The organism is Vibrio sp. 10N.222.51.C5 (genome assembly GCF_041474575.1).
GTDB classification, from domain to species: domain Bacteria; phylum Pseudomonadota; class Gammaproteobacteria; order Enterobacterales; family Vibrionaceae; genus Vibrio; species Vibrio crassostreae_C.
The window spans coordinates 1-57,671 of record NZ_JBFRUJ010000054.1 but is presented as its reverse complement, the minus strand read 5'-3'; the positions used below and the strand labels follow the sequence as shown (position 1 = coordinate 57,671).

Below are 57,671 nucleotides of genomic sequence, written 5' to 3'. Positions count from 1 at the left end.
ACCAACTTCAACTTCAAGTTCGCCAGCAGCGTTCTTGAATTGTTCAGCAGGGATAGCAGATTCAGACTTAAGACCAGCGTCTACAAGAACGAAACCGTTCTCGATAGCTACTACAGTACCTTTAACGATGCTGCCTTGTTGGAATTCAGTTTCAGATAGAAACTCTTCAAAGAGTTGAGCAAAAGATTCAGTCATTATTTAATCTTCAATAATTAAACGTCCATGGGTATCCTACCGCATGGGGTTGATAAATTCGCCGGTCATCATCCTTGCGACCAACGTTCGTACTAGCTCGGCGAAATTACCCAGCCAGTTTCGATTCAATATAGTGTAGTGCTTTTTCTACTACCTGCTCAATATTCATTGAGGTGGAATCAAGCACTAGAGCATCCTCTGCAGGGCGAAGTGGCGCCACTGGGCGATTACGATCTCGGTCGTCTCGCTCTTGGATCTCGCTCAAAAGGTCGTCAAATTTAACATCTAACCCCTTCTGTTGCAACTGTTTAAGGCGGCGACTCGCACGCTCTTCAGCACTTGCATCTAAAAATATTTTCGCTTCAGCTTCAGGAAACACAACCGTTCCCATGTCACGGCCATCTGCAACCAAACCAGGCGCAGCGCTGAATGCACGTTGACGACGAAGCAGTGCTTCGCGAACGCGAGGTAAAGCAGCAACTTTTGAAGCCGCCATGCCAGTCTCTTCTTTACGAAGTTCACCAGACACATCTTCACCTTCTAGGATAACCTTAACTAAGTCGCCTTCAGCAATAAACTGCACGTCTAAGTGTGTAGCAAGCGGTACTAAAGCATCCTCTGATTCGGTATCCACACCATGGTGAATTGCCGCTAAAGCCAATACGCGATAGATCGCGCCTGAGTCTAGAAGATGAAAGCCTAGCTTATCTGCTAGCAACATACACAGGGTACCTTTACCTGCACCACTTGGTCCATCAACCGTAATCACTGGGCTTTGAGAAGGCATCTTTTACTCCACGTTTTGTCGTAAGTTTTATTCTGTACTAGCGATTCGCCACTACTTTATAGGCGGCATATTATAGAGAAAAATTGGAACTCGAGCGAGGTAAATCTCAGATAATTCCGTGTTGATGATGCATAAACCAATGCAACTATCCCAATATCCGTTTGCTTAGGTCAATAAGACACACACGCGCTTTTCGATAGCGCACTTTTCGGTAGATAGAAAAAAGCCTCGCAATAAGCAAGGCTCATGATTTTTCATTTTGTAGAGCAAAGAAGAACTCGCTCAAAGAAGCTTAGCCAATAATAGCTCGAACCGCTTCTAGGTCTTCAGGCGTATCAACACCAGCAGCCGGTGCTTCCGCCGCAACGTCTACGTGGATTTTTTCACCGTACCAAAGTACTCGTAATTGCTCTAGGCACTCAATACGTTCAAGAGTGCTTGGTTCCCAATTAATGTAGGTATTGATAAAACCCGCTCGGTAAGCATAGATACCAATATGACGAAGCAAAGGAGATTCCGCTGCAGTACCGTTGTTCGCGTAAGCATCGCGATCCCAAGGGATGGTTGCTCGGCTAAAATACAAGGCGTAACCGTCTTTATCGGTTACAACTTTAACGGCATTAGGGTTAAACACTTCATCAGCATGAGTAATTTCCACACCTAACGTTGCCATCGGGGCTGTACTGTTAGCAAGATTGTTGGCAACCTGATTAATGATTGAAGGTGGGATAAGTGGCTCATCACCTTGAACATTCACGATAATATGATCATCAGGAATATTCATAACTTCAATCACTTCAGCTAGGCGTTCAGTGCCCGATTCGTGATTCGGTGATGTCATACAAACGGTCGCGCCAAATGCTTTAGCCGCTTTTTCAACTCGAGCGTCGTCGGTAGCGATAATAACGTTATCGGCACCCGCTTTCATTGACTGTTCGTATACCCATTGAATCATCGGCTTTCCACCAATGTCAGCAAGTGGCTTCCCTGGTAAACGGCTAGATTGGTATCTTGCAGGTATAACAACCGTATAAGACATTACTTACCCTCATCCATAGAAACGGTGCGAGCTTCAGGTTCTAAAAGAACAGGAATACCCTCTTTAATTGGGTAAGCAAGGCGATCAATTTTACAAACAAGCTCTTGCTTATCCTTGTCAAAAGTTAGTTTACCTTTACATACAGGGCAAGCAACGATCTCAAGTAGACGGTGATCCATAGTATTCCATAACCTCTTTTATTCTTTTTAAAATTTGCTGTTGCGAATCTTCATAAAACTGCGCAGAAACTGGAAGATACCACCAGTTATCTTGCGCATATTCTTCGCATTTTACAGCGTCTTTTTCTGTCATAATCAGATTCATACCTTTATTAGCTAAGGCATGAAGTTCATCTTTATCAAAATCTTGATGGTCGGAGAAGCCCTGTGTGAAAACCACATCACCATCAAGATCTTCCAATGTTTTAAAAAAGCGCGGTGGGTGGCCAATACCGGCAAAAGCCACCAGCTTGTGTAATTTTGCCACAGACCTTTTCTGACCAGTCTTTAGGTTAACTGCTTGGCTTGGAAGCAAAGACATCGAGAACTCTCGACCGTGCGCTTTACCGCCATTGTTTACCAAAAAGTCGACTTCATCTAAACGAGAAACCGGCTCTCGTAATGGACCTAAAGGAATCAAACTCTCACTACCAAAGCGTCTTGCGCCGTCGATAACTGCAAATTCAATGTCGCGTTCAAGCGCGTAATGCTGAAGGCCATCGTCAGTGATAATCACATCAACGCCTTTGCTCAGCAATGCTTTCACTGCGTTAGCTCGCACAGGGTCGACTGCGACTGGCGCACCAGTTCGCTTACGAATCAAGCGAGGTTCATCACCCGAATGCTCAGCTGGGGTATTTTCATCCAACACCAACGGATAGCTTGGTGCTTTTGCACCGTAGCCACGAGATACGACTCCGGGTTTAAAGCCGTGAGCCTGAAGCATCTCAACTAACCAAATCACAACCGGTGTTTTACCATTTCCACCAGCAGTAATATTGCCCACAACAATAACAGGTAAAGGCGGGCGGTAGGTCTCTTTATTCCCTGAGAGATAAGCGTCACGACGCCGACTACTGATCATTTTGAACAGCAGACTCAGTGGCCACAAAAGCGGCCAGAGAAGATATTTCAACGGGTGATTGTTAAACCAAATCTTTTCGATCACAACAAGACCTAATTTATCCGCTGAACTGAATTCGGTGTAATTGTGCATAAGCACCATCATGCGCGATTAGCTCAGCATGTGCGCCCCTTTCTACAATATGTCCATCATCAACCACTAGAATTTCATCAGCTTGCTCGATGGTAGAGAGTCTGTGTGCGATAACTAATACTGTTTTGTCTTTCTGCAGTTCTTCTAGTGCAGATTGAATAGCTCTCTCTGACTCTGTATCCAGTGCAGACGTTGCCTCATCAAGAATCAAAACCGGTGCATCTCTCAATAGCGCTCGTGCAATCGCAATACGCTGTCTTTGACCACCAGATAGACTCGCGCCATTCTCGCCCACAACCGTATCAATGCCATTTTCCATACCATCGATAAACTCACTTGCATGAGCAAGCTTAGCCGCGTATTCGATCTGTTCACGTGAATACTGTTCTTCTGCTGCGTAAGCGATGTTGTTAGCCACCGTATCGTTAAACAGATGTACATTTTGAGAAACGAGCGCAAAGTGCTCACGCAGATTTCTCAATTCGTAATCACGAATGTCGTGGCCATCAAGCTCAATTGAACCAGAGTCTACGTCATAAAAACGAGTAAATAGATTGGCAATGGTACTCTTACCCGAACCCGATCGCCCAACAAGCGCAACCGTTTTACCTTTCGGTATATTAAAGCTGACCTTATCAAGTGCTGGTTTTTCTGCACCGTCATAAGTAAACGTGACATCTTTTACTGCAACTTCACCCGTTACAGTTTCAGGTTTCAACGTTCCTTTGTTTTGCTCGGTATCTAGATCCATCAAGCCAAATAGAGTCGTACTCGCAGCCATACCACGTTGGAACTGAGACGTTACACTAGTTAGTGCTTTTAATGGGCGCATTAAGCCGAACATCGCAGAGAAAATAACAGTAAATGTACCGGGGGTTAACTCAGCTCGAATAGAGTCAAAGCTAGCTAAGATCAACACCGTCACAACGGCAACAGACGCAATCATCTGAATTATTGGGTTAGCGGCTGCTTGTGCTGTTACTAGCTTCATACTCTGTTGGCGCATTTGGTTACTAACTTGATCAAAACGTTGCTTCTCTATATCTTGACCACCATAAGTTAGAACCACTTTATGTCCTTTCAACATTTGCTCTGCAGACGACGCCACATGGCCCATACTGGTCTGCATATTTTTAGAGATCTTTCTGAACCGCTTAGAAACTATGGTAATAGCCCACGCGACAACAGGCGCGACAGCAAATAACACCAAAGACAACTGCCAGCTATTCCAGAACATCAGCGTCAACAAGCCAATAATACTTGCACCTTCACGGACAATACTGACTAACGCTTTACTGGTTGCTGCAGACACTTGCTCTGAATCGTAAGTAATTCGAGATAGCAATGCGCCTGTCTGTTCTTTATCGAAGAAAGAAACAGGCATGTGCATGAAATGGCTGAAAATCTTACGACGAATTTCCATCACCACATTGCCAGAGACCCAACTCAAGCAATAGGTTGAAACAAAGCCACTGACGCCACGAACGAACATCATGGCAAAGATAATAAGTGGAAGTGTACGTAAAAAGTCAGATTCAGCATTACCAAAGCCTTCATCAAGTAACGGCTTTAGTAAGGAAATCATATAGGTATCAGAAACGGCATTTATAATAAGCGCAATTACCGCAACACCTAGGCCGGCCTTATATAGTCGAATATAAGTCCAAAGTCTTTTAAATGTGACCCAGGTAGTTTCATCTGTTTGTGTTGACATAGAATCGCTTAATTTTCTCACAATAATCTATCTATTCTACTCCCTTACGGAGCATCTGCCTATACCACTGCCCGCCTTGTTGTTCTCTAATCGCATGATATTGCCAACCTTCTTTGCTAAGAGTGATGGTTATTTGTCCGCTTTCTCCAGTATCAAGCCAAGTACTCCCCGCTTCCTGATAGCGTTCAATAACAGACTCACTAGGCATTCCCCACTGATTGCCTTTGGCAAGAGAAGCTATCGCTAGCTGAGGGGACACCGCCCCAATAAACGGCTTAATCGATGACGAATCGCTACCATGATGCGGAACCAACATAACATCACTCCTTAGCTGTTCTCCTTCACGAGCAAGTAACCACTCACTTACCAGCTCAATATCACCAGTGAGCAACATTGAGAAATCAACACTATGATCTGAGATCTTGACCACACACGAATGTGGGTTATACGCCCTCTTCACTTGCTTTGGCGGCCACAACACCTCAAAAACTATATTTTGCCAATTCCAAACCTCTCCAATAGTACATGTTTGAATATTAGGCGGGGCTTGAGTGGTAGATTGGCGTTCTTGAATAATGTTCTGACTGGTTCGTATCCAATTTGGCGTATAGTTCTCAAGTAACGCCGGATAACCACCAGCATGGTCAGAATCGAAATGACTCACAATCACGCCTTCTAATTCATAAATCCCCCTCTGGTTTAAAGTAGGAATCAACAAAGACTCAACAACCGAGCCTCCTGGCCACGCATTGCCAAGATCATAAAGAACAATCTGATTGTTCTTTTCCAAGACCAAAGACAACCCATGCCCAACATCCAAGATCTCTATGGTTAGCTTTTCTTGCTGAGGTTTACCGAACTCCCACCACAACACGAACACTGCCGTTATCAATATCGATAATGTTCGCTTGAAATACCGACTAACAAAGCTCAAGAACAAGATAAGGAATACTGATAATTCAATCGTCTGGTTATCGACTTGGATCCAAAATCGCTCAGAGAAAGGAAGACTAAATACGAGAGGCTCAAGCGATAAGTCGACCAACTTCCACAGCTGACTGACCAAATCATTGTCTAGCGCTGTTATACCAACCACGCCAGACACTGACTCCGATATTAAGCTTAGAAACATTGCCAGAAACAACAGCGGGATCGTCACCATCGATACCCAAGGCAAAAGGAGCAAGTTGTAGAAAACAGAGACTAAACTGACTCCTTTGAAAAACAACATCGAGAAAGGCGCGATCAGGAATGTCAACATTAGTTGAATCTTAATCAGTTGGAGTGCGCGGTTGATAAATGTAAAGGTTGAAGCTGAGCGCTGTGTATTTAACGCGATATAGAGAACAGCGCCCAATGCACCAAAGGACAACCAGAAACTGCTCGACAAGGCTGAAAACGGCCAAATCAGCAGGACCACGCACACACTTAAAGTAACATACCGAAGCAAACTGATATTTTGCCCACGCCACAAGAAATAACTCGCGATAACGCACATCACCAAAGCTCTCAAAGTTGGCAGCGTGAATCCAGCAAACCAACTATAGAAATACGCCAAGCCGAGCCCGAATATTGTAGGTAACCAAAGAAATGAAGGGGAAAGTAACCTTAATATCTTGCCAATCTGATAGCCGATACCAAAGGCAATCCCAATATGCAGCCCCGAAATAGCCATCAAGTGAATCAGGCCACTGCTTTTAAGCATATCCCACCGCTGAGGCGGAATAAGGTCTCGATATCCAAAACTCAAAGCGATAATGAGATCTTGATTTGCCAGCAGACTTAACCTTTCAAGGCTGGCTTCAAACCATTGGGCGCGTAAGTTGGTGCTAGAATGAATTCGGTACTTGGTATCTGCTCTGTAAGTTGCATTGGCAACCACGCCAGCACTAAACAAGTACTTTTCTCGGTCAAAGCCGGCTTCGTTGAGTTTGCCCCATATCGGCTTTATTGAGGCCGATAAATAGACATCATCTCCAAGCGTTAGCTTGAAAGGAGTAAACAAACGCAATTTTATCAATTGAGGAAAGATTAATTTTTCGCCGCCAATTGATCTGACTACTATTACGCTTTCAAAACCGTGGCTATTTTCACTAAAAAGGCTAACAACCGACGCATTTATGGTAGTATTCTGCCCTGATTGGAATAAGCGACTCGTTTGTATTTCAATCGCATTCCCTAGGCAGATAACTAGTATCAATGCTGTTACTGGACCTCTTGCACTCCGGAAAACGCTATACTTTGTTGATGCTAGCAGTAACAACAGCATCAATGGTGCCCAAACCCAATGTGGCATCACAGGCCAGAAGCTGGCAGACACAACTGTCGCAGCAAATGAAATCAAGAACCAAGTGTTAAACAAGAGAGTAGCTTCCTCCTATGCCAAGAAAGTTTATCAAACGATTTATGCCTGACCATGATCTAATCAAGCGTCAGAAAGCATTGAAAGTTTTTGGCAATGTTTTGTACAACCCCAACTTATGGTGCCTTAATCGTCGCTCTGCGGCTGGCGCGTTTGCTGTTGGGTTATTCATGGCGTTTGTCCCTCTACCAAGTCAAATGATTATGTCTGCAGGCCTTGCTGTCGCATGTGGCGTTAACCTGCCTTTAGCTGTCGCACTTGTTTGGATCAGTAACCCGGTTACCATGCCTGTTCTCTTCTACTTTGCTTATAAAGTCGGGGCGTTTGTTATGCATGTGCCACCGCAAGCCTTCCATTTCGAATTGTCTTGGGACTTCATCTTGGCGCAAATGAGCACTATAGGGCCTCCGTTCTTATTGGGTTGTCTGATTTGTGGCGTGGTTTCAGCAATGATTGGCTACTTTGGTATTCGCGGTTTATGGCGCTACTCAGTAGTAAGAAGTTGGAAGAAGCGACAAGCAAGGCACTGAACGCCATTTCTTGTTATTCAATCTAACCTTGTATGCGCTTCACTTAAAACGTACACAAGTTAAAATCGGATGAGCTACTTACCTCTGCAAGATTGGCATGTAACGAAAGTCGTAAAGAACACGAATTGAATTCAATAAAAAAGGATCCCACTGGGATCCTTTTTTGTATCGACTGAAAACTGACGGCCTGTTATTTAGGCGAATGCTATTTAGAACTCAGCACTGAGGCTGGATTCAACTTCGCCGCGCGTGATGCTGGGTACCATGTCGCCAGTAAACTCAGCACAATCGCAGTGCCGGAAACCACAACAACATCCGTCATATCAAGTTGTGATGGCAAGAAGTCGACAAAATAGATATCACCGGACAAGAACTGGTGATCGACCAACTTTTCAAGTCCTTTGATTAGTGTCGTGAGATTAAGAGCGACTAGCACACCTATTGCACTGCCCACTAAACTGCCTAACACGCCTGAGAATACGCCCTGCCAAACAAAGATGCGCTTCACAAGGCCGTCTGATGCACCCATGGTTCTTAAAATCGCGATCTCTGATGCTCTGTCTTTTACTGCCATCATTAGCGTCGAGACAATATTGAAACAAGCCACACCAATAACCAGTACCATCACCAGATACATGATGGTACGAACGAGTTGGATATCTCGATACAAGAAACCAAACTTCTGCTGCCAGCTTCGTAGATACACATACACATCAAGCTGATTGCCCACTTCACGCACAATAGAGTTCGCGTTCAGCACATCGGTCACTTTCAAAGAAACCCCAGTTACCGCCTCACCTAAGTTTGCGTAGACCTGAGCATCACCAATCGGGATTAGCGCCAAACTGTGATCTATCTGACCATTAAGCGTCAGCAAGCCAACCACTTTCACTCGAACACGTTTTGGTGCCTGAACCTTCACAGAACCGTTTACCGTCGGAATCATCAAAGTCAGATAATCACCGACTTTCGCACCCAGCACATTCGCTACACCAGAACCCAAAATGATCTGTTGTTGCCCTGCCTTAAACTCACTCCAAGCTTGCTTATCGATAAAACTCGATAGGCTTGATACCTGTTGTTCTAGCTGCGGATCAACGCCGCGAACTTCAATTGCTTTGAGTTCTTTGCCCTTTTCAGCAAGCGCTGTAATTTTTACATAAGGCGCAGCAGCAACGACTTTATCGTGCTTAACCGACTCCTCAATCACGTGCTCCCAACGAGTCACAGGCTCATTCACGCCTTCAAATTCACCATGAGGAATGACAGAAAGTACTCGTGATTGAAGCTCTCGCTCAAAGCCATTCATCGCAGATAAGCCGATAATGATCACCGCGACACCAACCGCAATACCAATCGTCGAAGACAATGAGATGAACGACACCATCTTGTCTCGTTGTTTCGCACGGCTAAATCGGCCGCCTATCAATAAAGATAAAGAGGAAAACACTTAGCTCTCCTCTTTTTCTACGTTGACCAGTAAACCATCTTGCATGTGAAGTTGGCGATCCATCTTACCGGCAAGTTCACCATCGTGAGTCACGACCAAAAAGGCAGTATCGTATTCACGGTTCAGTTCACGCATTAAGTCGTAAATAGACAGTGCGGTGTTATGGTCAAGGTTACCGGTTGGTTCATCCGCCAACACTAGCGCAGGCTTATTCACCAATGCACGAGCAATCGCCACACGTTGCCTCTCGCCACCAGAAAGCTCTGAAGGTCGGTGGTCCACGCGGTGACTCAATCCAACTTTGTCCAACAAACGTTGTGCTTCTTGCTTTGCTTTAGCGGGCTTTTCGCCGCCAATCAATAACGGCATCGCCACGTTTTCTAAAGCTGAAAAGTCAGATAGAAGATGATGGAACTGATACACAAAGCCAAGATGCTGGTTGCGAAGCTTCGCCTGCTTATTCGAACTCAAAGATGCTAAATCTTGACCAAGAAAACTCACACTGCCCGCAGAAGCATCGTCTAATGCGCCTAAGATATGCAGTAAGGTACTTTTGCCCGAGCCAGAGGTACCGATGATTGCTACTAGCTCACCCTTTTCGATGTCAAAGCTGACTCCCTTGAGCACCTCAGTATCTAACGAGCCTTCACGGTACGTTTTACGGATATCATTACATTGAAGAAAATTACTCATAACGAAGGGCCTCAGCAGGTTTCACAGACGATGCACGATAAGAAGGAAATACAGTAGCAATCAGGCTAAGTGCAATAGCCAGAACCACAACAACAGCGATTTGAATTGGGTTAATCAAAATTGGTAACTGTCCACCAAAGGAGAATAGAGCAACGCCCATCGCCTCTAAAATAGTATTAAGGTTCATCGCTAGAGCAACGCCTAACACACCACCAGAGAGCGCACCAATCACGCCACTACTTGCGCCTTGAACCATGAAGATCCCCATGACTTGACCATCAGTCATGCCTTGGGTCTTAAGAATCGCGACTTCAGACTGCTTCTCCATCACCACCATGATAAGTGCTGAGATAATATTGAAAGCAGCAACACCGATGATAAGCCCAAGCATTAAACCCATCATGTTTTTTTCCATACGAACGGCTTGGAATAGCTCACCTCGTTGGTCTCGCCAGTCGCTCCACAACCAACCTTCCGGTAATGGCTGAGTTGATAACTCTGCGACTTCAAACGGATCTTCAAAAAATAGTCGCCAGCCTGAAATAGTGTCTGATTTATAACGCATCAAACGCCCAGCGTCTTGGATGTCTGTCACCATCAGTTGAGCGTCGATATCAGAACCTGTATTGAAAATACCGGCAACGGTGAAATTTCGTTGGCTTGGAATACGACCTAATGGGGTGTATTGGCTAGCGCTGGTCACCATCAAGCGAACTTTGTCACCCATAGATACCTTCAAATTTCTCGCCAAAGTATGACCGAGGAACAACTGATATTGACCCGCTTTAAGTGAAGACAATCTGCCCGCAATCAAGTGGTTCTGAAGAGGGTCATCTGAATTGGGTTCAATGCCAATTAACAAACCCGCAGATAATTGAGCCGGACTCTGAATCACTGCCTCACTGCGGACAATCGGTTCAACGTGACCATTAAGCGAGATTTGCTCTGCAAAATTAGGCGCTTGGGCAGAAAGAGAGGTAGTGCCACCTTGCTCATAAACCACCGCTTGAGGAAGAACACCAAGAATTCGGTCTTTTAACTGCGCTTCGAATCCATTCATTACCGATAAAACAGTAACCAAAGACAGCACACCAATGGTGATACCTGCCGTCGACATATAAGAAACAAAACGGCTAAAGCGATCACCTGAACGGCCTTTCAAATAGCGTAGGCCAACAAACAACGAAATAGGATGAAACATACTTTGAACCATCTAAAGGGGATGCGGGTTAATGTAACGGGTATTGCTGTTACTGTGTAGGGGTTAATTGAAAATATAGAGTGAATTAACTCAATTAGTTAGGCTTGAAAAACAGAACCTTGTCAAAACACCAAATTTCAAACAACTATTTGAGACTTTCAATTAACTGACCTTGATTACTGCGGCCACATAGCGATAATCAATAGATCACTTCAAGGAACTAACGCATGACAGAACAAGAGTTTTTCACCGTTCACCACAGCCTTACCGCTAATATAGAGCCAATGGAAAGTAACTTCACTTTACCTTCTCAAATTCAGTTCGAATCCGAGATCCCTGCCCCTTTCGTTGTGGCGAGTGAATTTAGCCAATTGGACCTGTTAGCCGACAGTGCTCGCGCTGAACTGAAAAACAGCGACTTGAAGAACGTCACCAGTTTATTGGATGCACAAAACTCTAAATTAAACCTGTTGTTGAGCTTTATGTTATCGCAGCAAGATGAAGAGAAGTTTCGTACTCACACCTACTCTTTCGGTGCGAGTCAATTTTCCTGCTTTTCAAAAACAGATATCGAAGCGGGACGTTTAGTAAAAGCTAAACTGTTCCTAGAGCACCCTGCCGCAGCCATATACTGCTACGCGGAAGTGTTTGCAAGCCAGCCTAAAGATTCCGGTTTCGAAATTAACTTCAAATACGCTCATCTTCGCGATACTGACCAAGACCTGCTAATTAAAGCGGCACTTTATCAACAACAGAAACTCTTGCGTCAACGCTCTCTAGACCGAGATAACAAGTAAATTAACATGACCAAAAAATCCATATTTACACTACCTAAACTTAAAGGTGCCGGTGACAAAAAGCACATCGGTAACCTAGTCGGTTCGTCTCTCGCTCTTGCCATTGCCAAACTCGCAGAGCAACACAACAGCCATACCGTCTTGGCTGTACCCGACCCACAAGTGGCGCTTAAGCTTCAATCTGAAATTGAACAGTTTACGGCACATGAAGTCGCATTATTCCCTGACTGGGAAACGCTGCCATACGATAGCTTCTCGCCGCACCAAGAGATCATCTCAGATCGTATCGCACGCCTTTACGCACTGCCAACACTAAAAGATGGCATCACGATCGTTCCGATCAGCACGTTATTGCAACGCCAGTCACCGCGTGACTTTTTGCTACAACACACGTTAATGGTGAAAACGGGCGATCTGTACTCTTTAGAGAAACTGCGTCTACAGCTTGAAAAGTCAGGCTATCGTTACGTTGACCAAGTGTTTGGCCCCGGTGAATACGCAAGCCGTGGCTCTATTCTCGATCTGTTCCCAATGGGCAGTAAAGACCCGTATCGAATCGATTTTTTCGATGACGAAATCGACACTATTCGTACTTTCGATCCTGAAAACCAGCGTTCTATTGAAGACATCTCTGAGATCCGCCTGTTACCAGCGCACGAATTCCCAACCTCGGAAACGGCGATTGAAGACTTCCGTATTCGCTGGCGCCAACAGTTTGATGCCCGCCGTGAACCAGAGTCAGTTTACATGCAGGTATCTAAAGGCACATGGCCTGCGGGTATTGAGTACTGGCAACCGCTGTTCTTCGATCACACAGAAACCTTGTTTGATTACGTTGCCGATGAAACGCAACTGCTGATTCTAGGTGATGTCGAGACTGCAGTAGACTCATTCCTAACGGACGTTGCTCATCGATACGAACAGCGCGGTGTTGACCCATTACGGCCACTTCTCACGCCTGAACAACTGTGGCTGAAGAAAGACGAGCTGTTCGCACACTTCAAACAGAAGCCACAAGTCAATCTGAGCTTAGATTCAATTGAAGAGAAAGCTGGACGTACCAACCTTCCGGTTGTGTCTCTTCCTGATCTCAGTGTTCAGCATCAGAATAAAGAACCACTCGCAAACCTAAGAAAGTTCACTGAAGCCTTCGAAGGAAAAGTGGTCTTTTCGGTTGAATCAGAAGGTCGTCGTGAAGCGCTGAGTGAACTGCTTCGTGGTATTAAAGTACGACCAAGCGAAGTTGAAAACCTCGATGCCTCAATTAAAGGCAAAGACAAGTTCAGCCTCATCCTTGGCTCTGCTGAACACGGTTTTATCCATGAAGAGCAAAACATCGCCCTTATCTGTGAAAGCGACCTGTTGGGTGATCGCGTTGTTCAGCGCCGTAAGAAAGACAAAAAAAGTGTTAACAGCGACACTGTCATTCGTCACTTAGCCGAACTTAAACCGGGTCAACCTGTTGTTCACATTGACCACGGTATTGGTCGCTACATTGGCTTGCAAACACTCGAAGCCGGTGGCATGAAAACCGAATATGTAACGCTTGAGTATCAAAACGATGCCAAGCTCTACGTGCCAGTAGCATCTTTGAACTTAATCGGGCGTTACTCGGGTGGCGCTGAAGATTCAGCACCTCTGCATAAACTCGGTGGCGAAGCATGGCAAAAAGCTCGTAAACGCGCCGCGGAGAAAGTACGTGACGTTGCAGCAGAGCTACTTGATGTTTACGCTAAGCGTGAGCTAAAACCTGGCTACAAGTTTGTACTCGACCGTGGCCAATACGCGACTTTCAAATCTGGCTTTCCGTTTGAAGAGACCGATGACCAAGCGATGGCCATCAATGCCGTTATGTCTGATATGTGCCAAGCCAAAGCCATGGACCGTTTGGTGTGTGGTGATGTTGGCTTTGGTAAAACCGAAGTCGCGATGCGTGCAGCATTCGTTTGTACCGACAACAGCAAACAAGTAGCGGTTTTAGTTCCTACTACTCTACTTGCTCAGCAACACTTCGAAAACTTCCGTGACCGTTTCGCCAACTTGCCGATTCGTGTTGAGGTTCTATCCCGATTCAAATCAGCTAAAGAGCAGAAGTTGATCATGCAAGATGTCGCCGACGGTAAGGTCGATATCTTAGTGGGTACTCACAAGCTACTTTCGAGTGATATTAAGTTTAAAGACCTTGGCTTGCTGGTTGTCGATGAAGAACACCGATTTGGTGTGCGTCAGAAAGAGAAAGTGAAAGCGATGCGTGCGGATGTCGATATTCTAACGCTTACTGCGACACCGATCCCGCGAACGCTGAACATGGCAATGAGTGGCATGCGTGACCTTTCGATCATCGCTACACCACCCGCACGACGCTTGGCAATTAAAACCTTCGTTCGCGAGAGTGATGATGCCATCGTCAGAGAAGCGGTGCTGCGTGAAATCATGCGTGGTGGCCAGGTTTACTTCCTACACAACCAAGTCGACACGATTGAGAAAACAGCAGAGTCATTGCAAAAGCTGATTCCAGAGGCGCGCGTGACTGTAGCTCATGGCCAGATGCGAGAGCGCGAACTGGAACGCATCATGAATGACTTCTACCACCAGCGCTTCAACTTACTGGTGTGTACAACCATCATTGAAACCGGTATCGACGTACCAACGGCAAATACCATCTTGATGGATAGAGCCGATAACCTTGGTTTAGCACAGCTGCACCAATTACGTGGTCGTGTAGGTCGTTCGCACCACCAAGCTTATGCTTACTTGTTAACGCCACACCCTAAAGCAATGACCAAAGATGCGATCAAGCGATTGGATGCGATTGCTTCGCTCGAAGACTTGGGCGCAGGCTTTACCTTAGCAACTCACGATTTAGAGATTCGTGGTGCGGGTGAGTTGTTAGGTGATGAACAGAGTGGTCAAATCCAGTCAGTTGGTTTCACCTTGTACATGGAGATGCTTGAACAAGCGGTTGAAGCATTGAAGGAAGGTCGAGAGCCATCGCTTGATGACCTACTGCGTGAACAAACTGAAATTGAGATGCGTTTGCCAGCACTATTACCAGATGACTACATCCCAGACATCAATACACGTTTGTCTACCTATAAGCGTATTGCGAGTGTGAGTGACTCCGACGAATTGGCAGAGTTGAAAGTCGAGCTGATTGATCGCTTCGGCCTTCTGCCTGATGCAACCAAGAACTTGTTATCAGTTTCTGAGCTAAAATTAGCCGCAGCGTCTATCAAAGCGAAGAAAATTGAAGCCCACGATAAGGGTGGATTCTTAGAATTCTACCCGGATGCTGACATAAACCCGACCTACCTTGTTAAACTGTTGCAATCTCAACCGCAAAAGTTTTCAATGGAAGGACCAACAAAGTTCAAGTTTACGATACCATTGGTCGACAGACGGAAACGAATTCAATTTGTTAGTGATTTATTGGGCGAATTCAGACAAAACTTGCTGCCTTCAGCATAAGACCCAATCCACTTGCACATATAAATTATCCAGCCGGTAGTTCGACTGGAAGACGGAGTAAAAATGAAAAGACTGATCCCACTGCTACTATTGTTCGTCTCACTGCCAAGTTTGGCGCAGAGACAATTTGATATAGAAGTGATCATTTTTAAGCGCGCTGTTGATGCAGAGAAGGTGAACGAATCTTGGCCAAATACACAGCCTAAGATTTCACTTGAACGCGTTGGTTCATTTCAAGATACCCAATACCGAGCAAAGAAAGGCGTTCAAATGCTACCTTACTCGGAATACAAGTTAACGCCTCAGAAAGACAAGCTACGTAAACACGCTGGCTTTGAAGTTCTGATGCATACCGCTTGGCGTCAAGGCGACCAAGGTAAGAGCTCGGCACCTGTTTTCCATATTCAAGCAGGTAAAGATTTCTCTAAACAGTTTAATGCTGATGGCTCTGAAAAAGGCGCAATCACTGCAGGCAGCGCTGATGGGTTCCAAGAAGAGACCATTGATAAGCCACTCTACGAATTAGACGGCAAGCTGCAAATCTACGTTCAGCACTACCTATACGCTGAAACGACATTAGATTTAAAAGCGCCAAGCGTTCGTGAAGTGACTCTACAAGAGCAACAAATTGAGCTAGATTCACCAGTAAGTGGCGCAGAAAGCAACGTCCAGGTGGGCAATCTAACTGAAATTTCTCCGACGGTTGAAGTCCAAGAGTTCCTTAAGAGCTACCGCATGGACCAAAAACGTCGTATGCGCAGTACAGAAACTCATTACCTTGACCACCCACTTCTTGGAATGGTGATTCAAGTTAGACGTGTAGCGCAGTAAATTACTTGCCGATTCGGCTATAATTATATAAATAATTCAATCCGCCCTCCTAGTGAGGGCGTTTTATTAAGTGCTATCTATCTTTATTCTGTACTGACTCTCTTTGCTCAGTACTTACACGTTACTTGGTACGCTCTATGAGCCCTGAATTTCAGATCAACACACAAAATCTTAGCCTTAAAATCATTGAGGCCTCAGATGCTCAAGAATTTTCTCAGCTGGTTAAGTCCTCCCCTAGCTTGCTGCCATGGGTCGACTGGTGTCATAAAGAGTTTTCTATCGTCGAGGCCGAGAAATTTATTCTGGCAACTCGCCTGAACTGGGTGAAAGCCGATGCGTTTGGCTTTGGCATCTTTGAACGAAAAAGCGATAAGTTAGTCGGTATGGTTGCCATTAATGAGCTTTACCACACCTTTAATATGGCGAGTTTAGGTTATTGGGTCGGTGATGACTTTCAAAGGAGAGGGATCGCCAAAGAAGCGATGTTCGCCCTATTTGAATTTTGTTTCGCGCAACTCAAGTTAACGCGTTTGGAGATTGTCTGCGATACCGAGAACCTACCCAGCCAAAAGTTGATCGAGAAGTGTGGCGCTGAGCGAGAAACCATTGCCCAGAATCGATTTCTGTTTAACGGTAAGCCGAAAGATGGCGTGGTTTATTCTGTGCTACCTCCAACGTCTTAACAGCAGAAATGAGTTCAACACCTGCGATAATCCATAATCGACACGATCAAAAAAGAGCTCCGAAGAGCTCTTTTTTATTATCAGCGTAATGCTCTGAGAAGGCTTACCTGATTAGTGAAGCTTTAGGTTTGGACGAAGTACACGGTTAATACGACCAACCAGCATCATCAGTGATGTTTTGATTAAGCCGTGAAGCGCCATCTGGTGCATGCGGTACAAAGAGATGTAAACCACACGAGCAATACGACCTTCGACCATCATCGAGCCTTTCGTCAGGTTACCCATCAAACTACCTACCGTAGAGAAACGGCTAAGTGAAACTAGCGAGCCTTTGTCTTTGTAGATGTAGTCTTTCAGGTCACGACCGTTCAACTTAGCAATGATGTTGCTGAATGCACAGCTTGCCATTTGGTGAGCCGCTTGTGCACGTGGCGGAACGAATGAACCGTCTGCTTGTGTACATTGCGCCAAGTCACCGATTGCAAAGATGTTGTCATCCAGTGTTGTTTGCAGCGTGTTCTTCACAACCAACTGGTTGATACGGTTGGTTTCAAGACCACCGATATCTTTCATGAAATCTGGTGCTTTGATACCTGCTGCCCATACCATGATTTGAGCTGGGATCTTGTCACCATCTTTGGTTGTTAGGCCGTCAGAATCCGCCTGAGTCACCATCGTATTCGTACGAACGTTCACACCAAGCTTGGTTAGCTCAGAGTGTGCTGCACTTGAAATACGAGGAGGTAGAGCTGGAAGAATACGCTCACCCGCTTCAACTAGGTTTACGTTCAGCTTGCTTGAATCTAGGTCGCCGAAGCCGTAAGTACGAAGCTCTTTAACTGCATTGTGTAGCTCTGCAGAAAGCTCTACACCTGTTGCACCAGCACCAACAATCGCGATGTCTACCGTGCCTTGACCGTTCTTAGCGTGAAGCTTTAAGAACTGGTTGTTCATTTCTGTACGGAAACGGTGTGCTTGCTCTGGACTATCAAGGAAAATACAGTTGTCACGAACGCCTGGAGTGTTGAAGTCGTTTGACGTAGAACCTAGCGCCATCACAAGAATATCGTATTCAAGTTCACGGCTTGGCATCAGCAGTTCACCGTGCTCGTCTGTAAGTTCGCTTAGTGCAATCACTTTACGCTCACGATCGATGTCGTTCAGGCTGCCCATTTGGAAATCGAAGTAATGGTTTTTTGCGTGCGCACGGTAGCTTAATGCATCAACACCTTCATCCAGTGAGCCCGTTGCTACTTCATGAAGTAATGGTTTCCATAGGTGGCTTGCTTTACGGTCTACCAGAGTGATCTGGGCACGTTTCTTACGACCTAAAGTGCGGCCTAGCTTAGTTGCTAGTTCTAAACCACCAGCACCACCGCCTACTACGATAATTTTTGTCACAATGACAATCCTCTACAAAATGAATAAATGGGGTTCGGCTCGATTACTCCAACCGATAAATTCTATGTATCTACTCGGCCTTGAATGTGAAGGCTGTTACAAATTGGATTGCCGCGAAAAAGAATAACGACAGCTCACCGAGTAGTTAGAGGGGTTACAAACAACAAATATTGGTTTGTTGTTTTGCTCACATGGATAAAAAAGTGACTACCTGAGAGGCAGAACACAAATTATGGGCAAGTTTTTTCACTCGCTCTCAATTTTTTTTGATATTTGTCAAAATATTTTGCTTGGGAACATTATATATAGCAAAAAGATGACCGCAACAAAAAAATCCTTACCCTCAATGAGGATTCGCGACTAATTAGTTAACGTTTGCGCAAACTGATCTATAAATGCACAAACCGACCGATAAAACATATACAACTACTTTATCAATACCAATCTCTAAGATTCAGATGTGAAAAAGCAGCACTCATTGAGCACTGCTTTTATAAAACATCTGGATTGATTAAGCGTTTTTGAACGCTTTCATTGCTTGAAGATGTTGAGAGATCTTTTTGAATTTATGACTCTCTTTCTCATCCCAGATTACATCATAGTAATCTTCTAGCGCGGCAGCTGTTTTGGTATTGTCGTGAATTTCATCTTCACGAGAAAGCACCACTAAACAGCGTCCTTTGTTTTTCATACGGTACTGAGCAACACATTTAGTTGCGATGTCTTCGTACTCTTCTGGACGGTCAATTCGACCTACCATGTTGTTCTCAGGGTGCAGATTAGGGTTGAACACCACCTGCTTAATCCCACATAAGAAACCAATACGCTCAGACCAAAAACCACCTAAACCTACACCACAAATAATGGGATGCGGATCATCGGATTGCTCTATCACCTTATGCACTTCTTTTAGCAGATGCTGCATATCGTGTTTTGGATGCAAAGTACTGTAGTTGATGAAACGAACGTCATCATCAATGAATTGCAACTGCAGTATTTTTTCGTGATTGCCCGGGCTTGTTGAGTCGAAGCCATGTAGATAGATAATCATTGTACCTCCCCCGTTGAATATTGGTACGTTTTGATCAATCTAACACGAAAAACAAGGTTTTAAAGGTAACAGCTGAGAAATTATATTTTTCACTTCCTAAACGTGATCCTAGCTACATAAAGTGTGACTCAGAGCCTCCGCTTCACGCAGATAACTTTCATCGCCCCAAAGCTGATGAGCAAGTAAATACCATAGCATCGCCATCATCTGGCTTCTTGGTAACCATGCTTCTACACCATCAAGCCAAGGCTGAACATCATGGATTCCTCGCAGCTGACAGTACTTCTCAACCGCTTCTGTGACTGGCGCGCCAGCAACCGCAATGGTTAATGTCAAATCGAGCCTAGGGTCTGCGAGCGCAGCGTATTCCCAATCAATAATCTTAATGCAGTCACTGTTTCTCACTAGGTTATAACCACCTAAGTCAAAATGGCACAAAGACAGGTCAACATTGGTAATACTCGGAGCCACGCGCCACTCTTGATAAATCTTAGTGCAGGCTTCGGTCTTATGAATCGCATCAAGCTGCAGCCAGTAATGGTCGACTCGCGCCGTGAAACTGAATGGTTGCAGTGGTAATCGCGCAGTATTAACCAGATGAACAGAGATCAGCGTTTTCAACAGGTCATCGAGTTCTAGATCTTCGTAAAGTGTCTCACCCGCAATCCACTCAACCAGTAACCCCTGCTCATTCACTACCATTGGGCTTGGCCCGATACCGAGTCGCTCAATGGCAGACAGCACTTGGTACTCTTCATGGCGAGAAATGAAGAACGCTTTGGTGATAGGTGTGGTTGGCCGCCAAACATACGCAGTACCATCGGCATCGACCAACTTCCAACATCGATTGGTCAAACCGCCTGTTAATGTCTGTGCTCTAACTGGAGGCTCAGAAAAGTAACCGTCAAGCGAACTCAAACTGGTATCAAGAAGCTTAGCCTCAGACCAAGAAAAAATTGCCATATTTACTCCCTATAAACGTCTTCATTCCCTACAAAAAAGACACTGACCAAAAGCCAGTGTCTCTTCATAAACAGCACATCATGCACTGCATTAGCGTGTGACCAAGCTATACGCTGTCAAGATTAAGCGCTGCCAATACTAGACATTGTCAAATCCGGCTGCGCATAGTTGGCAAGTAAGCGAAATTAAAGGCCTAGTAGGCTCTTAGATTGTTGCTTACGGATTTCAGTCTCGTCAGCCCATTCAATCAAGCCAGACTCAAGATCCATTAGACGCATCGTCATTTTGTAGTATACGTCTTCATCGCTACCCGCTTTCTTAACGATGCTTGATAGGTTGCCGTACAGCATGTACTGAGCACCAACCATTTTACCGAATTGAATCGCTGAACTTTGGTTTACAAGCTCATCGTTGTTTTGGAAGTTCAATTGGTCACGAACAGACTCTACACGGTCCATATCAACGAAACGGAACTTACCAGAGTTCAGCATCTTAGTACTGATAGTGTCAGTGATTGACTCAGTATCGATGTGCTCACTTGTTTTGTTCTTGATTCGCTCTACAAACACGATTGGACGCTGTTCACGAGTAATGTAAGACACAGAACCAGACGCCATCATGCTATCGACCATTTCACCCGCAATCGTTTGAAGGTCAGTTGAACCGAAATCGATTGTCGTGGTTTCTACTGCTTGTGCATCACCGTAGCTTACCTTGTTTGAACAACCGCCTAAAATAACCGCTAAACCTAGTAGCGCAATGACACTCTTTTTCATTTTGTTTCCTCAACTTATCACTGAGCGGGGTTACCCACACTCTTAAATTCTTGTATTTACGAATCATGAGACCCGTTTAATCTAACTTACTGCTCTCGGAACTGGACTCTGAACTGAGTCGCTTTCGGGTTTACCGACACTTCCGACAACGAAATACTTTCAAAACCACGAACAATCGCTTGCTTCCAAGGACCTTGTTTAAGGTTGACCTCAAGCCCGGCATCGTCGTACCAGTAAAAACGATAAAGAATATGTTGATCGCCTTTATAGTTACTGTTTAAACGAACGATTCCTCGCGTATGACCGTCGACCAGATCGGTGCGAATATCTTCAACCTGTAAACGGCTGCCCAATACCTTGTCACCAAAGAAAACGTTCTGAGTCAGACTATCGACCCTTACGCCAGCTGTATTATCAGCACAACCAGCCAGAGCCATAACCGCTGCTAAGCTCACTAACCACTTTTTCATTACAGCCTCCCTAGCTGTTTATGCCACATTGTTGCATTGTTTCCTTGTCGAGAAATCCACACCAAGGTGGTCTGCCCTTCTCGAATATCAAAGTCGTACGTTTTAGCGCCCGCTTCCAACGTATATTGACCGCTATTTGCTACAAACGTACTGCTCTTAATCTCTGCAGGTAATGATTGCCAACTGCGAGTGTCTGGTTGCTCTGTCAGTGTGTTCCACACGTTGAACAGAATATTACCGACATCATCGCCTTTGGTTGCTTCTTTTCGAATGCGATCTTTCGCGACTACACGTAGCGCTTGGCGAATAACAATGCTTGTCATACGTTCCGATAGATCGTTCTGCGCCATCGCGTTTACATCAGTGATCAAATGTTCTTGTAGCGGCTGTCCGCTGATTCGCAAGGCAGAAAAACGCTCTACGTTTTGACTTGGGTAATATGGCAGCGCAAGAGAGTATATTGCCCCCTGATCGCGACTGTCATAAACAGGCAAATCCAGTCGCCAACTGTCCATAGCTTGCACAGCGCTCTGCTCTTGAAGAACAATCACTCGCCCTTCACCTGCACTAAGTTTAGAAGATTGCTTATAGCGTTTTTCTAATGTTGCTAAATCTTGTCGCATCCCTAAACGAGCGGCTGTTGCCATGGTTCTATCGATGATTTCTTGGTTATCTGGCATCACAGCCAAAGCACGACGATAGTCAACGTAGGCGCTGTTTAAATCATTTGACGCTTCATAAAGCAGACCAGACAAGAACATCAGATACGCATTCTGTACTGACTGCAGTTTCTTACCCGCATCAGGGTAATTGGCAAGGATGCTACCCACATTGGCAGACAAGCCTTGCTTCTTCGCATCGCTGGCTGCTTTGTCTAACTCAGCCTCGCGTTGCTTCTTCGCTTGTTCTTGAACTTGGTTGGCGCGACGCATTTCGATCACCGCACCTTCTAAATCGTTTTTCTTGAGGTAATTTAAACCGAGATACAGATGAAGAAAGCCCAACTCGTAATCGGCTGGCACATACTCGGTAATATTGTCATTCACAGCTAACGCACCCACACTGGTTGCACTGTCTGAGATTGAGATCACGGCTTTGCGTTGCTGCTCAGTAACCGCCTGATCAGCCACTTCAAACGAAGCCTTACTCTCAGGGTATTTTTGATCCAGCAGATTAATTCTGCCTCTTTCAAAGTTATCAAGGATGTCGCCTGCCGCGTAATCTGGTAGCTCTTGCTGAGCCTCTGAATAATCTCCAGATTTAACGGCTTGGTAGATCGCTTTGTTTTGTGCGCTGTAATGACTGAACAGGCTTCCTGCAGACATACTCGCACAACCTACGGTCAACGCCGATAACAGGGCAATGGAAGCGAATCTAAACTGTTGCTTCACTTATCGTCTCCGTGCATGTTTAAAATGCCTACTTTATTAGGGTCTGCTGACCTTTAATGGTCTCATTATCAAAACGAAACGCGTTGTAAAAAGGATCTCAAGCCAGTTGAAACCCTACTGATTTAGCCTCTGCCTAGGCGATGCCGATGTTCAGACAACAGATAGAACTTAAAGTTGGCATACAAACTACAAATTTTCCAACTAACTACTTGTGTTAACCCACTAATGAGCGCGTTTAAACTAGCTCATTAGCTTTCATTAACTCGTTAGCTTTTCATTAGCTCATTAACTTTTTATTAGCTCATTAATAGGGGGCCAAGTGGACGGCCGCCAACCAAGTGCATGTGAATATGATAAACCTCTTGGCCACCGTGAGAGTTACAGTTCACGATAAGACGATAGCCATCTTCTGCAATGCCCTCTTCTTTTGCTAACTTGCGAGCAACAGTAAACATGCGCCCCATCATCGCTTCATCTTGGACTTCAACATCGTTAGTTGTCGGAATCAGCTTGTTTGGGATGATTAGGATATGGCTTGGCGCGCGAGGGTTAATATCGCGAAATGCGGTTACTAAATCGTCTTGGTATAGTAGATCTGCTGGGATTTCTTTGTTGATGATCTTAGTAAAAATGGTTTCTTCAGCCATGTTTCTCTCCGATAAAACATTTATTTTTTAATGCTTTGAGTATGCGCTATGCCGCATCAAACCACAATAAATCTGCTTTAAAGCATAATAAAAAACACCGTTCAAATCAAAGAAAACGAGCCTTAGCTCTCAAGAATGGCATGTTGGTTATAACTGAGCGCTATTTTTGACGTGTGCGTCATAAAATGCGTAAGCCGAGCTCAATAGAATGCTGATAATTTTGTTAGTTTTACTTTGACCTGACATTAGGTCTGCATTTTTATTTAGGGAGAAAGCCATGAAGGGATCTGTGATCAAGCGTATGTACGCTGGTTTCGCACTGATCATCATCATGTTCGCAGTCACGATAACCATCATGATGAACAGCATGAATCAGATACACAGCAATTTTGAGAGTGTCTCAGAAACCTCATTACCACTTGTCGCGCTTTCAAATCAAACGAGTGTTCAATTGCTTTCTGCTGATAAGTCATTCAAAGATTTCTTAACCACACAAAACGCTGAACGCATGTCTGCAATGCGTACAGAATTTGCTGCATCACAAAACTCGTTTTCAGAAGTTCTCGGTAGTTTAGAAGCGGCAAGCCAAAACAATGCTTCACTTGTTGAACGTATCGCGCAATTAAGAGCAATGGAAGAACGCTACTTCGCCGAAGCTGACGAAGCGATGAACAACTACGTCGCGATGTTCGAAGCACAAGAACAAGTACAAAAAGCGTCTCGTGACTTCCAACGCTTACATTCAGAATTAACCGTTGGTATGAAAGAGTACGTTGCCGACCAAAAAAGCATCTCTGTAAAAGTGATGGCAAAGAGCTACTTCATCAAACTGCAAGACGCAGAAGTTATTACCTCTGATGCACTTGCTAGCTCTGATGTTGCCTTCGTTCAAAAAGCCCTTAACCAAAACAAAAAGGCCGTTACTCATCTTAACTACGCTTATCGAGGTCTATCAACACAACTACCAGCACTTAAAAATGTCTTCGATGAGTCGGTTCAGAAGTTCACCAAAGACGTTGGTCAGAAAGGTGGCGTACTAGACAAACACAACAACTACCTACAAGCCAAACAAGCGTTGTACGTGAACATCGCTAACCTAGCTCTAGAAGTTGACCAAGCGATGGCTGTTTTGGACTCATTCAACGTGACCGCTGAAGAGCAACTTAACTCATCACTCGCTGACGCAAGCAGCATCTACGACAAAGGCCTATTCAACGCGATTGCCATTGGCATTGTTGTGACTGTGTTCGCTGCTGCGATTGGTTACCACATTGCACACAGCGTACGAGAGCCATTAACTCGCATCCTCGGTACATTAGAAGGTCTAACTGAAGGTGATATGACTCAGCGTATCGATATTCGCTACGACAACGAATTCAGCCGCGTGAGCCGTCACATCAACACCTTGGCTGACAACCTGCACAATATCCTTGTGAAGTTGAATGATGCTTCAGATGACTTAACTAAGACTGCAAGCGTCAACCAGAAGACGTCATCTGAAACGCAGGCTCAATTGAACAGCCAACGTGAGCAAACCGCGACTGTTGCGACCGCAATGACAGAGATGTCTCATTCTGTACAAGAAGTGGCGAACAGCGCGCAAAGCTCACTCACCATGGTTCAACAAGTAGAATCGGCTTCTGAGTCTGGTCGTCAGATCATGAACACCAACATCAGCACCATTAATCAGCTTGAAGTTCGCCTTACTGAATCAGTGGGCGCTGTAGGCGAGCTACAACAGATGAGTAGCCAGATTGGTTCAATCCTTGACGTTATTCGTGGCATTGCTGAACAGACCAACCTACTTGCACTTAATGCGGCCATCGAAGCAGCGCGTGCAGGTGAACAAGGTCGTGGTTTTGCAGTCGTTGCTGATGAAGTACGAGTGCTAGCACAGAAGACCACTCAATCAACCTCTGAAATCGAGACTATGATCAGCAATCTGCAATCAAGCTCGAAAACTGCAAGTAACGTAATTGAAAGCTGTATGAGCGATATGGACATGTCGGTTCAACAAGCTTCAAGTGCAAATAGTGCGATGGAAGAGATCCAAGCCTTGATTCTAGAGATCAGCCACATGAGTACACACATCTCTCAAGCGGCCGCTGAGCAGAGTGAAACGTCTGGTGATATTGCACGCAACATCGAAGACATCAACCACATCGCAGATAAGAGTTACCAAGCGATGTCTTCAATTGCGGAGGCAAGCCAAAACCTAACAATTTTGGCGAATCAGCAAGGTGATTTAGTACATCAATTCAAACTATAGATAAATGAAGAATCGATAGATATTTAGTGAGATTGTTGAGACTTCTTACCCAATAGTGGTGACTAATTGAGCTAGGGCAACTTTTATCAAGGGTTGCCCTTGTTTTTTATGAGCTTTGTCATTATATGATTATTAAGGCTTGCTGCTTCCCGTTTTTTCTTTCACCTTTATGAGCGAGCCGCTATTAAGGAATTTATATGGCTGTTCATGTTGGCATTATCGATCAAGACCCCATTCGCTTGCTCACCCCATTACTTGATAACCGAACGGTCAGCACTCACATCGTGTTTATCGGTGACAAAAATCAAGTCAGTATGTACAAACGTTTAGACAGCGTTTTGCACAAGCGCGACATTACGAGTGAGTTTTTCGAAATTCCGACCATCGTAAATACATCTGTCATTAAAGAATCTATCCAAACCCTTGCCGAAGACCTCAAAGCACGCGGTCAAGAAGTGAAGCTCAACGCAAGTTGTGGCCTCCGTCACCGCCTACTTTCTGTGTACGAAGTATTCCGTACTTACCACTGGCCAATCTTCGTGGTTGAACCAAATAGCGACAAGCTTTGCTGGTTGTACCCTAATGGTAAAGAAGACGCACAAGTTCAAGACCGCATCACTATCGACGACTACCTAACTGTGTTCGGTGCTCGCGGTGAATTCAGCGATGTTCAGCTGTCTCCGCAACTGGATCAGAAACTTTATGAACTGGGTGAACGTTGGGCAAGTAACGCACTCGAACTAGGCCCTGGCCTTGCGACATTGAACTACCTAGCAACGACCTGCCGTAAAGAACAAAAACTTGATGTAGGCCTATCTGAGAAGCAACAAGGCTATCGCGAGCTCAACATGCTGCTGAGCGATTTGGTTGAAGCTAAAATTGCGACTTACGACAACGGTATTTTGACCTTTGCCAACGAAGACGCGCGCCGCTTCTCAAACGGTGAATGGCTTGAAACATTGGTTCACAGCACAGTTAAGCAGATCCAAGATGACATGCCGACCATTCAAGACCGTTCTTTGAATGTTCAGGTATACCGTCAACTGGGTGAACGTGAGGTTCGTAACGAGCTTGATGTTGCCTCTGTGGTGAACAATAAGCTGCACATCATCGAATGTAAGACCAAAGGCATGCGTGATGATGGTGATGACACCTTGTACAAACTGGAATCGCTTAGAGACCTGCTAGGTGGCCTACAAGCACGTGCAATGTTAGTGAGCTTCCGCCCTCTTCGCCATAACGACATCACACGAGCTGAAGATCTTGGCCTTGCATTGATTGGCCCTGACGAATTGAAAGATCTTAAAACACACCTAACGGCATGGTTTACAGCTGCGGGTGGCAGTGAAGATCTAGAGTACTAAAAACCAATAAGCTCATGAGAGCTCAATGCTCTTAAGCAGATTGTTAAAAAGGCGAATGACGATTAAGTCACTCGCCTTTTTTGTTGTCTGTTTTCTCTATTGATTACTTTCAGACGGCACAAAAAAATGGCCGCATCATACGATGCGGCCATTTTCAAAATTTAATGTCACTTGAAGACTTAATGCTCTCTAAAACTCAGAGCACTTTAAGACTTAAAGCATTTTACGAGCGGCTTCTACAACCACTTTGATTGAACGTGCTTCTGTTACTTTTAGAGTGTCGTGATCAGGCGTCTCTTTTTGAGTACGGTTGATGATTACACCAGCAACACAACCTGCTTTCAGACCAGAACTTGCACACATAGTTAGCAGTGTTGCAGATTCCATCTCGAAGTTTAGAACGCCCATGTCTTGCCATTCTTGCATAGAGCCTTGGAAGCGCTTAACAACGCGACCAGAGAACGTGTCGTAACGCTCTTGACCTGGGTAGAACGTATCGCTTGATGCCGTTACGCCCATGTGAACTGTTGCACCTGATTCATCAACTGCCGCTTTCATTGCTGTTGCAACTTCAAAGTCAGCCACTGCTGGGAACTCCATAGGAGCAAAGTGTAGGCTAGCGCCGTCTAGACGAACAGAACCTGTAGAAACAATCATGTCACCCACGTTTACGTGAGGTTGGATAGCACCAGTCGTACCAACACGTAGGAAAGTGCGAACACCAAGTTGAGCAAGCTCTTCAACTGCGATAGAAGTCGATGGACCACCAATACCTGTTGAACATACAACAACTGGTTTGCCGTCTAGCTCTGCGCGGTAAAGCGTGTATTCACGGTGACTAGCAAGGAATACTGGGTTCTCCATCTCTTCTGCAATTTTTTGCACACGAGCAGGATCACCAGGGATGATCGCAAGAGTAGCACCGTTAAGATCTGCTTCAGTAACACCTAAGTGGAAAACAGCTTGAGACATAGTTCGCTCCTTTTGGCTTATTGGGCTTTTTACCCTTATTTAAGCTCATAGTAAATTCGTGGGGTACGAACACACTCTAACCAAGCTCATTACAAAATGAAGTGACACATGTCACATGAATGATCGCAACAATAATTCAAGTTTCACAAAAAACCGATTGGCATCACAAAAATAAGCAATCCGCACGCCTATGTTGCATACTAATGAGACAAAAAGCGCCTTTAACGTATTACCGCTAAAGGCGCTTTTATATTAAGAATGCTCTATGTCGGTGAGCTCGATTTAGTCCGCTTTAGATTTAAATCGAAGCAGACGCAATGCGTTCAATGTCACCAATGCAGTTGCACCACTATCCGCTAAAACTGCCACCCACAAACCGGTAATACCTAACAAGCTTGTCACCAAGAATACGACCTTCAAACCAAGCGCAAGGGCTACGTTTTGACGGATGTTGTTCATGGTCGCTTGCGACAGTTCAATCATCGCTGGCAGCTCAGTTAAACGGTTATGAGTCAGTGCTGAATCCGCCGTTTCCAAAGCGACATCCGTACCACCACCCATTGCGATGCCGACATTCGCCGTTTTCATTGCTGGTGCATCATTAATGCCATCACCGACCATCGCCACATGCGACTGTTGAGATAACTCCTCAACGTAAGATACCTTGTCGCTTGGCAATAGGCTTGCCTTGTACTGCATACCAATCTTGCTACTGATCGCTGCTGCACTGCGCGGATTATCGCCGGTCAACATGATAGATTGAATACCTAATTCATTAAGTCGTTCAATCGCAAGCTTAGCGTCACTGCGTAACGTATCTTGCCAAGCAATCAGACCAATCACCGTCGTAGCTTGCTCTGTTGATTCTTCTTGATCTTTATTAACCTCAAGAGCAACCACAACCGTCTTGCCCTCACCTTCTAATGCTTCTACCTGAGAAACCACATCGGCACCAAGTTCGAACGTGACTTTAGACGGTGACAGAACCTGATACTTAACACCATCAACATCCCCTTCAACACCACTACCAATCAACGCTTTCTTGTTGTGTGATTCAGGAATCTCAATATTCAGGTCTTTTACTTTAGCGACAAGTGACTGCGCCAACGGGTGAGTAGAGCCAACTTCAATCGCCCCAACCACACGCAGCATCGCGTCTTGTTGCCACCCCGATAGAGGTTGAATATCCGTAACCTGAGGCTTACCTTCGGTCAGTGTGCCTGTCTTATCGAAGGCGATGGTTTGGATTTTACCAAGCTGCTCTAGCGCTGCGCCGCCTTTAATGAGCGCGCCACGTTTCGCTGCTGCTGCTAAGCCAGAGGTAATCGCTGCAGGAGTCGAGATAACCAAGGCACACGGACAAGCAATCAACAATAGCGCTAGGCCACGGTAAACCCATGTTTCCCATGGCTGCGCAAACAACAATGGTGGCGTGATGATGACCAACAGAGCCACTACCATCATTAACGGTGTGTACCAACGGCTGAACTTATCGAGGAATCGCTCTAGTGGTGCTTTACGAGACTCTGCTTCTTCAATCAGATGAAGAATGCGATCGATCGCGTTCTCACCCTGTTTTGAAGTGATGGTGATACGAACCACTTTATCGACCACCACAGCGCCAGCCATGATGCTATTGCCTTCGATGTGTTCAACAGGAACAGATTCACCGGTTAACGCACTTTCATCAAAGCTTGCCGCGTCTGTAATCAATTGGCCGTCAGCAGGTAAACGAGAGCCCGCGGCCACTTCAATCACATCACCTGGAACCAGTTCACTGACTGCTACTTCTACACGCTCGCCGTTGATGATCTTAGTCGCGTTTTCTGGTACCAATGCCATTAGCGCTTGAACGCCACTTCTTGCTCTTGATGAAGCAAACGCTTCTAAGCGCTCACCAATCAAGAACAACAATAGAACCATCGCTGCTTCCGCAGTTTCGCCAAGGTACAAAGCACCCAGCGCGGCAACACTCATTAAGGTTTCAATAGCAAACGGTGTACCTGAACGCGCCAGCTGAACCGCTTTCTTCGCCACCGGATATAAACCAAGCAGACAAGTTACCGTAAACAAGCCTTCGCTTAATTGAGGAGAGGTACTTTTCAGAAGCGCCGCAAACAGCATTGCCGCTGCAATCGCGATAATCTGTAAATTAGGTTGGATATAAGCTTGCCAAAAAGTCTCAGGTTGTTGTTTTTCTTTCTTTGAACCGACTTCCGTAAGAGGGAAACCCGTTTTGATAGAGACCTGTTCAATGGTGTCAGCAAGGCTTTGATTATCGAATTTCACAACCAGCTTTTCGGTAGCAAAGAGAACCTTAGCTTGAATAACACCGTCAATATTGCTGATCGCGTTTTCTATTTTTCTTGCACAAGCTGGGCAGTCCATTCCGGCAACCAGCCAACTTTTCGAAAATTTGGCGTCGAGAGATAAAGTTGAGGACTGACTGTCTTCTTCTCCACTGTCCGACGAACTACAACAATCATCTCCAGACGATGACGAAGTAGCAGAAGAGCTACAACAACCAGATGAAGTACCTGCTGCTGTGATGCTTGAAATTTTAGGGCTAGAGCAACTTGCTCCTGCCGCTTGAGGTTGAACGTCCACTTTTGCTGAGCGGCACGCTGCATGTTTTGCGCACATAATGTATCTCCTTAATACTCAAAAGCCTTGAGGTTGTTGCTAACTCACGAGCAACAGAACCTTAAGTTCATCAAAAGTATAAACCTTGGAGGCTACTCCAAGGTCAAGAAGAAGTTTTCAAGAAAACAAAAATATTATGCCAGCGCCGATGGCTTACTGAGATTTAAGCTCCGCACACTCTTCACGGTTCGCCGATACATCATCAATAAGAACCGCATCGTGTGAACAGAATGGCTGAGTGTTCAAGCTGACAATCGACACATCGTCTTCCACTGGATCAACTTGAGATCCTTGCATCAGTTCAGCGATATGATGTCGAAGCACCAAGATACCTAAAATTCCGAACAGAACATTACCCAAAGCTTGACCATAAAGAACACCCAAAGCGCCATACCACTCCGAACCTAGATAGACGAACGGCAGAGTACCTAACGTCGCTTTACCCAAATTCAATGCTGTCGAATAAAGCGGTTTGCCTAAGTTATTAAAAGAGGTGTTGGCAACAAATAGCGCACCGTTAAAGGTGAAGGTTAACGCCACATAGGTACAGAAAGCCGCCACAATGATTGCTGCATCACCTTGTAGACTAAAACCTTGAATGACATAACCTTGAACGAAGTACAACAGAATACAAACAGCGATGGTGTATGCCGTAGTAACCAGCAATGAGTTATTGAGTGTTTCTTTTACTCGGTCCATGCGTTCAGCACCAAAGTTCTGACCAATGATTGGCCCCACAGCACCAGACAAGGCAAAGATAACCGCAAAACAAACTGGCGTCAGACGACCTATCACGGCAAAGCCCGCGACAAAATCCTCACCATATTGTGCGATACCCGTTGTTACAATCGCATTACCGATAGGCGTTGCGGTATTGGTGATAATCGCAGGCAGCGCAATCGCCAATATTGGTCGAATATTAATGCGCCATTGCACAAAAGAAGGCGGAGCTACCAGCTGATGGCTGCGAATAAGAGGATAAAGCGAAAAGAATAGCACCGAGAAACGAGCGACAACCGAAGCGATAGCCGCCCCTTCGATGTTCCAACCAAAACCAAAAATAAACAGAGGATCGAGAATCGCGTTAACAATGCCGCCAGACAAAGTTGCCCACATCGAACGCTTAGCATCACCTGCCGCTCTTAAGCCCGCACCCGCTGCCATCGCTAACGCCAAAAATGGACCACTAGGTAGCAAAATCTGTAGGTAAGCTTGAGCGCGTTCGGCTGCAATGCCTTTGGCGCCTATCGCGGCTAGCAGCTCTGGAATATAAGCGAACATGATTGCAGTTATGGTTGAACTGATAACAAACGCAGTCAGCATGATACTGGTGCTTAGGTTTCGAGCGTGCTCTTGATTCTTAGAGCCGATGGCTTTGGACACTAATGCGCCCATGGCAATGGAAGTACCGATAGAAACGGAGGTAGAAAAGAAAGTCAGCGTACCTGCAAAGCCTACCGCAGCAGCCAATTCAACCTGTCCGAGCATACTGATAAACAGCATGTCGAGCAGATCGACCACAAATAACGCCATCAAACCGACAGAGCCAGCCCCCGACATCACCAATATGTGGCGCATCGTTGAACCTTCAACAAACTTTGCCGTTTGATTTGACATGAAACCTCCAAAAGTTGGAATACCCAAGAGCTAAAGCCTAATCAGCTGTTCAACTGGCTAGGGATCCAAAAAGAAAGGATCGACCAAGAAAAGCGCTATACAGAAAAAAGGCGCTAGTGCGCCTTTTTTCAATTGAGAGTATTGAGAAAAATAATCGTTCTTAACACGCTACTATACCTGATGTTTGAAGCATTCTTCCAAGTTCTTGCCAATTGCTCTCAAAACATCAGTTCTGGTGATAATACCCACCAGTTTTCGATTATCGATCACAGGGTATGCTTTAGGTTTTCCAACCTGCATCATGTCCGCCAATTCAATAATGGATAAGTCAGGTGACACCGACAGCACTTCTTGGTACATACAGTCACCCACAAGGTGTGTGTCTTGGCAGAAGTAACTGACCTTCACAAGTTTCTCGAGTAAATCCTGCTCTGAAAGGAAGCCAATCACTTGTTCGTTATCATCGATTACGGGCCCACCCATATGGTGGCTACGCATCACTTTGTCTAACGCTAGACTTAACGGCATATCAGGAGTAAATGTCACAACCTGCTGCGTCATGTAATCTTTCACTTTAATAGAATGCATTGCGTTCTCCCTAAATACTTTGCGTCATATATTTTCTATCTTGTTAAGTTAATTGTTGTCTAAAATCTTGATTTTACTAAATGGATTTCAACAATTTTATTGATAGGCAAAACCTAACAAGACAAAAAAGTGAGACAAACAAAGGGTTGAGCACGTTTTCGAACGCCAGAAAAAAGAAAAAAAAGAGCCCTTACAAAGCCTTACTTTCCCTTGCTTAACCTTACTTAGCCGAGCTAGCCTGCGTAAATAAACCCTGTAATCTTCACCTCACTAATAATTAGAAATCCCGTTTTAGGAAGTTTATGCAACACGACAACAACATGTACGCGTATATTTACGCAGGTAACGACGGCACAGAAAACACACTCATCGCCACTATCGATAATCAAGAAAAACCGCTGATATCAAGCTGCGTTGATGAGATAAAACGCATGTCATGCTTAGCCATTGATTTAGCAGCAAAACACGACCTAAAAGTGAAGCTGGTGAAATATCAAAGAGAACAAGAGATCGACTTCGGCCTATTCGTTAAATAGTGAATCCGACACTGATTTGGTTAATCTCTAACTGGCAGCCATAGTAGCATTAGCAAGCTCAATAGCCGTGAATGGCTGCCGAATTCGACCTGACAAGCCTAACGGGTAAAGGCTATAATGATCAGACGGCGCCCTTGCCGATTTTCATTGTCCAAATACGGTTTACTATGTCTTCCCAAACCCCACCTAAAACGTATCTAACGAATTCCTTATCTAAGTTAAAAAGCTACTTTAGTGAGTTATTGGATTTCCAATCACGCATTTGGGTGGTTCATATCTTTGAAGACTCTATTACCGATCAGTCGTTTGTGATTAATGAAGATGGCTTTAAAGAACCGCTAGAGTGGATGAAAAAACGTGATTACCAAGCGAGAATGCTTGATCGTGTTGATAAGATGAAAATCTCACAGGTGATTGAGATTCAGTTCGAAGACAAAATGCATCGCTTGATGCGAGTGAAGTAGCTTTATTGTTTGGGCGTTCACGAAAAGCCCTTGCTAGAAATCAAGTATAAAAAGGCCAGCGCTCGCTGACCTTCTCTCATTGATTACAAACCACCATCTAACGCGCACAATACTCATGCCACAGGCGCACCGCTTTCTGGTATGCCTCAGTTTTATCGTGCGTTTCTGCAAAGAGAATGGCTGTCATGCTGTCGACAACGGTATTCGCCATTAGCGCCATATCTTCAGCCGATGTGCCAAGTACACATTGACTAGGAAGTGGCAGCTCTAGGTTCATCATCTCTTCCCAGTAGAACGATTCGACTTTGTCAGGAGAGCTCATCCATACCGTTTGGCTAACTTTAGGATTATATTCCGACTCACCGTTCATCCCTTTGAATGAAATCACCGAGTGGGATTTATTTCCGATAACATGCTCAACTTCCGCATGAAGTTGTGGAAAGCCAGGATGGAAACTGCCACGCAGACCTAAACGGCCACCACCAGGATTCAATGCTCGAACTACCGTGTTAATTGGTGTTCTCAAACCGTAGCGGTGTTTCCAACCAATCATGGTTTGTGCTTCGGGCGCAAAGTTAGCTAGCGGTAAATAAGCAATGCCGTCTTGTTCAAGAATCGACTTAGCATGTTCAGGGCTCTCAGCACTTTGCACACCGACATCTTGCAAATGGCTTTCAACGTGCGTCCTACCGCTCGGCTTATCCATATAGCCATGCATTAACACTTTATAGCCATTGTCAGCTAAGATTTTTGCCGCCAACAAGTTCCAAGGCTTGCCACTGGCGTTATCGTTACGCTTACCTGCATAACACGGCCAATCAATATCAGCGCCTAAATCTGGCACTCGAGATTGAAACGCTTTTACAAAGCCAGCGATCTCTTCATTGGTTTCATTCTGCACACGAATCAACATCAGTAGCATAGCCATTTGGTCGTCACCGACTTCTCCGCTTAAATACTCATCCATGATGCGGTAGGCTTGTTCGAACGATAAAGGCTTACGCCCTCTTTCTCCTCGTCCAACTGTACGAATACACTCTAAAATACTACTCATTGATTGTTTATTCTCTTCCGTTGATATCAATAAAATTCGAATACACTTTCGATTCTATGATACCCACCGTGCATTGCAAAGCGATTCAGTTGCTCTCGACCGAATTACCAATACGCGGATTGGTGTTCTAAAAGTAAACTTACTGGTGTAAAATTAGCGTATGTAATGCTAACCGCGACATATTGAGTAGTATCCCGATGACTGTAAAAAAAACGCTGAGCCAAAGAAAACGTGAATCGATCGTTGCCGCTGCTATCGCAGAGTTTACTGAGCATGGCTACAAGGCCACCAGCATGGATAAAATATCGAGTCGCGCAGAAGTATCAAAGCGCACCGTATACAATCACTTTGCCAGCAAAGAACTGCTTTTAGATGAGATTCTAGACAGCATTTGGAGCAAAACTCTGGCCGCAACGCATTTCCCATATCAAGCAGAACTGCCACTTGAAGAACAGCTTTCCTCGATAGCCAATCAAGAGCTTGAGTTACTTGAGTCTGAAGGCTTCATCGACCTGTCACGCGTTTTGTTCTCAGAGTATTTCCATAACGCAGAACTGGCGCATCAAGCGATGGAAAAATATTCCCAAGCAGAAAGTGGACTTACAACCTGGATTAAAGCCGCGTTGGCAGACGGTCGTTTAGTAGAACTAGACCCACAATTCGCCTCCACGCAGTTCATTGGTCTGCTTAAGTCTTTTGCGTTTTGGCCGCAAATCATTGGTCATGTGCCGTCACCGGATGCTGCACACAAGCAAGTGCTCATTACTTCAAGTGTCGAGATGTTCCTTAAACAATATCAGGCGTGATTTTGGTGGTTGACGAGAATTCAACCACAATAAAACCATCACTGGTATCCGCTGTTATTTTCCCTATACTGCAACCCACTTTCGTCATTACGACTCAGTAAAACTTCAACTTTAGGTAGCCCTATGATTACTTTCACCACCAACTTTGGCGATATCGAGATTGAACTGAACCTTGAAAAAGCGCCAGTAACGTCGAAAAACTTCCTTAAATACTGCCAAGACGGTTTCTACGAAGGCACGACATTTCACCGTGTTATTGAAGGTTTCATGATTCAAGGTGGTGGTCACACTATCGACATGACAGAAAAACCAACTCGCGCCCCAATCGTCAACGAAGCAAACCGTGGTTTGAAGAATGTGATTGGTTCTGTGGCAATGGCTCGGACTGATGCACCACATTCTGCAACGGCGCAGTTCTTCATCAACCTTGATGACAACGATTTCCTAGATCACACCTCAACAACTAATGCTGGCTGGGGTTACGCGGTATTCGGTAAGGTTTCAGCAGGTATGGATGTGGTAAACAAAATTGCGAAAGCACCAACAACCATTCGCTGGGGACACGAAGATGTGCCTTGCGAAGATATTGTGATTACAAAAGTCACTATTCGCGACTAATTCATTCACGTCCTTTCCCGCCCCTAGTGCATTCGAATTGATGGCATAAAGAAAAGAAGGCTGTGCGATAGGACTATGGTGGTAAGGGTTCGACTTTACCACCTGTATTTAAAGCTCGTTGTTAGAATAGTTACCAGCGAGAACGATAAGTACGGTGACACCCTTTGCACGTCTTATTCGCAGAATTTAACCCTTGCTCTGCACTCGACAAGTCTTGTTCAACACTCGCCTGATAAGGCTCAGAAAAGCACTTGAAGAACAACTCGTTCCTATCCCCGTTCGTTTAAACAAAGAGTTGATGAACGAGTTAGATACTGAAGAGCAACAACAAATGCTCAAGCTACTTCAGAAAGTAGTCGCGGCAATCTGATCTTACCGCGTTCACTGCTTAGCAAGCTTAGTGCTTAGAAATTATTACACTCTGACCGTGTATTGAAAAACAACCCACACTCGGCCTTGCGCCGAGTGTTTTATTTTCGTCTCGACCATTTGATATAGCAAAATAGTGAAGCAATGATCACCGCCCCACCGAGCAGCTTCTGCATCTCTACACTTTCGCCAAGCACACTCACACTTAACAGCAGCGTCCACACAGGCTCAAGAATCATGATCAATGCCGCCACTTCCATGTTCACGGAGTGCTGACCGACCGTTTGTAGCAAGTAACGAATAGACGTTGCGATCACCGCAGAGACAATAAACCAGAAGACTAAGGTTTTGGTGATTTCGAACTCCGGCTGAGCTGTCATAGAAGCAAAGGCTAAACCACTCACACCCACCACAAACAGTTGCACACAGATTGATGCGATAGGCTTGATATTGGTAATCACACGCTTGTTCATCACAAAGTGAACAGACAACAACATCGATGCTAGTAAGAAATAAATCTGACTCTGCTCAACATGCCAGCCGTTACCCAAAGTCAGCAACAGCATGCCAATAATCGCGATCGGGAAAGACATCCAAAACGCGCGATTAGGCTTAACTCGAAACAAAATCCAAGACACAAACGGTGCAATGATCATGGCTAAGCTCATGATGAATGCCCCTTCCGACAAGCTTTCAGTCACCGAAACTGCAAACACCCATACCTGCAATGAGGCAGACAACAACAAACCCACGCCGCAAAGAGACAGAATCTGCTTAAACGAAAGCTTACGAATATGGTGAATACAAAATGGCAGAAGAATAAGACTCGCGACGAGGAATCGCACACCAATGAACACTGGCCCAGGCATTTCTAATACCACCAGCTTAGATGCAATCCATCCCACCCCAGCTAGCAGGGTGGCAAATAGAAGGTAAAGCTCTCCGCGCATCGCTTTCACGTTCATCATTTTACTTAGTCCAATAACAAAAAAAGCAACCCGACTCTGCAAGGTTGCTTTTTATAAACATTCAACAGGATCGAGATACTATCTCAATACTCTGCTTCAGGCAGCTGTTTTTAGCCTGCGTATTCTGGGTAATCCGTTAAACCTTTTTCAGCACCACCGAACAATGTGTTTGGATCGTGCGCTGCAAGTGGGTAACCATTTTGAATACGAGCTGGTAAATCTGGGTTCGCAACGAATGGACGACCAAAGCCAACCATGTCAGTTACGCCTTCAGCAACGGCTTTTTCGCCACGCTCGCTATCGTATTTACCCGCATAAATAAGGACGCCATCGTAAGCTTCACGAACTGCCGCTTTAAATGCTTTTGGCGTTTCAGGTGCATCGTCCCAATCAACTTCTGCAATGTGCAGGTAAACAATTTTGTAAAGGTTAAGTAGTGCTGCCGCCGCTGTGTAAGTCTCTACTGGTGTAGCGTCAACCGTACCATTCAACGATGTGAACGGAGCAAGGCGTACACCAACACGGTCAGCACCAATCGCTTCAACCATAGCTTCAACCACTTCGCCTAGGAAACGTAAACGGTTTTCAATTGAACCACCGTATTCGTCAGTGCGGTTGTTTGCTTCAGAATCGATGAATTGGTTGATTAAGTAACCATTCGCTGCGTGAAGTTCGATACCATCAAAGCCTGCTTCAACCGCATTCAAAGCCGCTTGGCGATACTGTTCAACCACCTCTTTGATGTCTTGTTTCGTCATTTCACGAGGTTCAACCACATCAACAAAGCCCGGTTCATCAGTACCGTTATCGATGAATACCTTTACGTTTTGTGCTTTAAGTGCAGAAGACGAGATTGGCTGTTCACCACCAATGTTGTCTGGGTGTGTTACACGGCCTACATGCCAAAGTTGAGCGAAGATAACGCCCTCTTTTTCATGTACGGCATCAGTCACTTTTTTCCAACCAGCGATCTGCTCATCAGAATAGATACCCGGAGTCCAAGCATAGCCTTGCCCCATAGGTGAAATTTGTGTGCCTTCAGCAATAATCAAACCTGCAGAAGCACGCTGAGCGTAGTAAGCCGCCATCATATCGTTTGCTGAATTACCAGGTTGCGTTGCGCGAGAACGCGTCATCGGTGGCATAACAATACGGTTTTTAAGCTCGATATTACCAAGTTGAATTGGTTGAAATAGTGCGTTTGTCATTGTTATATCCTCGATTAACCTAGTTGAATCAGTTCGATTTGGTAGCCGTCTGGGTCAGTAATAAAAGCGATATGAGTTGAGCCGCCTTTCACTGGACCCGCTTCGCGAGTGACGTTGCCACCTAGCGATTTGATTTTGTCACATGCTGCGTAAATATCTTCTACACCCAATGCCAGATGACCAAACGCGCTGCCCATCTCGTACTCATTCGTATCCCAGTTGTACGTTAGCTCGATAGTCGTGCCGCCTTGCTCATAGCCAACAAAAACCAATGTGTAGCGGTACTCTTTGTTTTCGTGGCGTTCAAGTTCCTTCATTCCCAATACCTTGGTGTAGAACTCGATAGACTTGTCTAAATCAGTAACTCGGATCATTGTGTGTAGGAATTTCATATTTCGCCCTTTTTAGCCCAGCAACCTGAGCCGATATAATCGTGAGTGGAGGTTACCCACTTCTTTGTTAGGGTTAATATACGAGCTGACAGCAAATAAATGAAATTATCATAAATTCTCATTGTGATAATTTTTTATTATAACTCACTTAATACAAGTGATTTGTTAAGAAGATATTTGGCAAACAAAAGATAGGGCGACGATCAGAAAGCGGAGCGCCAACTGTTTAGTGATTTAGACATGTCATTAGTCGTATTGATGATCTGCTCTCTCAACCACTTATGTGCCGGATCGGTGTTCTGTTTTTTCAACCAAATGAGGTAATGAGAGATAGGCTGATAATCGAAAGGCGGTTTGAACAACTGTAACCCAAGACGTTCCTGATACTGGTTCGCCATAGAAAGCGGCACAACAGTGATGTAATCAGTCTGGCTACACAGCATTAGGTTACTGGCCATAGAGCTGCCGTGAATTACAATTTTACGCGAGGATAAGTCTAACGAAGTGTAGTGAGTCAAACTTCTTACTTGGCGACGTGTTCTGGCTAAAACCGCATGTTGCTCACTGAGATATTGCGCCTCGGTGATCTCACCTTTGATCCTAGGGTGCCCATTTCGGCAAACAATCACAAACTCACTGTCGTAGAGCTTTTCGCTCATCATGCTTGAATGCTCAGGCAACACAATGTCGATCATCAAATCAAACTTCTGAGTTAATAGATCCTCATGGACTTGATCATCACTATCTGGTTGGTCATACACCTCAAGAGATAAGCCTTGGTTAGATAACTGAGAAAATCGATCGAGCAACATCCACTTTAAATGTTCGGGAACCGAAGCCACAAACCTGCGCTCTGTACTCGCTTCATCAAACCCAGCCATACCTTGAAACACGCCGTTGAGCTCGTGTATTGGCGCTTTGATTTGCTCATACAAGCTTTGCGAGTAAGCAGTAGGCACAACCCCTCGCCCACTGCGCACAAACAACTCTTGGCCAATTTCATTTTTCAGTCGGCCGAGCGCAGTGCTGATCGTCGATTGATTGGTATTCAAATGATCGGCAGCCTTACTCAAACTGCCCTGCTCCATCACCGCTGAAAACACAGCCAATAAGTTAAAATTCGGAATGTCATTACTCATGATTCAGTGCTCATTTGGCGATAGATTTAATTATCTTATCGTAAAAGCGATAGAATGAAACAACGGATGCTCATTGAGAAAACAAAACTGAGAAGGAAGCATCATATGGTAAAGAGCAAAAATGTCAGAACAACTCACTCTTTCGAATAGCTGCCACATTCGCCAGATTGGAATCTAAATCTCTTCGCTGTGCCAGTAACGCTTAATCCACCCAAACTCACCCTAGACTGGTCGGAGTATTCAATATTTCCGTCCTGCCTTATTGATACTTTTATAGCCACTTCTATGATCCAGGCTAATTAAATAGACATATTTTATAAGCCGAGTTTGAGCCTGTTCAAATAAACCCACCTCACGTTTAAGCAACCACTCAATTCATCGTAATTACGATAATTCAATATCGCAATAATGCGTAGATAGCACCAGTTACACTTCCTATTATTTCGCCAACAAATCAATTCTTAACCTAAACAGAAAACCTAAAAATGTGTAGATGATGGTGTTGCACACATCACGGAAGACGGCCTTAAAACCCAATGCAGCAAACGAACCTATCAATGGTAGACGTTACTTAAGAATGATTTCGCCAGGTGTTTTTAACACTCTATTCGCGAGAATGCGTTGTCTACGTGGTCAAAGCGATTTTTAATTGTCATCTAGTACTTTTGACTCAGTAGGTCTATACGGTTACGTGAGTTCAACACCTCTTTCAGATGTCTTCTAAAAGTCTTGTACCAAGGCTGCACTTTCTCTCTCCTTATTTAGGTTGAGATATGAACTTTATTAAAATCGTTTTCCAGAAAATCTGGGCCGTTGTGATGGTCTTGATTAAATTCTGCCTGTTTATGGCAGTGATGTTTGCTGGAGCATGGGCTCTTGCACCATTAGGCACAATCCATTCTAAAGACATCGACATGTCTCAATTCAACAATCACCCCAATGAAATGATGATGAACTTCTTCCAGATGGAGTCCTTCTCTGGTTACTTGTTCTCAGTGACCATTGCTGTGGTATTAGCCGGTGTTTACGGCATGTGGCAGTTGCATGAACTGGGTGTGCATAAAGCAAAAGAGCACAAAAGCGCTCACGTTCAAATCGTGTTTGCACTGTCACTTTGCGGACTCTTCATCAGCAAAACATTCTGGGTTATCGCTTTGGTTATCGCATTGGCGAACTGGAAACATATTGGTCAATCACTGAGTGATGTAATTCGCCGTGGTGTACAGCCTAAACAAGACACGACCAATACAGAGACAGCCGCAGTCCACGTATCACCTGAACAACCGGTAACAGAGCCGTCTTCAGTAGAGCAATCTTCAAAAGAACAGGCTTCAGAAGAAAAGACTCCAACAACACCATCCGCTACAGAAAAAGAGGTCGCATAATGAAAGAGATGATGATCCCATACATCCTAATTGTATGGTCACTGTTTGCGACAGGCGCACTTAAGAAGAACTTCAAGAACTACACATGGGCTGCCATTGGTGGCGTAACGATTCTTGCGGTATTAGCGGTTATCTCTCGCTTGTGGGCACCCGTTGATTTAACCAACTCAACCACAGTGAAAGCACCACACGCGGTAATGTCACCAATCTTTGGCCAGCAGATCGACCAAGTGCTTGTTGAGCACAACCAAATGGTTAAAGAAGGCGACGTAATTTACACACTCGTCGACATTGATTCAGCCGCAGACAAAGCAAAGATCGAATCTTCAATTGTTCAGAAAGAAGAGATCAAGCAAATGGATCGCGACTTAGAGCGTGCTGAAACGTCACCTGAAATCTTCAATATGCGTGACGTAGAAAAGTACAACTCTGATCTTCGAGTGCTGCATGCTGAACTGGTGTCGTTAAAAGCCGATTTACAAAAAGTAAATTGGGCGCAAGAGAAGAAAACCATTAGAGCTGAATTTGATGGTCAGGTATCGATAGTGAATATTGCTGAAGGTTCTGTCATGGGTAACATGCACCTCTACAACACCAGCAAAAAGTTTCTTGAGATGCGTATTTCAGACCAAACTTATGGCTATGTTCAAGTAGGGGACTTCGCTGAGTTCTTCGTTGATGCATACCCAGGTCACGTGTTCCGAGCAAAAGTACACAGCTTTAATGCCGGTACTGGTGAGTCGAGTATTTCTCCACTTCAGGGGCCACAAAGCGTCGGTCAACACGTGGTAAGAAACGGTAACGGTTTAGGTCGTACCATCGTACTTGAGATCATTGAACCAGAAGGTTACAACATCCCTATTGGTTCAACTGGCGCGGCTTGGATCTCAGCTGAGAAGCCACATCCGTTCTGGGGCTTCATCGATGTAATCGGTGCAGCAACGGTTCGCCTACAATCTTACAAGTCATACTTAGGTGCTTGGTAAACGATTAGCTCTTGATAAGCAATTAAATATTCAATGATTTGGCTGTTATTCACTCGTATCACAGCCACTCATGAACTAGCGACTAATTGTAAAACAAATGCCCTGAATTTCAGGGCATTTTTGTATCTGTTGCAAGCTCATTTACTAATTGATTTAGATCAAAATTAATCGCCAATACAATCGTTTATCAAACAAATCATCGAAAAAACGATAGATTGAAATATTATTAGCGCGTAGATAGCGACCTCCCCCACCTCTATCATTTGGCTCAAGAAATCCAATTCCTGTATCCAAATATAAGGTCACTACCATGACTAATACATTCAAAAAAATGGCGCTTCCTGTTGCTATTGCGAGCACTCTACTTGCTTCTGGTTTTGCATCTGCAACGCCAACTGTAGAAGCGACATCGAAAGTCGGCCAAGAACTTCAGACGGCAAATGCTGCGCAATACCAAAACATTGATCTTGATGCTCGCTACAAGAGCGAGGTTCTATTCGAACACAAATCAAACATGTTCTGGGGAAAAGGCGAACGTATTCAAGTTGTTTCTAAAACAGGCGATTCTCTAGCTTACACTGCTGAGTCTGACCATGTTCACCCAATCCTCACCAAGCATGGTCGTAAAATGGACCAAGCAATCATCAAAGTAGATGACAACGTATATCTTGGTTACGGTTTCGGTCTAGATACACCCGTAATGATCGAAGGTACGGACGGCATCATCATTGTTGATCCAGGCGAGTCGGTAGAAATGGCTCAATCGGTTAAAGAACAGTTCCGTCAAATCACCGACAAGCCGGTTAAAGCAATCATTTATTCTCACAACCACATCGACCACATCTCTGGTGTGCGTGCGTGGGTGACTGACGAAGAAGTGGCATCAGGTGAAGTAAAAATCATCGCTGAAGAAGGCCTAACCGCTGCAGTGGCTAACTGGTCTTCAAACCTAGGTACTCTATTTGGTCACCGTACTTCTTACACAGGTGCTAAGCACGTAGAAGAAGGCGAGCACGGCACAGTAAACGACGGCCTTGGTCCGCGCTTCATGCAAGGTGCTATCTCGTTCATCGAACCAAACCTGCTTGTACCAAGCCAAAGCCACATCGAAATCGAAATTTCTGGCGTGAAAATGCACATCGAGAACGTGCCATCTGAAACTAAAGATGAGTTAGTGGTTTACTTCCCAGACCAGAAAATCCTGCACGCGGCTGAAGTACTTCAAGGTGAGAACTTCCCTAACCTTCACACCATCCGTGGTACTAAATTCCGTGACCCATCAATGTGGTTCAAGGGCATCGACGTAATGCGCAAGTTCGACACTGAGATCATGATTAACTCTCACGGTCGTCCTATTGAAGGCAAAGAAGCGGTATCTGACGTACTAACGGCTTACCGTGATGCGATTCAATACACTCATGATCAAACTATCCGTTACATGAACAAAGGTATGACGCCAGACGAGCTAGTTGAAGTAGTTAAACTTCCTAAGCACCTTGCAGAACACCCTTGGTTAGGTGAACACTACGGTACTGTTGCACACGCCGTGCGTCAGATTTACGTAGGTTACAACGGTTTCTTCGAAGCGGATCCATGGCAGCTAGAGCCAATGGCTTACGAGCAACGCGCTAAAGCATTCGTAGAGATCATGGGCGGTCGTGACAACATCCTTACTACTGCACAAGCAGCAATTAAGGCTGAGAACTACACATTTGCAGCAGAAATTCTTTCTTACCCAATCACGGTAAACAAGCAAGATATGGAAGCTCGTGAGATGAAAGCACAAGCTTACAAAGCATGGGCTGCAGACCAAGTGAACATCAACTGGCGTAACTGGGCGCTCAACGCGGCGGCTGAACTAGAGAACAAACGTGACTTCTCTAACATGATCAGCTTCGCTTCTGTTGACGTTCTTACTGCACTACCAAGCAAGCAGATCTTCGACATGATGACTTCAACGCTTATCGCAGAAAACTCGTTAGACGTGAACATGATGCTAACGTACAACTTCTCTGATACGAACGAAGCATTCACTATCGAAATTCGCAACGGTATTGCTCAGTTACACGAAGAAGCAGTGAAAGGCGCAGACATTCAAATCGACACCACTCGTGCAGTATTGAACCAAATCTTGATTGCAGGTCCAAACGCTCAACAAGTGATTGGCACCAACCTACAGTCTGGTGCATTCACGTTCTCGAATGGCGACATCAAAGGCTTCGGTCAATTCATGAGCTACTTCGATAAGGCAATGACTCCAGAAGAGATCATGCTCATCGTTCGCTAATAGCGAGCTCGAACGGTCACTCTTTGGCGATAGATCTTCGACGATGGCTCTTTGACGAAAGCTACTTAGCAAACAATCTCGCTAAATAGCTATCAATCGATTCGCTGACCGTTACATGGACGACAAACAAATACAGGGACCCTTTGTGGTCCCTTTTTTATCGTCAGGTTCGGCTGCTGCCGTCAGATTCTTAATCCTTTTACAGGTCTCGATAACCATTATGTTAAAACGATTTGCTTTGATTCTTTCACTCACCTCTTCACTCACGTTTGCCTGTGGCCTTCACCAAGATACCGGGTTTAGTTTGGTGACAGAGCCCGGTTCACTAGAGGTGTTTGGCAACGTCATCACAGCCAGACAAGACAATGAATTCAACAACCTCAATAAGCCAGATCACTTTCGACTCTTTGCCATCAAAGCTGCGCTTTCAAAACCCCACCCAAGCAAAATTGAGTTCAATTTATTCGAAGCAATTAAAGGTCATTACAGCCAAGTGAAGTTTGAGAAAGGTGTCGATGTGTCAGGCAGAGATACTTTGCCTACCGAGGAAGATCTCTTACTGATTACGGAACTCGATGTGTTCGATGCGCTAGCAACTGGCACCATCTCTTGGGATCACGCGATACTAAACGGCTTAGTGATCATCAACGGCCCACAAGATAAACGAGAACAGCTTGAAGATTGGCTTGGTGATATTTTTGAAGGGTAATAGCTTAAAGCAGAACAGATAAAATAAAGCGGAACAGATAAAAGGTCGTCAAACCCTCGGACTTCAGAACATTGAGGGTTCAACGACAAACTTAAGTCAAAAAAGCGTAGGCAACGGTATCAACTCCAGCCCCAGCACACCACTGATGCTCATTACCACCAGCAGAGAGACCTTGAAGACGGTCTTTGACCACTGGAGGTAGTTGAGGCAATCAACCTTACGGAATGTCACTTTGGTCCACATAAAGCAAACCGCTGCCGACACCGCTAAGTATTCATAACCCGCCTCTCCGAGTAAAAATAACCCCAGAGCAACTGCTCCAAACGCCACCACATACGCTTTCATGTGTTGATGTGCTTTGTCGACGCCCTCTTTCACCGGTAAAACGGGAATGCCTGCATCGCGGTAGTCTTGAATGCGGAACATCGCAATCGCATACGAGTGTGGCATCTGCCATAAACAGAACATGATGAACAATAGGACGGCTTCTAAGCTCAGGTAGTTAGTCACGCCAAGGTAACCAACCAATGGAGGAACCGCGCCAGAGATGCTTCCCACTAAGGTGCCGTAAACCGAATTACGCTTGTACCACATGGTGTAGAAAAAGACGTAAAACACATAGCCAAGCAACACCACAACCGCAGACATCGGATTAACAAATTGAAACAGCAGCGCCGTGCCTACCAACAACATGACTAACGCATAAATGAATGCGACGTCTGTGTTGATGTTGCCCAGAACCAATTCGCGGTTCTGGGTACGTTTCATTTTTTGGTCAATATCTCGGTCAAAGATGTTGTTGACCACACAACCTGATGCAATCACAAGCCCTACACCCGCTAATGTCGTCAGTAACAACATCGCACTGGCTGGTTCTGTTTTTGCGGCGAGGAAGAACCCCGCCGCAACAGAAATCAGGTTGCCGAAAATGATGCCCGGTTTGGTAATAGACAAATATTTTTTCAGCATACCTTGGCCTACAACTTCATGTTGACGTTCATGTTGTAGATGATCCATACCGAGCCAGCGATAAGAATCAATACAACAATGGCAGTAAACATCAATGACACCAAGTTCCAACGCCCATCGGAAGATTTCGCTTCCATATGTAAGAAGTACTTAAAGTGCACAAAGATTTGCACCAGCGCACAACCGAACAAGATCACGTAAGTTTCCGTGCTTGGTAGCGCATGTGACCACACAATGTAGAACGGAATAATGGTGAGAATTAGTGACGCAATAAAACCTTTCACATAATCCGTTGCACCGCTGTCTAGATGCTGTTCCATTACATCACCCCCATTAAGTACACGATGGTAAATACGCAAATCCAAACGATATCAAGGAAATGCCAGAACAGGCTTAAGCACTGGAAACGCATCGACATGTTGTCGTTCAAGCCTTTGGTTGAAAGCTGGTGATACGCCACCGCCATCCAAATCAGACCGAACGTTACGTGCAATCCGTGTGTGCCAACCAAGGTAAAGAACGCAGAAAGAAACGCACTCTCTTGAGGGCCATAGCCTTCTGCAATCAAGTGATGGAACTCATACACTTCCATACAGATAAAGGCTAAACCCAGTACGAAAGTCACTTTTATCCATCGCTTCAGCCCGGTAACGTCTTTGCGCTTCATTGCAATCATGCCAAAGCCAAAGGTGATACTACTGAACAACAGCATCATGGTTTCGACAAACACGAACTGCAGTTCAAAGATGTCTTTGCCTGTCGGCCCTGCGATTGATCCACTCTCAAGCACGGCATAAGTCGCGAAAAGCGTGGCAAACAGAACACAGTCACTCATCAAGTAAACCCAGAAGCCAAACAACTTGTTGCCCGCAGCTTCGTGGTGATGATCATGCGAGTGTGCAAGATCATAAGTGTGTGACGGAATATTAGCTTGCATACGTCGTCTCCAAGTCATCTTTTTTGTCGTTGTTATCAGTGTCAGCGCTGTTACCACGACCAGAATGGTCGCCTTTCACTGACTGTTTCTTAGCTTCTTCAAGCTGTGCACGTCGAGCCGCTTCAATCGCTTTGATCTCTTCAACTTCCACGTAGTAGTCCACATCGTCGTTGTAACTGTGTTGAATACACGTCACCACGATGCCTACTAGGCTTGCCGCCGCTAGCCACCAGATGTACCAGATCATTGCGAAACCAAATGCCAACGCCCATGCAGACACATAAATGCCTGTCGGTGTGTTCTTCGGCATGTGAATACGTTCGTATTCTTCTTCCTGAGTTGGATCAAACTCATCACTTTGCTTTTGATACCAGAACGAATCGATCTCATCGCCCTTAGGCAACTTTGCAAAGTTGTAGAACGGCGGTGGTGAAGACGTTGCCCATTCGAATGTACGTCCACCCCATGGGTCACCGGTTAGATCTCGGTTTTGGTCGCGGTCACGAACACTCACGTAAATCTGAACGAACTGACACACCACACCCATCGCAATTACGCCGGTACCTGCAGCCGCAACCGCCAGTAGAGGGAAGAACTCAGGGTTGATGTCTTGGCTCAAACGACGCGTCATGCCCATAAAGCCCAGAGCGTAAAGCGGCAAGAACGCCATCAAGAAACCGATGATCCAGCAGTAGAATGCGCGTTTGCCCCAAAGCTCGTTCAGAGTGAAACCGGTCGCTTTCGGGAACCAGTAACCAATCGCAGCAAAACAACCGAAGACAACACCACCGATGATTACGTTGTGGAAGTGAGCAATCAGGAATACTGAGTTATGCAGAATGAAGTCTGCACCCGGTACTGCCATTAACACGCCCGTCATACCACCAACGGTGAAGGTGATAAGGAAGCCAACTGTCCACAACATAGGTGTTGTGAAACGGATACGACCTTTGTACATGGTGAACAGCCAGTTGAAGATCTTAACCCCGGTCGGGATAGAGATAATCATGGTTGCGATGCCAAAGAAGGCATTCACATTGGCGCCAGAACCCATGGTGAAGAAGTGATGCAGCCAAACCACAAACGCTAAAATAGTGATAGCCACCGTCGCCCATACCAGTGAGGTATAACCAAACAGTTTTTTGCGAGAGAAGGTTGCAGTCACTTCAGAGAACACACCGAAGATAGGCAAGATTAGGATGTACACCTCAGGGTGTCCCCATGCCCAAATCAAGTTCACATACATCATCACGTTGCCACCAAGGTCATTGGTGAAGAAGTGCGTGCCGATGTATCTATCCAAAGTCAGTAACGCGATGGTGACCGTTAGGATTGGGAAAGATATGATGATCAGGATGTTGGCACACAGAGATGCCCAAGTGAACACTGGCATCTTCATCATTGGCATAGATGGAGTACGCATGCGCAAAATAGTCGCGAAGAAGTTCACTCCCGTTAACGTGGTACCCACACCTGATATTTGCAGTGCCCATATCCAATAATCGACCCCGACTCCCGGGCTCGCCTCAATGCCAGACAACGGCGGATACGCCAACCAACCCGTACGGCCAAACTCACCTAAGCCAAGCGACATGTTGGTTAGGATAATACCCACCACAAATAGCCAGAAGCTCAAGTTATTCAGATAAGGGAATGCAACATCACGAGCACCGATTTGCAACGGCACGATGATGTTCATCAAACCGATAACCAAAGGCATCGCGACGAAGAAAATCATGATCACGCCGTGAGCCGTGAAGATCTGGTCGTAGTGATGTGGCGGCAAATAGCCCGTTTCACCGGCTGCAGAAAGCAATTGCTGGCTACGCATCATGACCGCATCAGCAAAGCCACGAACTAACATCACCATCGCAACAGCAATGTACATGAAGCCCAATTTTTTGTGGTCTACCGACGTAAACCATTCATTCCAAAGGTATTGCCACTTACCGGCTTTGGTTACCGCGTACACCACTAAACTGCCCACTAAAGCGATCATGGTTAACGTGACCAAAATAATGGGCTCGTGGTAGGGAATTGAGTCTAGAGTTAATCTTCCAAACATGACGATTATCCTTGGGTTTCCGGCAAACAGTTCATTGAACCAGGGTGCAGGGTCACGACATCAGTGAATAAAAATGGTGGGATACTGGAGAACAGAGTCACAGGTTCAGCCACACTTGGCGCGGCCAATGAACGGAACTGCTCCCAATCTTCAATGCGATCAGGGCTTGCTTTCACTTTTTCCACCCAGTTTAGAAATGCCACTTGATCAGGCATCGCTGATGCAGTGAATTTCATCTGTGAGAAACCTTTGCCACTGTAGTTCGATGCAAAACCTTTGAAGTCACCCTCATGGTTAGCAATCAAGTTCAGCTTGGTCACCATTCCCGGCATCGCGTAGATCTGCGAACCAAGACGCGGGATAAAGAACGCGTTCATGATGTTGTCTGAAGTTAGCTTAAACGTCACCGGTACATCTTTCGGGAACGCAACATAGTTAACCGTCGCAATGTTTTGCTCCGGATAGATGAACAGCCACTTCCAGTCCAGAGAGACCACTTCGATCACCATAGGTTGCACATCACTTTCCAGAGGCTTGGAAGGCTCTAGTTCGTGTGTTGTTCGCCAAGTGATGGTGGCTAGAATCGCGATGATGATGATTGGAATCGTCCATACCACTATTTCAATTTTGGTTGAGTGCGCCCAGTCAGGTGCATACTCTTCCGTGGTATTGCTCTCGCGGTATCGGTAAGCAAAGTAGATGGTCATCAGAATCACTGGGATGACGACAATCAACATCAGCAACAGAGCCGTGATAATCAGCTCTTTTTCCTGAACGCCAACGCTACCTTTTGGGTCGAGCAATGCGGAGTTACATCCTTCGAGCATCAGAATGGTTCCCAGCAAACCAATCTTCGACAAACTTGTCCTCGATAAAATGCGTTTATATCTTGAAGCTTCCATTAACTTTCTCGATGGTTATCCAGCCTCAGAACGAACGCCCGAGTACTGGTTGTCATGGTCATTAGAATATTTATGTGTTGAGCATGTGAAACGACACATCTCAAAGCGAAACTGAATTAAGCCCATTTCTGCATAGTTAAAACTGCCAAATTCAAACGACAGCACAACGCGGCCGAAACATTGCCGCGCGGTTAAAACCACACAAAAAATATGACTTAATTGTTACACTTTGAAATGCATTGTTACATTTGGCGCATTATGAGGAGTCGAAATTGAAAGCTCACCAAACAAACTTGGAAACTAACCTTCCAATTATGAAAGTGAAACATGGAAAACAGAGAAGGAATTAGCTACACGACATAGGCGTGCTACACATGCAAAACCAACACTGATAAGGGATGAGTAAGAATCGGGAGAGTCGGCGACCAACAATGATGAAGCGAAGTGATGTTTGGGTACATTAGAAAGCGTGAATTAAACAAAGCGTGATGAACATCAAACTTATGAATTCACATAGGATTTTAATGGTATTTAGAAAAGATATTGCTCCAATCAGAAACCCATTAGATATTCGAATAACACACTACTTTTCATTCGCAATAATGTCCGTGAGGTGCCGAAAAATAGTGTCAAAGATCGACCTGAAAAGCCGATTTGATGAGTATTTTTATCTGTTTTAAGTGGGTATTACTCCCCTCAAAGGAGAGGAGTAATCGTCCTTAAGAAAGGGATTATGCTGATGCTATGACGACTTTCTTACGCTGGTTTTTAGTCATTAAATGATAAACCACAGGCACAAAGTAGAAAGAAATAAGCGTGGTTAATACCGTTCCGCCAACAATCGCGACCGCGAACGGAGGCCAGAAACCACCGCCAGCGATGATCAATGGCATAAAGCCGCCAACAGTCGTTATCGTGGTTGAGCTGATATGGCGAGTACACGACATCACAGCTTCAACGACTGCATCTACATTCCCGGAGGAAGCCTCTTTATCGAGTTTCAATTCGGTCAAAATCACAATGGCCGCGTTAATCGCTAAGCCCGCAATCCCAAGCATCGCGATAATCACCGTAAAGCCGAACGGATAACCGAAGATCCATACCGACAACAGCCCTAGTCCACCAGCCAACCCTGCTACCATGAAGATGATGCTGCTCATTCGGAACGAGTTGAATGACATCACCACCACCAGCACCATCAATACCACCACGACTGCGACATTCGAGATGAGGCTGTTGACTGAATTGTCTCGCTCCGCTGATTCGCCACCAAAACCAATGGTGTAACCCGATGGCATCTCATAGCTTGCTAAGCGTTTTTGGAATTCATTAAGTACGGTTTGAGGTAAGACACCCGCTTCAATGTAACCCTCGATGGTATTCACACGCTGCCCGTTACGACGAGTAATCGCACCGCGACTGGTCGTCAATTCCAGTTCTGCCAGCGTCGAAACATTGATCCCTGTTGAGTAGACATCAGAACTGATTGGCAGACGAATATTGCTTAAGTGAACCAAGTTTTCACGCGCCTCATCTGCCACACGAACACGGATTGGTACCGACTCACTGCCTTCAATCACAGAGCCACTTTCACGACCTGTCAGAGTAGTTTGCAGCATACCTGCGAACTGGTTCAATGAAATACCATTCAGCTTTGCGGTGTCTTCATCAACCTTCAACCACACCTTCGGAGTACCTGGTTGCAGCGTTTCCCTTGTGTGCGTCACATGAGGAACACCCGCCAAAATCAATCGCACATCCTCACCAATCGCTTTCAACGTATCGAGGTTTTCACCATAAACACGCAGCTCAACAGGCGCAGTAAATGGAGGCCCTTGATTAAGCTTTCGTACCAAGATTTGTGCTTCCGGCACCTCGTTATCCAACACCTTTTGCAACTCAGGAATCAGCGCATTGGCTTGATCAAAGTTCTCTGTTTTCACCATAGCTTGCGAGAAGTACGACGCATTATTTTGCCTTGCTTGCAGGTTGTAATAGAAGGATGGGAAGTTTGCACCCACGAGCCAATCGATACGCTCCACTTCAGGGTAACGATGAATGATATCGTCGATTTTTTCAGAAGTATTTTTAGTGGCGTAAATGCTCGCTTGAGGTGGCATATACACCTGAATCTCAAACATGTCTCGGTCTGATGGCGGGAAGAATTGCTCAGTCAGCTGAGACATACTCCAGTAACCGGTAAACGGTACCAATAACACCAAAGCAATCGTGATGATTGGATGCGTGACGCCAAAGCGAACAGAAGACGAAAACCAACGCGTCAAAGCAGGAATTCTCAAACCCGTCATGTACCAATGGTGCTGCCCTTTCTTGTCGACATCACTGAGTTGTTTCGGCAGTAGCTTGGTCGCTAAGCCTGCGATTAAGGTGTGCGAGATAATGTAAGAGCCGATCAATGAGAAAGAAACGGTAATCGCAATACCACCGACAAATTCACCCGATGCTCCCGGCATCAAGATAATCGGGGCAAACGCCAACACGGTAGTTAAGGTTGAGCCTAATAACGGCACCCATAAATGCTTCAATGCATTCATGGTCGCTTCTGCTCGTTGTTGCCCTTTCAAACGATACGCCTGAATGGTATCGACCATCACCACCGCGTTATCAACCATGATCCCGAGCGCCACAATTAGGCCTGTCACCGACATTTGGTTAATCGGCACACCGGTCATTTTCATGATCGACAAGGTCAATAATGAGGTTAACGGCAGAGAAATGGCGACTAAGATCGCGGCACGCACGCCTAAAGTGACAAACAGCACAATCAAAATCAGACCGAAACCGATCATCAAGCTTTTGCCTAAATCGTCTAAGCGAGTCTCGGTATAACCTTGCTGATTAAAGAGCACGGTCACCTTAACGTTACTTGGTAACTCTTGCTCAAATTTACCAATCAGAGCATTAGCTCGCGACGTCCAGTTATCAACTCGCAGATCAGGGTGCATTCTTGCCGCGACAATCACACCCGTCTCACCATCAACAATAGCAATCTGGTCTTGTGGGGTTTTCTCACCACGTTTCACCGAAGCAATGTCTTCCATACGGATGATGTGACCTTTGCTATCAGTGGCTATTGGCACTTGCTTAATGCGTTCAATGGAATCCAGTTCAGATTTAATTTCTAAGCCAAAGCGAGAATAAGCACTGACCAGTTCACCCGCCGAGTTCTTGGCGTCTGCCCCTTCGAGCGATTCAGCGATATTGGCGCTTGAACGCCCTAGAGCAGCGGCATCGGCCGTACGTAAACTGATTTGAATCTCTTCTTGCGGCATCCCGTATTCATCTACGAATTCGGTACCCGTCAAGGTTCGCAACCGCTTGGCGAGCTCTTTGGCATAACGGCCCAAAGTTAATCTGTCAGGCTCGCCTGCACCAGACCAAGTTAGAGATGCGATAGTTGTGAAAGCATAGGTATGATCACTATCGAGATCGGGAGAGTGAGAGCCCGCAGGCAAAATGGATTCGATGTCAGATAGCTTGTCGCGAGCTTGAGACCAAACCGGCTCAGGCTCGGTGATGGTGTCATTCAATTCTAAGGTGACAATAGACACGCCCGGTCTTGACGTCGAGCTCACGAGTTTAACCTCACTTAACTCGCGGAGCTTGTTCTCGATAACCTCAGTAACTAAGGTTTCAACACGCTCGGCACTGGCACCGGGGAAACTGGTAGTAATGTTCGCGTAACGGTTGATGATCACCGGATCTTCTGCACGCGGCAACGTCATGAACGCAGAAATACCACTCACCATCAGCAGTGCGGTCATTAAGATAAGCAGTCGAGTGTTGGAAATAGTCTCTATGATTTTCATGCTATTTCCTATTCAGCACTAACGCTTGCTGGCTTCACGGTTTGTCCGGGAACTAAACGATGTAAACCACTGGCAATCACTTGTTCACCGTCTTCAATCGCCCCACTCACGTAGGCTCGTTGGTTGTTGGCAAACAACACCTGCACGCTTCGACGTTCAACCTTATTATCTTCACCAATAACGAAGATATTCCACACACCACGTAAACCATCGATCAAACCCGTGAGCGGAACCCAGTAACCTTGGTCATCGATTTGCTCATCAAACTTAAGGTACGCAAGTTGCCCTTCTAAAACAGAAGCTTGCTCCGGAAACAGGTAACGTAGGCCAACACTGCGAGATTGAGTATCCACCATCGCCCCCGGATTAAGCAGGCTCACAGCGAAATCGTCTCGCCCGACACGAATACTTGGCGAAGAAAGTGAGGTGACTTTTTGCATTTGGTGAGCAGGAATACCGATGAAGGCCTCTTTGCCCTCAGAAGCGAGCAGTGTAAGAGTTGGATTACCCACATTCACCACATCTCCGAGCGAAACAAAGCGCGTCGCGATGGTTCCAGAATAAGGCGCAAGCACTGTCGACTTCACCAATTTCAGTTCATTGCCTTTTACCGATGCATCGATGCGCAACAAGTTCGCCTGCAATACGCGTTGCTCACTGGTGAGAGAATCAATCTCCGCTTCGGCACTGAAGCCTTTCGCTTTCAATGAACGTTGACGTTTAAGGTTCGCTGCCACCAAACTCAATTGAGCTTTGACTTCTTCAGCCTGCGCTTTCAGTTGGCTAGACTCGGTTTCCAAAAGTTGGGTATCCAGTCTGATCAACGGCTGACCCGTTGTGACTGTGTCACCGACATCCACCAGAATCTCGTTTACTTTTCCGGCCAACTCGAAACCTAAATTGGCCTGTTGACCCGCCTTAACCACACCGACATATTCGCGCTGTACCGCATACGATGGAGAGCGTTCCAAAGCGACAGTTTCTACTGTTAAGACTGTCGACGCTGCACTATTCGATTCCACTGCAGCATTATCTGCATCGGATGCTGTCTCGGCTTGTGTATTTTCACCACACCCGACAAGAAGAGTCGACAACGCCACTGCTACTGCGCTTCCCTTCATCAATTTATACATACTTCCTGTTCCTATGCGGTACTCAATTATGTTCTTTTTTTAGACTAACCAAATCAAACTAGACTGTCTAGTTTGATTGTGTTAAAAATAAGTTTCATCGTTAATGATTGATAAAACCATCACAAAAAGCATAATGCTTAGCGTAAAACGAGACACATAGAACTGAGCACCAACAGGCACCAAGCAAAGAGACAAACTAGGTAACGAGACAACACTAAGCAACGAGAAGCAAGCACGTGACTAAAATCATCAAGAGTGAACAGAAGAGATCGCAGATCTTAACCGCAGCCAGCCAACTTTTCTCTGAACATGGCTTCAAGATCAATATGGACCAGATAGCCAAAGCAGCGAACGTTTCTAAGCAAACGGTCTACTCTCACTTTAAAAACAAAGACGAACTTTTCGAAACCTGCATGCAAACTAAGTGTGCCGAGCGCGAACTCAGCCCTTCTGCTTTTGATATGAATGCCACTTTGGAAGACGAATTGGTGAAGTTTGGTGTGAAGTTTCAAGATTTGTTACTTGATGAGCAGTCCAGACAGACCTTTCAAAATGCTGTGAGCCAATCCAACACGCACCCAGAGATCGCCTCTATCTATTTAGAAACTGGGCCTCAGAAAACCACCAAATTACTTGCTGATTATTTGCAGTCGAAAATAGACTCTGGTGATCTCACACTGTCGACATCAAGCTCGCCAGTCATTGCAGCACGCCAACTGTTGCTGATGTTTCACGGCAAATCGGCGTATTGGGGATTCTTCGGACACGATAGCGGAGAATCTGAAGAAGAAAGACTTCACTACACTCGCGAATGTGTCGCGCTATTCTTGAACGGCAACCAGCCTCGTTAATTGTAGCTCTATCTTTGAATAAAAAAGGCACAGAGAAATTCATCCTCTGTGCCTTATCAATCATCAGTCACTCTCAGCAATAACAGCGATCGGTTTATTGGGTATGTTCCACAACGATCAGCTCATCGGTATTGAAGCCACGCTCTTTCGACATGGCTTTAAACTTCTCCATCACTTCTGGTGCGACTTCAGGCGTTCTTGCGAGTAGCCATAAGTAATCAGTGTCGGGCCCAGAAACAAACGCGTATTGGTAGCCCTCTTTGTCTAATTCAAACACGACATAAGCGCCGTAGAAAGGGCCAAAGAAAGACACTTTCAAATAGCCTTGTTCAGAGCCCTCAACGAAGTACGCTTTTCCTTCCGCTTCGTTCCACTCACCTTCTTCCGCCGAATAACCACGGTTAATCACCTTCACGCCCCCATCATCACGAAGGCTGTATTCAGCGCTGATGTTGTCTAAGCCACGCTCAAACGAGTGATCCAAACGAGCCACTTCGTACCATTTCCCTAGGTATCGTTCCAACTCAAACTGTTGAACAGGCTTTACCGTTTCGGGCATGCCAACACAACCACCCAATAAGATCACGCTAAGCAGCAATAATATTTTTTTCATCCTAACCTCGACTTGTTTTTATTAGTAATGCGAGTAAGTCTCTTGAAAACATAAACTTACATCCTTGGTAATACGTTAAATCCATTTTTATAGCTCACTTAACTGTAATTTATTCAGAACCTTATGTGAATTGTTTAGTCTGCGAATGGATTCGCAATCCTTTATTGACGAGCTGTATTCCCACAACCACCTCAAAAGGCACTGGAATTACATTCAAACAAGAGAGCAACCAAGGACACTTTATTATTAAAAATTCACGATATGATTCTCGCCACTCGCTTTCTATACTTACTAAACCGTGGAACATGGAAGAGGCTTTGTTTCCTAATTGGA

The 57,671-nt window shown here is 45.3% G+C and carries 51 protein-coding genes and 2 pseudogenes (1 of these 53 running past the window's edge); 17 read left to right on the top strand and 36 right to left on the bottom strand.

Features of this window, described 5'->3' with window-relative positions; translation table 11 throughout:
• From rpsA to AB4558_RS17070, 7 genes are all read right to left on the bottom strand, one after another.
• Nucleotides 1–195 carry the beginning of a 30S ribosomal protein S1 gene (gene rpsA, locus AB4558_RS17100; protein ID WP_010439921.1) on the bottom strand. It extends 1,476 nt beyond the left edge of the window, so only the first 195 of its 1,671 coding nucleotides appear in the window; it begins with the start codon at nucleotides 193–195; its stop codon lies beyond the left edge, outside the window.
• 106 nt (nucleotides 196–301) lie between these two features.
• Nucleotides 302–982: a (d)CMP kinase gene (cmk, locus tag AB4558_RS17095; protein WP_017060237.1), complete on the bottom strand. Its 681-nt coding sequence runs from the start codon at nucleotides 980–982 to the stop codon at nucleotides 302–304.
• 292 nt (nucleotides 983–1,274) lie between these two features.
• Nucleotides 1,275–2,021, bottom strand: coding sequence for a 3-deoxy-manno-octulosonate cytidylyltransferase (gene kdsB / locus AB4558_RS17090; RefSeq protein ID WP_017060236.1), 747 nt, complete (start codon nucleotides 2,019–2,021; stop codon nucleotides 1,275–1,277).
• Complete coding sequence (locus tag AB4558_RS17085) at nucleotides 2,021–2,200, bottom strand: Trm112 family protein (RefSeq protein ID WP_004736429.1); 180 nt, start codon at nucleotides 2,198–2,200, stop codon at nucleotides 2,021–2,023. Before AB4558_RS17085 ends, kdsB begins: the two co-directional genes overlap by 1 nt.
• Nucleotides 2,181–3,188 (bottom strand): tetraacyldisaccharide 4'-kinase, encoded by a 1,008-nt coding sequence (gene lpxK, locus AB4558_RS17080; protein ID WP_372158942.1) that lies wholly within the window; start codon nucleotides 3,186–3,188, stop codon nucleotides 2,181–2,183. Before lpxK ends, AB4558_RS17085 begins: the two co-directional genes overlap by 20 nt.
• Nucleotides 3,189–3,201: 13 nt before the next feature.
• Nucleotides 3,202–4,950, bottom strand: a complete 1,749-nt coding sequence (gene msbA / locus AB4558_RS17075; protein WP_372073109.1) for a lipid A ABC transporter ATP-binding protein/permease MsbA — start codon at nucleotides 4,948–4,950, stop codon at nucleotides 3,202–3,204.
• 31 nt (nucleotides 4,951–4,981) lie between these two features.
• Nucleotides 4,982–7,312, bottom strand: coding sequence for a DNA internalization-related competence protein ComEC/Rec2 (locus AB4558_RS17070; protein WP_372073111.1), 2,331 nt, complete (start codon nucleotides 7,310–7,312; stop codon nucleotides 4,982–4,984).
• A 17-nt stretch (nucleotides 7,313–7,329) separates the two neighbouring features.
• Here AB4558_RS17070 and AB4558_RS17065 point away from each other — a divergent pair, with 17 nt between their 5' ends.
• Entirely contained in the window at nucleotides 7,330–7,842 is a 513-nt protein-coding gene (locus AB4558_RS17065; protein ID WP_017060232.1) for a DUF2062 domain-containing protein, read from the top strand.
• A 205-nt stretch (nucleotides 7,843–8,047) separates the two neighbouring features.
• On the opposite strand, the gene lolE is transcribed toward AB4558_RS17065, so the two are convergent.
• The 3 genes from lolE to lolC are packed head-to-tail and all read right to left on the bottom strand — an operon-like array spanning nucleotide 8,048 to nucleotide 11,186.
• Nucleotides 8,048–9,292 carry a lipoprotein-releasing ABC transporter permease subunit LolE gene (lolE, locus tag AB4558_RS17060; protein ID WP_017072111.1) on the bottom strand — a complete coding sequence of 415 codons (1,245 nt, stop codon included), beginning with the start codon at nucleotides 9,290–9,292 and terminating at the stop codon, nucleotides 8,048–8,050.
• Complete coding sequence (gene lolD / locus AB4558_RS17055; RefSeq protein WP_017060230.1) at nucleotides 9,293–9,985, bottom strand: lipoprotein-releasing ABC transporter ATP-binding protein LolD; 693 nt, start codon at nucleotides 9,983–9,985, stop codon at nucleotides 9,293–9,295.
• Entirely contained in the window at nucleotides 9,978–11,186 is a 1,209-nt protein-coding gene (gene lolC, locus AB4558_RS17050; protein ID WP_102429154.1) for a lipoprotein-releasing ABC transporter permease subunit LolC, read from the bottom strand. The genes lolD and lolC overlap by 8 nt, the downstream gene beginning before the upstream one ends.
• A 227-nt stretch (nucleotides 11,187–11,413) precedes the next feature.
• Between lolC and AB4558_RS17045 the strand changes: the two genes are divergently transcribed.
• From AB4558_RS17045 to AB4558_RS17030, 4 genes are all read left to right on the top strand, one after another.
• Nucleotides 11,414–11,983, top strand: a complete 570-nt coding sequence (locus tag AB4558_RS17045; RefSeq protein ID WP_372073113.1) for a PilZ domain-containing protein — start codon at nucleotides 11,414–11,416, stop codon at nucleotides 11,981–11,983.
• A 6-nt stretch (nucleotides 11,984–11,989) separates the two neighbouring features.
• Nucleotides 11,990–15,451, top strand: coding sequence for a transcription-repair coupling factor (gene mfd / locus AB4558_RS17040; RefSeq protein ID WP_372073115.1), 3,462 nt, complete (start codon nucleotides 11,990–11,992; stop codon nucleotides 15,449–15,451).
• Between the two features lie 63 nt (nucleotides 15,452–15,514).
• Nucleotides 15,515–16,282, top strand: a complete 768-nt coding sequence (locus AB4558_RS17035; protein WP_017065298.1) for a peptidoglycan binding protein CsiV — start codon at nucleotides 15,515–15,517, stop codon at nucleotides 16,280–16,282.
• 137 nt (nucleotides 16,283–16,419) lie between these two features.
• Nucleotides 16,420–16,965 (top strand): GNAT family N-acetyltransferase, encoded by a 546-nt coding sequence (locus AB4558_RS17030; RefSeq protein ID WP_017060225.1) that lies wholly within the window; start codon nucleotides 16,420–16,422, stop codon nucleotides 16,963–16,965.
• Between the two features lie 111 nt (nucleotides 16,966–17,076).
• Here AB4558_RS17030 and AB4558_RS17025 read toward each other — a convergent pair whose 3' ends face one another.
• The 7 genes from AB4558_RS17025 to hinT all read right to left on the bottom strand — a co-directional run bounded on the left by AB4558_RS17025 (nucleotide 17,077) and on the right by hinT (nucleotide 23,664).
• A complete protein-coding gene (locus AB4558_RS17025; protein WP_009847154.1) occupies nucleotides 17,077–18,366 on the bottom strand; it encodes an NAD(P)/FAD-dependent oxidoreductase in 1,290 nt (429 codons plus the stop codon).
• A 511-nt stretch (nucleotides 18,367–18,877) separates the two neighbouring features.
• Nucleotides 18,878–19,417 (bottom strand): alpha/beta hydrolase YcfP, encoded by a 540-nt coding sequence (ycfP, locus tag AB4558_RS17020; protein WP_009847155.1) that lies wholly within the window; start codon nucleotides 19,415–19,417, stop codon nucleotides 18,878–18,880.
• Between the two features lie 108 nt (nucleotides 19,418–19,525).
• Nucleotides 19,526–20,380, bottom strand: a complete 855-nt coding sequence (locus AB4558_RS17015; RefSeq protein ID WP_017060224.1) for a phosphotransferase — start codon at nucleotides 20,378–20,380, stop codon at nucleotides 19,526–19,528.
• 185 nt (nucleotides 20,381–20,565) lie between these two features.
• On the bottom strand, nucleotides 20,566–21,156 hold the full coding sequence (gene lpoB / locus AB4558_RS17010) for a penicillin-binding protein activator LpoB (protein ID WP_017060223.1): 591 nt from the start codon (nucleotides 21,154–21,156) through the stop codon (nucleotides 20,566–20,568).
• An 86-nt stretch (nucleotides 21,157–21,242) separates the two neighbouring features.
• Nucleotides 21,243–21,626, bottom strand: coding sequence for a YcfL family protein (locus tag AB4558_RS17005; RefSeq protein WP_017060222.1), 384 nt, complete (start codon nucleotides 21,624–21,626; stop codon nucleotides 21,243–21,245).
• Nucleotides 21,626–23,017: a COG3014 family protein gene (locus AB4558_RS17000; protein WP_017065296.1), complete on the bottom strand. Its 1,392-nt coding sequence runs from the start codon at nucleotides 23,015–23,017 to the stop codon at nucleotides 21,626–21,628. The genes AB4558_RS17005 and AB4558_RS17000 overlap by 1 nt, the downstream gene beginning before the upstream one ends.
• Before the next feature lie 296 nt (nucleotides 23,018–23,313).
• A complete protein-coding gene (gene hinT, locus AB4558_RS16995) occupies nucleotides 23,314–23,664 on the bottom strand; it encodes a purine nucleoside phosphoramidase (RefSeq protein ID WP_017060220.1) in 351 nt (116 codons plus the stop codon).
• Nucleotides 23,665–23,941: 277 nt separating this feature from the next.
• On the opposite strand from hinT, the gene AB4558_RS16990 reads away from it, so the two are divergent.
• Both AB4558_RS16990 and AB4558_RS16985 read left to right on the top strand, forming a co-directional pair.
• A complete protein-coding gene (locus tag AB4558_RS16990; protein ID WP_017068093.1) occupies nucleotides 23,942–25,933 on the top strand; it encodes a methyl-accepting chemotaxis protein in 1,992 nt (663 codons plus the stop codon).
• A 197-nt stretch (nucleotides 25,934–26,130) separates the two neighbouring features.
• Complete coding sequence (locus AB4558_RS16985) at nucleotides 26,131–27,297, top strand: DUF1887 family protein (RefSeq protein WP_017065293.1); 1,167 nt, start codon at nucleotides 26,131–26,133, stop codon at nucleotides 27,295–27,297.
• A 213-nt stretch (nucleotides 27,298–27,510) separates the two neighbouring features.
• On the opposite strand, the gene udp is transcribed toward AB4558_RS16985, so the two are convergent.
• From udp to AB4558_RS16965, 4 genes are all read right to left on the bottom strand, one after another.
• Nucleotides 27,511–28,269 carry a uridine phosphorylase gene (udp, locus tag AB4558_RS16980; protein WP_017065292.1) on the bottom strand — a complete coding sequence of 253 codons (759 nt, stop codon included), beginning with the start codon at nucleotides 28,267–28,269 and terminating at the stop codon, nucleotides 27,511–27,513.
• A gap of 282 nt (nucleotides 28,270–28,551) precedes the next feature.
• A complete protein-coding gene (locus AB4558_RS16975; RefSeq protein WP_136974186.1) occupies nucleotides 28,552–30,912 on the bottom strand; it encodes a zinc/cadmium/mercury/lead-transporting ATPase in 2,361 nt (786 codons plus the stop codon).
• 153 nt (nucleotides 30,913–31,065) lie between these two features.
• Nucleotides 31,066–32,529, bottom strand: a complete 1,464-nt coding sequence (locus AB4558_RS16970; protein WP_371724662.1) for an MATE family efflux transporter — start codon at nucleotides 32,527–32,529, stop codon at nucleotides 31,066–31,068.
• A 171-nt stretch (nucleotides 32,530–32,700) separates the two neighbouring features.
• On the bottom strand, nucleotides 32,701–33,117 hold the full coding sequence (locus AB4558_RS16965) for a CBS domain-containing protein (RefSeq protein WP_017060213.1): 417 nt from the start codon (nucleotides 33,115–33,117) through the stop codon (nucleotides 32,701–32,703).
• Nucleotides 33,118–33,419: 302 nt separating this feature from the next.
• Between AB4558_RS16965 and AB4558_RS16960 the strand changes: the two genes are divergently transcribed.
• Entirely contained in the window at nucleotides 33,420–33,653 is a 234-nt protein-coding gene (locus AB4558_RS16960) for a hypothetical protein (protein ID WP_017060212.1), read from the top strand.
• A 167-nt stretch (nucleotides 33,654–33,820) separates the two neighbouring features.
• The gene (locus tag AB4558_RS16955; protein ID WP_029235295.1) at nucleotides 33,821–34,117 is read left to right on the top strand and encodes a hypothetical protein; all 297 of its coding nucleotides are present in this window, start codon (nucleotides 33,821–33,823) and stop codon (nucleotides 34,115–34,117) included.
• A gap of 97 nt (nucleotides 34,118–34,214) precedes the next feature.
• Here AB4558_RS16955 and AB4558_RS16950 read toward each other — a convergent pair whose 3' ends face one another.
• Nucleotides 34,215–35,201, bottom strand: coding sequence for a glycosyl transferase family protein (locus AB4558_RS16950; RefSeq protein ID WP_081324522.1), 987 nt, complete (start codon nucleotides 35,199–35,201; stop codon nucleotides 34,215–34,217).
• 167 nt (nucleotides 35,202–35,368) lie between these two features.
• Between AB4558_RS16950 and AB4558_RS16945 the strand changes: the two genes are divergently transcribed.
• Together AB4558_RS16945 and AB4558_RS16940 are read left to right on the top strand one after the other, a co-directional pair.
• Complete coding sequence (locus AB4558_RS16945) at nucleotides 35,369–35,977, top strand: TetR/AcrR family transcriptional regulator (protein ID WP_017066785.1); 609 nt, start codon at nucleotides 35,369–35,371, stop codon at nucleotides 35,975–35,977.
• A gap of 123 nt (nucleotides 35,978–36,100) precedes the next feature.
• Nucleotides 36,101–36,595 carry a peptidylprolyl isomerase gene (locus AB4558_RS16940; protein WP_017060208.1) on the top strand — a complete coding sequence of 165 codons (495 nt, stop codon included), beginning with the start codon at nucleotides 36,101–36,103 and terminating at the stop codon, nucleotides 36,593–36,595.
• Nucleotides 36,596–36,725: 130 nt separating this feature from the next.
• Here the strand turns inward: AB4558_RS16940 and AB4558_RS16935 are convergent.
• Nucleotides 36,726–36,842 (bottom strand): annotated as a pseudogene (locus AB4558_RS16935) (cytochrome c); the annotation flags it as partial.
• On the opposite strand from AB4558_RS16935, the pseudogene AB4558_RS16930 reads away from it, so the two are divergent.
• Nucleotides 36,840–36,965 (top strand): annotated as a pseudogene (locus AB4558_RS16930) (MarR family transcriptional regulator); the annotation flags it as partial. The pseudogenes AB4558_RS16935 and AB4558_RS16930 sit on opposite strands and share 3 nt — an antisense overlap.
• Before the next feature lie 100 nt (nucleotides 36,966–37,065).
• Here AB4558_RS16930 and AB4558_RS16925 read toward each other — a convergent pair.
• The 4 genes from AB4558_RS16925 to AB4558_RS16910 all read right to left on the bottom strand — a co-directional run bounded on the left by AB4558_RS16925 (nucleotide 37,066) and on the right by AB4558_RS16910 (nucleotide 40,671).
• Nucleotides 37,066–37,932: a DMT family transporter gene (locus tag AB4558_RS16925; RefSeq protein WP_017060207.1), complete on the bottom strand. Its 867-nt coding sequence runs from the start codon at nucleotides 37,930–37,932 to the stop codon at nucleotides 37,066–37,068.
• Between the two features lie 110 nt (nucleotides 37,933–38,042).
• Nucleotides 38,043–39,140: an alkene reductase gene (locus tag AB4558_RS16920; protein ID WP_372073118.1), complete on the bottom strand. Its 1,098-nt coding sequence runs from the start codon at nucleotides 39,138–39,140 to the stop codon at nucleotides 38,043–38,045.
• A gap of 14 nt (nucleotides 39,141–39,154) precedes the next feature.
• Nucleotides 39,155–39,532 (bottom strand): lactoylglutathione lyase, encoded by a 378-nt coding sequence (gene gloA, locus AB4558_RS16915; protein WP_017066787.1) that lies wholly within the window; start codon nucleotides 39,530–39,532, stop codon nucleotides 39,155–39,157.
• A 203-nt stretch (nucleotides 39,533–39,735) separates the two neighbouring features.
• Complete coding sequence (locus AB4558_RS16910; RefSeq protein WP_017068098.1) at nucleotides 39,736–40,671, bottom strand: LysR family transcriptional regulator; 936 nt, start codon at nucleotides 40,669–40,671, stop codon at nucleotides 39,736–39,738.
• 773 nt (nucleotides 40,672–41,444) lie between these two features.
• Here AB4558_RS16910 and AB4558_RS16905 point away from each other — a divergent pair.
• The 4 genes from AB4558_RS16905 to AB4558_RS16890 all read left to right on the top strand — a co-directional run bounded on the left by AB4558_RS16905 (nucleotide 41,445) and on the right by AB4558_RS16890 (nucleotide 46,038).
• Nucleotides 41,445–42,056, top strand: a complete 612-nt coding sequence (locus AB4558_RS16905; RefSeq protein WP_017070446.1) for a hypothetical protein — start codon at nucleotides 41,445–41,447, stop codon at nucleotides 42,054–42,056.
• Nucleotides 42,056–43,042 (top strand): HlyD family secretion protein, encoded by a 987-nt coding sequence (locus AB4558_RS16900; protein ID WP_372158940.1) that lies wholly within the window; start codon nucleotides 42,056–42,058, stop codon nucleotides 43,040–43,042. Before AB4558_RS16905 ends, AB4558_RS16900 begins: the two co-directional genes overlap by 1 nt.
• Before the next feature lie 310 nt (nucleotides 43,043–43,352).
• A complete protein-coding gene (locus AB4558_RS16895) occupies nucleotides 43,353–45,329 on the top strand; it encodes an alkyl sulfatase dimerization domain-containing protein (RefSeq protein WP_372073122.1) in 1,977 nt (658 codons plus the stop codon).
• A gap of 220 nt (nucleotides 45,330–45,549) precedes the next feature.
• Nucleotides 45,550–46,038 (top strand): hypothetical protein, encoded by a 489-nt coding sequence (locus tag AB4558_RS16890; RefSeq protein ID WP_102321364.1) that lies wholly within the window; start codon nucleotides 45,550–45,552, stop codon nucleotides 46,036–46,038.
• Nucleotides 46,039–46,134: 96 nt separating this feature from the next.
• Here the strand turns inward: AB4558_RS16890 and cyoE are convergent, their stop codons facing one another.
• The 7 genes from cyoE to AB4558_RS16855 form a co-directional block, all read right to left on the bottom strand.
• Entirely contained in the window at nucleotides 46,135–47,007 is an 873-nt protein-coding gene (cyoE, locus tag AB4558_RS16885) for a heme o synthase (RefSeq protein WP_372073142.1), read from the bottom strand.
• 8 nt (nucleotides 47,008–47,015) lie between these two features.
• Nucleotides 47,016–47,327, bottom strand: coding sequence for a cytochrome o ubiquinol oxidase subunit IV (gene cyoD, locus AB4558_RS16880; RefSeq protein WP_010439794.1), 312 nt, complete (start codon nucleotides 47,325–47,327; stop codon nucleotides 47,016–47,018).
• Nucleotides 47,327–47,962 (bottom strand): cytochrome o ubiquinol oxidase subunit III, encoded by a 636-nt coding sequence (cyoC, locus tag AB4558_RS16875; protein WP_372073126.1) that lies wholly within the window; start codon nucleotides 47,960–47,962, stop codon nucleotides 47,327–47,329. The genes cyoD and cyoC overlap by 1 nt, the downstream gene beginning before the upstream one ends.
• Nucleotides 47,934–50,009, bottom strand: coding sequence for a cytochrome o ubiquinol oxidase subunit I (gene cyoB, locus AB4558_RS16870; protein WP_372073128.1), 2,076 nt, complete (start codon nucleotides 50,007–50,009; stop codon nucleotides 47,934–47,936). Before cyoB ends, cyoC begins: the two co-directional genes overlap by 29 nt.
• Nucleotides 50,010–50,014: 5 nt before the next feature.
• The gene (gene cyoA, locus AB4558_RS16865; RefSeq protein ID WP_372073130.1) at nucleotides 50,015–50,911 is read right to left on the bottom strand and encodes a ubiquinol oxidase subunit II; all 897 of its coding nucleotides are present in this window, start codon (nucleotides 50,909–50,911) and stop codon (nucleotides 50,015–50,017) included.
• A gap of 731 nt (nucleotides 50,912–51,642) precedes the next feature.
• The gene (locus AB4558_RS16860) at nucleotides 51,643–54,741 is read right to left on the bottom strand and encodes an efflux RND transporter permease subunit (protein WP_372073132.1); all 3,099 of its coding nucleotides are present in this window, start codon (nucleotides 54,739–54,741) and stop codon (nucleotides 51,643–51,645) included.
• A gap of 8 nt (nucleotides 54,742–54,749) precedes the next feature.
• Nucleotides 54,750–55,874, bottom strand: a complete 1,125-nt coding sequence (locus AB4558_RS16855) for an efflux RND transporter periplasmic adaptor subunit (RefSeq protein WP_372073134.1) — start codon at nucleotides 55,872–55,874, stop codon at nucleotides 54,750–54,752.
• A 236-nt stretch (nucleotides 55,875–56,110) separates the two neighbouring features.
• On the opposite strand from AB4558_RS16855, the gene AB4558_RS16850 reads away from it, so the two are divergent.
• Entirely contained in the window at nucleotides 56,111–56,725 is a 615-nt protein-coding gene (locus AB4558_RS16850) for a TetR/AcrR family transcriptional regulator (protein ID WP_050634724.1), read from the top strand.
• 94 nt (nucleotides 56,726–56,819) lie between these two features.
• On the opposite strand, the gene AB4558_RS16845 is transcribed toward AB4558_RS16850, so the two are convergent.
• The gene (locus tag AB4558_RS16845; protein ID WP_017060193.1) at nucleotides 56,820–57,338 is read right to left on the bottom strand and encodes a lipocalin family protein; all 519 of its coding nucleotides are present in this window, start codon (nucleotides 57,336–57,338) and stop codon (nucleotides 56,820–56,822) included.
• 121 nt (nucleotides 57,339–57,459) lie between these two features.
• A partial coding sequence (locus AB4558_RS16840; protein WP_372073136.1) for a hypothetical protein occupies nucleotides 57,460–57,671 on the bottom strand: 212 nt, incomplete at its 5' end.

Bases quoted from the DNA above. Each gene is read 5' to 3' on its own strand.
- cmk (WP_017060237.1), bottom strand. From the start codon at position 982: ATGCCTTCTCAAAGCCCAGTGATTACGGTTGATGGACCAAGTGGTGCA.
- kdsB (WP_017060236.1), bottom strand. From the start codon at position 2,021: ATGTCTTATACGGTTGTTATACCTGCAAGATACCAATCTAGCCGTTTA.
- AB4558_RS17085 (WP_004736429.1), bottom strand. From the start codon at position 2,200: ATGGATCACCGTCTACTTGAGATCGTTGCTTGCCCTGTATGTAAAGGT.
- msbA (WP_372073109.1), bottom strand. From the start codon at position 4,950: ATGTCAACACAAACAGATGAAACTACCTGGGTCACATTTAAAAGACTT.
- AB4558_RS17065 (WP_017060232.1), top strand. From the start codon at position 7,330: ATGCCAAGAAAGTTTATCAAACGATTTATGCCTGACCATGATCTAATC.
- lolD (WP_017060230.1), bottom strand. From the start codon at position 9,985: ATGAGTAATTTTCTTCAATGTAATGATATCCGTAAAACGTACCGTGAA.
- lolC (WP_102429154.1), bottom strand. From the start codon at position 11,186: ATGTTTCATCCTATTTCGTTGTTTGTTGGCCTACGCTATTTGAAAGGC.
- AB4558_RS17045 (WP_372073113.1), top strand. From the start codon at position 11,414: ATGACAGAACAAGAGTTTTTCACCGTTCACCACAGCCTTACCGCTAAT.
- mfd (WP_372073115.1), top strand. From the start codon at position 11,990: ATGACCAAAAAATCCATATTTACACTACCTAAACTTAAAGGTGCCGGT.
- AB4558_RS17035 (WP_017065298.1), top strand. From the start codon at position 15,515: ATGAAAAGACTGATCCCACTGCTACTATTGTTCGTCTCACTGCCAAGT.
- AB4558_RS17030 (WP_017060225.1), top strand. From the start codon at position 16,420: ATGAGCCCTGAATTTCAGATCAACACACAAAATCTTAGCCTTAAAATC.
- ycfP (WP_009847155.1), bottom strand. From the start codon at position 19,417: ATGATTATCTATCTACATGGCTTCGACTCAACAAGCCCGGGCAATCAC.
- AB4558_RS17015 (WP_017060224.1), bottom strand. From the start codon at position 20,380: ATGGCAATTTTTTCTTGGTCTGAGGCTAAGCTTCTTGATACCAGTTTG.
- lpoB (WP_017060223.1), bottom strand. From the start codon at position 21,156: ATGAAAAAGAGTGTCATTGCGCTACTAGGTTTAGCGGTTATTTTAGGC.
- AB4558_RS17005 (WP_017060222.1), bottom strand. From the start codon at position 21,626: ATGAAAAAGTGGTTAGTGAGCTTAGCAGCGGTTATGGCTCTGGCTGGT.
- hinT (WP_017060220.1), bottom strand. From the start codon at position 23,664: ATGGCTGAAGAAACCATTTTTACTAAGATCATCAACAAAGAAATCCCA.
- AB4558_RS16990 (WP_017068093.1), top strand. From the start codon at position 23,942: ATGAAGGGATCTGTGATCAAGCGTATGTACGCTGGTTTCGCACTGATC.
- AB4558_RS16985 (WP_017065293.1), top strand. From the start codon at position 26,131: ATGGCTGTTCATGTTGGCATTATCGATCAAGACCCCATTCGCTTGCTC.
- udp (WP_017065292.1), bottom strand. From the start codon at position 28,269: ATGTCTCAAGCTGTTTTCCACTTAGGTGTTACTGAAGCAGATCTTAAC.
- AB4558_RS16975 (WP_136974186.1), bottom strand. From the start codon at position 30,912: ATGTGCGCAAAACATGCAGCGTGCCGCTCAGCAAAAGTGGACGTTCAA.
- AB4558_RS16970 (WP_371724662.1), bottom strand. From the start codon at position 32,529: ATGTCAAATCAAACGGCAAAGTTTGTTGAAGGTTCAACGATGCGCCAC.
- AB4558_RS16965 (WP_017060213.1), bottom strand. From the start codon at position 33,117: ATGCATTCTATTAAAGTGAAAGATTACATGACGCAGCAGGTTGTGACA.
- AB4558_RS16960 (WP_017060212.1), top strand. From the start codon at position 33,420: ATGCAACACGACAACAACATGTACGCGTATATTTACGCAGGTAACGAC.
- AB4558_RS16955 (WP_029235295.1), top strand. From the start codon at position 33,821: ATGTCTTCCCAAACCCCACCTAAAACGTATCTAACGAATTCCTTATCT.
- AB4558_RS16945 (WP_017066785.1), top strand. From the start codon at position 35,369: ATGACTGTAAAAAAAACGCTGAGCCAAAGAAAACGTGAATCGATCGTT.
- AB4558_RS16940 (WP_017060208.1), top strand. From the start codon at position 36,101: ATGATTACTTTCACCACCAACTTTGGCGATATCGAGATTGAACTGAAC.
- AB4558_RS16925 (WP_017060207.1), bottom strand. From the start codon at position 37,932: ATGATGAACGTGAAAGCGATGCGCGGAGAGCTTTACCTTCTATTTGCC.
- AB4558_RS16920 (WP_372073118.1), bottom strand. From the start codon at position 39,140: ATGACAAACGCACTATTTCAACCAATTCAACTTGGTAATATCGAGCTT.
- gloA (WP_017066787.1), bottom strand. From the start codon at position 39,532: ATGAAATTCCTACACACAATGATCCGAGTTACTGATTTAGACAAGTCT.
- AB4558_RS16910 (WP_017068098.1), bottom strand. From the start codon at position 40,671: ATGAGTAATGACATTCCGAATTTTAACTTATTGGCTGTGTTTTCAGCG.
- AB4558_RS16905 (WP_017070446.1), top strand. From the start codon at position 41,445: ATGAACTTTATTAAAATCGTTTTCCAGAAAATCTGGGCCGTTGTGATG.
- AB4558_RS16900 (WP_372158940.1), top strand. From the start codon at position 42,056: ATGAAAGAGATGATGATCCCATACATCCTAATTGTATGGTCACTGTTT.
- AB4558_RS16895 (WP_372073122.1), top strand. From the start codon at position 43,353: ATGACTAATACATTCAAAAAAATGGCGCTTCCTGTTGCTATTGCGAGC.
- AB4558_RS16890 (WP_102321364.1), top strand. From the start codon at position 45,550: ATGTTAAAACGATTTGCTTTGATTCTTTCACTCACCTCTTCACTCACG.
- cyoE (WP_372073142.1), bottom strand. From the start codon at position 47,007: ATGCTGAAAAAATATTTGTCTATTACCAAACCGGGCATCATTTTCGGC.
- cyoD (WP_010439794.1), bottom strand. From the start codon at position 47,327: ATGGAACAGCATCTAGACAGCGGTGCAACGGATTATGTGAAAGGTTTT.
- cyoC (WP_372073126.1), bottom strand. From the start codon at position 47,962: ATGACTTGGAGACGACGTATGCAAGCTAATATTCCGTCACACACTTAT.
- cyoB (WP_372073128.1), bottom strand. From the start codon at position 50,009: ATGTTTGGAAGATTAACTCTAGACTCAATTCCCTACCACGAGCCCATT.
- cyoA (WP_372073130.1), bottom strand. From the start codon at position 50,911: ATGGAAGCTTCAAGATATAAACGCATTTTATCGAGGACAAGTTTGTCG.
- AB4558_RS16860 (WP_372073132.1), bottom strand. From the start codon at position 54,741: ATGAAAATCATAGAGACTATTTCCAACACTCGACTGCTTATCTTAATG.
- AB4558_RS16855 (WP_372073134.1), bottom strand. From the start codon at position 55,874: ATGTATAAATTGATGAAGGGAAGCGCAGTAGCAGTGGCGTTGTCGACT.
- AB4558_RS16845 (WP_017060193.1), bottom strand. From the start codon at position 57,338: ATGAAAAAAATATTATTGCTGCTTAGCGTGATCTTATTGGGTGGTTGT.